The sequence below is a fragment of the Labilibaculum euxinicum genome, assembly GCF_009795715.1.
Classification (GTDB): domain Bacteria; phylum Bacteroidota; class Bacteroidia; order Bacteroidales; family Marinifilaceae; genus Labilibaculum; species Labilibaculum euxinus.
The window spans coordinates 288,358-346,028 of sequence record NZ_WTCR01000002.1 but is presented as its reverse complement, the minus strand read 5'-3'; the positions used below and the strand labels follow the sequence as shown (position 1 = coordinate 346,028).

General features: G+C 37.7%; 42 protein-coding genes (2 of these 42 only partly in view). 14 read left to right on the top strand and 28 right to left on the bottom strand.

Annotated elements, in window-relative coordinates; genetic code table 11:
* Both GQR60_RS03365 and GQR60_RS03360 read left to right on the top strand, forming a co-directional pair.
* Positions 1 to 828, top strand: the 3' portion of a protein-coding gene (locus tag GQR60_RS03365) for a cytochrome c3 family protein (protein ID WP_124991575.1). The gene continues 135 nt to the left of window position 1, outside the view; the window shows 828 of its 963 coding nt (coding positions 136-963); its start codon lies beyond the left edge, outside the window; its stop codon occupies positions 826 to 828.
* Position 829: 1 nt separating this feature from the next.
* On the top strand, positions 830 to 1,444 hold the full coding sequence (locus GQR60_RS03360; protein ID WP_124991574.1) for a cytochrome b/b6 domain-containing protein: 615 nt from the start codon (positions 830 to 832) through the stop codon (positions 1,442 to 1,444).
* Between the two features lie 507 nt (positions 1,445 to 1,951).
* Here GQR60_RS03360 and GQR60_RS03355 read toward each other — a convergent pair.
* The 17 genes from GQR60_RS03355 to GQR60_RS03275 all read right to left on the bottom strand — a co-directional run bounded on the left by GQR60_RS03355 (position 1,952) and on the right by GQR60_RS03275 (position 25,889).
* Positions 1,952 to 3,061: a hypothetical protein gene (locus GQR60_RS03355; protein WP_124991573.1), complete on the bottom strand. Its 1,110-nt coding sequence runs from the start codon at positions 3,059 to 3,061 to the stop codon at positions 1,952 to 1,954.
* Positions 3,062 to 3,408: 347 nt separating this feature from the next.
* Complete coding sequence (gene buk, locus GQR60_RS03350; RefSeq protein ID WP_124991572.1) at positions 3,409 to 4,485, bottom strand: butyrate kinase; 1,077 nt, start codon at positions 4,483 to 4,485, stop codon at positions 3,409 to 3,411.
* A 104-nt stretch (positions 4,486 to 4,589) separates the two neighbouring features.
* Positions 4,590 to 5,735, bottom strand: coding sequence for an acyl-CoA dehydrogenase family protein (locus tag GQR60_RS03345; RefSeq protein WP_124991571.1), 1,146 nt, complete (start codon positions 5,733 to 5,735; stop codon positions 4,590 to 4,592).
* Between the two features lie 139 nt (positions 5,736 to 5,874).
* Positions 5,875 to 7,680, bottom strand: a complete 1,806-nt coding sequence (locus GQR60_RS03340) for an acyclic terpene utilization AtuA family protein (protein WP_124991570.1) — start codon at positions 7,678 to 7,680, stop codon at positions 5,875 to 5,877.
* Between the two features lie 51 nt (positions 7,681 to 7,731).
* Positions 7,732 to 9,732, bottom strand: a complete 2,001-nt coding sequence (locus tag GQR60_RS03335; RefSeq protein WP_124991569.1) for an acetyl/propionyl/methylcrotonyl-CoA carboxylase subunit alpha — start codon at positions 9,730 to 9,732, stop codon at positions 7,732 to 7,734.
* A 55-nt stretch (positions 9,733 to 9,787) separates the two neighbouring features.
* Entirely contained in the window at positions 9,788 to 10,588 is an 801-nt protein-coding gene (locus GQR60_RS03330; RefSeq protein ID WP_124991568.1) for an enoyl-CoA hydratase-related protein, read from the bottom strand.
* A gap of 50 nt (positions 10,589 to 10,638) precedes the next feature.
* Positions 10,639 to 12,246, bottom strand: a complete 1,608-nt coding sequence (locus tag GQR60_RS03325) for a carboxyl transferase domain-containing protein (protein ID WP_225441319.1) — start codon at positions 12,244 to 12,246, stop codon at positions 10,639 to 10,641.
* Positions 12,247 to 12,410: 164 nt separating this feature from the next.
* A complete protein-coding gene (locus GQR60_RS03320; protein WP_124991567.1) occupies positions 12,411 to 15,761 on the bottom strand; it encodes a methylmalonyl-CoA mutase family protein in 3,351 nt (1,116 codons plus the stop codon).
* A 15-nt stretch (positions 15,762 to 15,776) separates the two neighbouring features.
* Positions 15,777 to 16,574 carry a (Fe-S)-binding protein gene (locus GQR60_RS03315; RefSeq protein WP_191991586.1) on the bottom strand — a complete coding sequence of 266 codons (798 nt, stop codon included), beginning with the start codon at positions 16,572 to 16,574 and terminating at the stop codon, positions 15,777 to 15,779.
* 72 nt (positions 16,575 to 16,646) lie between these two features.
* Positions 16,647 to 17,906, bottom strand: coding sequence for a 4Fe-4S dicluster domain-containing protein (locus GQR60_RS03310; protein WP_124991566.1), 1,260 nt, complete (start codon positions 17,904 to 17,906; stop codon positions 16,647 to 16,649).
* Positions 17,907 to 17,963: 57 nt separating this feature from the next.
* Positions 17,964 to 18,929, bottom strand: a complete 966-nt coding sequence (locus tag GQR60_RS03305; protein WP_124991565.1) for an electron transfer flavoprotein subunit alpha/FixB family protein — start codon at positions 18,927 to 18,929, stop codon at positions 17,964 to 17,966.
* A gap of 131 nt (positions 18,930 to 19,060) precedes the next feature.
* Complete coding sequence (locus tag GQR60_RS03300) at positions 19,061 to 19,810, bottom strand: electron transfer flavoprotein subunit beta/FixA family protein (protein ID WP_124991564.1); 750 nt, start codon at positions 19,808 to 19,810, stop codon at positions 19,061 to 19,063.
* Positions 19,811 to 19,978: 168 nt separating this feature from the next.
* The gene (locus GQR60_RS03295; protein WP_124991563.1) at positions 19,979 to 21,118 is read right to left on the bottom strand and encodes an acyl-CoA dehydrogenase; all 1,140 of its coding nucleotides are present in this window, start codon (positions 21,116 to 21,118) and stop codon (positions 19,979 to 19,981) included.
* 103 nt (positions 21,119 to 21,221) lie between these two features.
* Complete coding sequence (locus GQR60_RS03290) at positions 21,222 to 22,466, bottom strand: thiolase C-terminal domain-containing protein (RefSeq protein WP_124991562.1); 1,245 nt, start codon at positions 22,464 to 22,466, stop codon at positions 21,222 to 21,224.
* Between the two features lie 123 nt (positions 22,467 to 22,589).
* Positions 22,590 to 23,918, bottom strand: coding sequence for a 3-hydroxyacyl-CoA dehydrogenase family protein (locus GQR60_RS03285; RefSeq protein ID WP_124991561.1), 1,329 nt, complete (start codon positions 23,916 to 23,918; stop codon positions 22,590 to 22,592).
* Between the two features lie 136 nt (positions 23,919 to 24,054).
* Positions 24,055 to 24,831: an enoyl-CoA hydratase/isomerase family protein gene (locus GQR60_RS03280; RefSeq protein ID WP_124991560.1), complete on the bottom strand. Its 777-nt coding sequence runs from the start codon at positions 24,829 to 24,831 to the stop codon at positions 24,055 to 24,057.
* 350 nt (positions 24,832 to 25,181) lie between these two features.
* Entirely contained in the window at positions 25,182 to 25,889 is a 708-nt protein-coding gene (locus GQR60_RS03275; RefSeq protein WP_101311547.1) for a YebC/PmpR family DNA-binding transcriptional regulator, read from the bottom strand.
* Positions 25,890 to 26,141: 252 nt separating this feature from the next.
* Here GQR60_RS03275 and GQR60_RS03270 point away from each other — a divergent pair, with 252 nt between their 5' ends.
* From GQR60_RS03270 to GQR60_RS03240, 7 genes are all read left to right on the top strand, one after another.
* Entirely contained in the window at positions 26,142 to 28,190 is a 2,049-nt protein-coding gene (locus tag GQR60_RS03270; RefSeq protein WP_124991559.1) for a hypothetical protein, read from the top strand.
* A gap of 203 nt (positions 28,191 to 28,393) precedes the next feature.
* Positions 28,394 to 29,332: a mechanosensitive ion channel family protein gene (locus GQR60_RS03265; RefSeq protein WP_124991558.1), complete on the top strand. Its 939-nt coding sequence runs from the start codon at positions 28,394 to 28,396 to the stop codon at positions 29,330 to 29,332.
* Positions 29,333 to 29,742: 410 nt separating this feature from the next.
* A complete protein-coding gene (locus GQR60_RS03260; RefSeq protein WP_124991557.1) occupies positions 29,743 to 30,285 on the top strand; it encodes a DUF4468 domain-containing protein in 543 nt (180 codons plus the stop codon).
* A 98-nt stretch (positions 30,286 to 30,383) separates the two neighbouring features.
* On the top strand, positions 30,384 to 31,112 hold the full coding sequence (locus GQR60_RS03255) for a hypothetical protein (RefSeq protein ID WP_191991585.1): 729 nt from the start codon (positions 30,384 to 30,386) through the stop codon (positions 31,110 to 31,112).
* 215 nt (positions 31,113 to 31,327) lie between these two features.
* Positions 31,328 to 32,401, top strand: a complete 1,074-nt coding sequence (locus tag GQR60_RS03250) for a PAS domain-containing sensor histidine kinase (RefSeq protein ID WP_160463400.1) — start codon at positions 31,328 to 31,330, stop codon at positions 32,399 to 32,401.
* A gap of 67 nt (positions 32,402 to 32,468) precedes the next feature.
* A complete protein-coding gene (locus tag GQR60_RS03245; protein ID WP_124991555.1) occupies positions 32,469 to 32,900 on the top strand; it encodes a hypothetical protein in 432 nt (143 codons plus the stop codon).
* A 149-nt stretch (positions 32,901 to 33,049) separates the two neighbouring features.
* Positions 33,050 to 34,846, top strand: a complete 1,797-nt coding sequence (locus GQR60_RS03240; RefSeq protein ID WP_124991554.1) for an ABC transporter ATP-binding protein — start codon at positions 33,050 to 33,052, stop codon at positions 34,844 to 34,846.
* Between the two features lie 1,040 nt (positions 34,847 to 35,886).
* On the opposite strand, the gene GQR60_RS03235 is transcribed toward GQR60_RS03240, so the two are convergent.
* Positions 35,887 to 36,540, bottom strand: a complete 654-nt coding sequence (locus GQR60_RS03235) for a hypothetical protein (protein ID WP_124991553.1) — start codon at positions 36,538 to 36,540, stop codon at positions 35,887 to 35,889.
* 814 nt (positions 36,541 to 37,354) lie between these two features.
* Here GQR60_RS03235 and GQR60_RS03230 point away from each other — a divergent pair.
* The 3 genes from GQR60_RS03230 to GQR60_RS03220 all read left to right on the top strand — a co-directional run bounded on the left by GQR60_RS03230 (position 37,355) and on the right by GQR60_RS03220 (position 40,841).
* The gene (locus tag GQR60_RS03230; RefSeq protein ID WP_124991552.1) at positions 37,355 to 37,972 is read left to right on the top strand and encodes a hypothetical protein; all 618 of its coding nucleotides are present in this window, start codon (positions 37,355 to 37,357) and stop codon (positions 37,970 to 37,972) included.
* 226 nt (positions 37,973 to 38,198) lie between these two features.
* Entirely contained in the window at positions 38,199 to 39,821 is a 1,623-nt protein-coding gene (locus GQR60_RS03225) for an RNA-directed DNA polymerase (protein ID WP_124991551.1), read from the top strand.
* Positions 39,822 to 40,439: 618 nt separating this feature from the next.
* On the top strand, positions 40,440 to 40,841 hold the full coding sequence (locus GQR60_RS03220; protein WP_124991550.1) for a GFA family protein: 402 nt from the start codon (positions 40,440 to 40,442) through the stop codon (positions 40,839 to 40,841).
* 30 nt (positions 40,842 to 40,871) lie between these two features.
* On the opposite strand, the gene GQR60_RS03215 is transcribed toward GQR60_RS03220, so the two are convergent.
* Positions 40,872 to 42,884, bottom strand: a complete 2,013-nt coding sequence (locus GQR60_RS03215) for a hypothetical protein (RefSeq protein WP_124991549.1) — start codon at positions 42,882 to 42,884, stop codon at positions 40,872 to 40,874.
* A 10-nt stretch (positions 42,885 to 42,894) separates the two neighbouring features.
* The gene (locus tag GQR60_RS03210) at positions 42,895 to 44,286 is read right to left on the bottom strand and encodes an OmpA family protein (protein WP_124991548.1); all 1,392 of its coding nucleotides are present in this window, start codon (positions 44,284 to 44,286) and stop codon (positions 42,895 to 42,897) included.
* Positions 44,287 to 44,627: 341 nt separating this feature from the next.
* Between GQR60_RS03210 and GQR60_RS03205 the strand changes: the two genes are divergently transcribed.
* Positions 44,628 to 45,566 carry a TRM11 family SAM-dependent methyltransferase gene (locus GQR60_RS03205; RefSeq protein ID WP_160463399.1) on the top strand — a complete coding sequence of 313 codons (939 nt, stop codon included), beginning with the start codon at positions 44,628 to 44,630 and terminating at the stop codon, positions 45,564 to 45,566.
* An 89-nt stretch (positions 45,567 to 45,655) separates the two neighbouring features.
* Here the strand turns inward: GQR60_RS03205 and GQR60_RS03200 are convergent, their stop codons facing one another.
* Complete coding sequence (locus GQR60_RS03200; protein ID WP_124991546.1) at positions 45,656 to 46,957, bottom strand: M18 family aminopeptidase; 1,302 nt, start codon at positions 46,955 to 46,957, stop codon at positions 45,656 to 45,658.
* 207 nt (positions 46,958 to 47,164) lie between these two features.
* Here GQR60_RS03200 and GQR60_RS03195 point away from each other — a divergent pair, with 207 nt between their 5' ends.
* Positions 47,165 to 48,466 (top strand): exonuclease domain-containing protein, encoded by a 1,302-nt coding sequence (locus tag GQR60_RS03195; protein ID WP_124991545.1) that lies wholly within the window; start codon positions 47,165 to 47,167, stop codon positions 48,464 to 48,466.
* Between the two features lie 262 nt (positions 48,467 to 48,728).
* Here GQR60_RS03195 and GQR60_RS03190 read toward each other — a convergent pair whose 3' ends face one another.
* From GQR60_RS03190 to GQR60_RS03160, 7 genes are all read right to left on the bottom strand, one after another.
* Positions 48,729 to 50,534 carry a prenyltransferase/squalene oxidase repeat-containing protein gene (locus tag GQR60_RS03190; RefSeq protein WP_124991544.1) on the bottom strand — a complete coding sequence of 602 codons (1,806 nt, stop codon included), beginning with the start codon at positions 50,532 to 50,534 and terminating at the stop codon, positions 48,729 to 48,731.
* Positions 50,535 to 50,652: 118 nt separating this feature from the next.
* Positions 50,653 to 51,648 carry a prenyltransferase/squalene oxidase repeat-containing protein gene (locus tag GQR60_RS03185; protein ID WP_124991543.1) on the bottom strand — a complete coding sequence of 332 codons (996 nt, stop codon included), beginning with the start codon at positions 51,646 to 51,648 and terminating at the stop codon, positions 50,653 to 50,655.
* A 140-nt stretch (positions 51,649 to 51,788) separates the two neighbouring features.
* Positions 51,789 to 53,399, bottom strand: a complete 1,611-nt coding sequence (locus GQR60_RS03180) for a polyprenyl synthetase family protein (protein ID WP_124991542.1) — start codon at positions 53,397 to 53,399, stop codon at positions 51,789 to 51,791.
* Positions 53,400 to 53,529: 130 nt separating this feature from the next.
* The gene (locus tag GQR60_RS03175; protein WP_124991541.1) at positions 53,530 to 54,723 is read right to left on the bottom strand and encodes a radical SAM protein; all 1,194 of its coding nucleotides are present in this window, start codon (positions 54,721 to 54,723) and stop codon (positions 53,530 to 53,532) included.
* A gap of 33 nt (positions 54,724 to 54,756) precedes the next feature.
* Complete coding sequence (locus tag GQR60_RS03170) at positions 54,757 to 55,650, bottom strand: ATP-binding protein (RefSeq protein ID WP_124991540.1); 894 nt, start codon at positions 55,648 to 55,650, stop codon at positions 54,757 to 54,759.
* Between the two features lie 78 nt (positions 55,651 to 55,728).
* A complete protein-coding gene (locus tag GQR60_RS03165; protein ID WP_124991539.1) occupies positions 55,729 to 56,949 on the bottom strand; it encodes a PQQ-binding-like beta-propeller repeat protein in 1,221 nt (406 codons plus the stop codon).
* A 29-nt stretch (positions 56,950 to 56,978) separates the two neighbouring features.
* Positions 56,979 to 57,671 carry the final stretch of an ABC transporter permease gene (locus GQR60_RS03160; RefSeq protein WP_124991538.1) on the bottom strand. The gene runs 2,601 nt beyond the window's last position, so 693 of the gene's 3,294 nt are visible here — the last part of the coding sequence; its start codon lies off the right edge, out of view — the gene reads right to left on this strand; its stop codon occupies positions 56,979 to 56,981.

The following is a 57,671-nucleotide window of genomic DNA, read 5'->3' as shown; positions in this document are numbered from 1 at the left end:
GGAAATCACACATTCAAATATATGAATGAAGATTTTGGCCTTGAGATAAAAGAGGCAATGTGTAGCAATAGATTTATTGACACAATCGCTTTTGCTCAATCGAACCATGGAATGTTCAAGTGCACCGATTGCCATTCACCGGAATATGAATCATTTCCTCATGCTGGAAATTTACGAATGGGACTTATGTATGCATGTAATGATTGCCATGGTGGTGATCCTGAGTATGCTAAATTTCATTTTGATGAGATTGAAGAAGCGTTTTATGAGAGCATGCATTACAATCGGGCACCTGATGCATTCAACTGCTGGAGCTGTCATAATCCACATTCCTACAAAACACAGGCAAGCAAAGGTGGTAAAATTTCAGAAACAGTAACTTACGACAATAATATTTGTTTAAAATGTCATGCTGATATAAGTCAATTTGAATTACTTACCGAAAGGGAAAACATCAATATTCTTAAAACACACAACTGGCTGCCAAACCAAGAACTTCATTTTAAGAATGTTAGATGCATTGAGTGTCACACACAACTAAATGACAGCCTGCTGATAAGCCACGTTGTTATGCCAAAAGAAAATGCCATTCGTGAATGCACAAAATGTCATTCGGAAAACTCGCGCTTAATGGCCAGTCTGTATAAGTACAAAAGTATGGAATCCCGCAAAAGCAATGGTTTCATTAACGCGGTAATTATAAATGAATCGTACGTTATAGGTGCGAACCGTAATAAGTATTTAAATATATTAAGTGTAATTATTTTTGGATTGGTGCTATCAGGAATTTTCATTCACACCCTTTTCAGAATCTTTAAACGTAAATAATATGGCTAGCGAAAAACTTTATTTATATCCAATTTGGATTCGTATTTGGCACTGGGTGAATGCAATACTTTTTATTACCCTTTTGGTTACCGGGGTCAGTATGCAATATTCAAATCCTGAGAATCCCCTGTTAATTTCCTTTGAACGATCTGTTGAGCTTCATAACCTTTGCGGCATTCTCATCAGTCTGAATTACCTTCTTTTTATTATTGGAAATCTGTTTACATCAAACGGAAAACAATACAAAATGAAAACTAAAGGATTATTGACAAGAATCTTCAACCAATCGGTATACTACCTTTTTGGAATGTTTAAAAAACAGGATGCACCCTACCCAATATCGGCTGAAAATAAATTTAATCCAATGCAGCGTTTTATATACTCTACCGCCATGTATGTTGGATTTCCTATTATTATTGCCAGTGGTGCTGCTATGTTGTTTCCTGAAATTATTGTTCCTCAAGTATTTGGATTCAGCGGCTTATTATTAACGGCAATTGTACATGTGATTATTGGTTTTATTTTATCTCTGTTTTTGTTTATTCATTTGTATGTTTGTACGATAGGAAGTTCTATTAGCAGTAATTTTAAAAGCATGATAACAGGTTGGCATTAACAACACTATCTTAAATAAAAAACCGGATCCATTGGATTCGGTTTTTTTTGTGACTACACTTTCTGCATCATTATGCGAGATTCCAATTTATAGATAAATCTGCACAAAGGTATAATGCCAGCTCAATCATGAACGAAATTAAATTTAATGAGTAAATTTAGATACTAACCTTCATAAGTCATCTAATCATTTTCCAACAATTGGGTATAATCGAGTTTGGTTAACTCTTCAATTCAATATTTAGCTTCTTATCTAGCTGACAAGTAAATCCAGATAAAAGTATCAATGGGGCAAACCGGTTGAAGAATCTCAACTGGTTCAATATAATTTAATAAAATGGTTAATCATTTTCAGAACTTTACTTTTATAAACAGCTTCTTGTCTATAAAATATCCTTTCACAGCAAATCTCTCTTTAAATTACAACAGCTTTTGTTGCATAAAAAAAAGTTGCTCAATCTTTTCAGATGAGCAACTTTTTTATTGATTATATATTTTTTGAAAAAATTTAGCTTCCTGGAGTAGGCTCTGCTTCTAATGCTTCAATAGAATTTTGTAATAAAGCTTTCACATATTTTGGATTGTGTACTCCTAAACTACGATCTTCTTCTAATCCAGCCCAGTTAAAGAATGCACGTGCCTGAACCATAGGATAAGTTCCTACTACTGGAACGTATTCTCCTGGGTGTGCAACTAATTCAATAAGACCTGTCTCTTCATTTAACTCGTAAACAGACTCCTGAGCAAACTCAACAACACCTAAACGAACTAATTCATCTCTTAGAGTTTCAAGTTGACCTTCAACAATTGATCGTACTCCTCCATAATTAAAATCTGTCTCTGTAACACCATGACATGTATTACATGCTAAAAGAGAAGGATTATATGTATGCCCTCCTTGATCATTTTCATTATCAAATTCTGCCATATGACAACCAGTACAAGAAGCCTGAGCTAAGTGAGTAGCAGAACCTGGTTCAGGATAAGCAACAGTACCTTCAATTTCAGCAAAACCAACACCTGCAACAACATTTGCCTGTGCTCCGTGGTGAGGTCCGTAATGAGTACTGGTAATTTTGTATGTATCACCTGGTTTGTCAATAATAGGCTCAGCTCTTCTTGATTGATGACAGTTAGCACACAAATTAGAATTTCCTCCTAAATCCATAGTAATGGCAGGATCAAATATTGGATGTACCGGATCTTTTAGTCTTAAAGCATAATCTGTTGCTTCAAATGATTCATGTAACCCATGACAAGTAGTACATTCCCATGCGGTTGGATTTGTGATAGTTCCAGCTACAGTACCGGTATTGGCATACTGTACAAAACCTTGATGTGAATGACAGCGTGCACAAGAAGCATTTCCTCCGGCATAATCAACTGCATTGATACCGCTGCTGTGAACAGACATAGCAAATTGTGCTTCAATAGTTGCTTTGGTATCTCCTGAGTGGCAATCTAAGCAGGTTGAATTTCCATCGGTTCCATCAATTCCATTTGTACCATCAGCACCAGCTGGTCCCATAGGTCCTTCTTTTGTACAACCAGCTATTAGCAGAGAAATTGCAAAAACTCCAATTCCTACAAATTGAAAAAATAAGCGAGTTTTTTTCATAATAAAAAATATAAGATTAAATTTAGTAGTTCCTTTTTCGGCACAAAGAGTAGATCTCCTTATACTTTTTAAATATATATGAATGCAAATGCCTTATCAATAAATGGATGGCGAGATTTATAAACTACAGGAAAGAGGTTTGTTTTGTTTAAAAAACGAGGAATTTGGTTTTTAAATCGACATTTGTCACTCAAAGGACGATTTTTATCGCCCACACTACTAATTGCTTGATATACAGAATGCTACTACAAATACAATTGAACAAAATAATGGAATACATCTGATTTATAGCATAAAAAAATCAGCCGAAGCTGATTCTTATTGATAATAAATTAAAATAAGTTCTTCTAGTAATCTAATATTTCTGTTTCATTTCGCAAAATCATTCTACCATAATCACTAAGTGCACCCAATACTTCTGCTCCAGGATAAATGATAACAGGTGCAATTTTTTCAACTCTTCCTCTTATTTCTTTCACCAATGTTTCATCTTTGGCCATTCCTCCGGTTATGATTATTGCATCAACAGCATCAACTCCAAATACAGGATACATCGAACCTATTGATTTAGCAACTTGATAGGCCATTGCCGATAACACCTCTTTAGCTTTAGAATCACCTGCATCTCTCATCCTACAAACATCATATCCACTGTAAGTGTTAAAATAAGCATACAAACCACCTTCACCTGTCTGCATTTTCATCATCTCTTCCTGAGTATATTTTCCTGAAAAACACATTTGAATCATCTCTCCCATGGGCAAGCTTCCACTTCTAATCGGTGAAAACGGCCCATCACCATCGTATGCCTGATTTGAATCTACTACTCTCCCCTTTTTATGAGCTCCGATACTGATTCCTCCACCTAAGTGAGCAATAATCAGATTCAATTCTTCATATTTCTTATAAATACTCTGAGCATATTTTCTTGCACTTGTTTTCTGATCTAAAGCATGAAAAATAGAACGCTTTTTAAACTCAGGGCGACCTGTTATTCTTGCTATATCTTCTAATTCATCAACCACAACAGGATCGGCAACAAAAGCTTCTGCACCATTAATTTGTTCCGAAATAGTATAGGCGAGCAGTCCGCTAAGGTTCACAACGTCATTGCCGAACTCACAATTCGAAAGGTCTTTAATCATTGCCTCATTAATGCGGTAAACGCCCGATTTTACAGGCTTGATAAGTCCTCCTCTGCCAATAATGACTTTTATTTCATCAATAGAAATATCATTGGCCTTTAACTCATCCATAATCACCTTTGCCCGGAATTTTGTCTGATCGCAAAAGCATTTAAAATCACCAATCTCCTCTGGCTTATGGTTAATTTTCTTTAAAAAAACCGGAGAATTCATCCGATAAACAGCTATTCGTGTAAATTGCATTCGCGGATTTAAGGCAAGTATCAGTTCTCTACTCATAGTGTTAATATTAGTGTTGTTATATGATTTAAAGTTGGAGACAATTGTCTCTACCATTCGTCTTATACTCTATTTAGTTTGCATGCATTCTATTGCGATAGGTCTCAACATCCAATATACCTTGAAATAACCAATCTTTGAATTTCAGATGTTCCTTCTCCAATTTGAAGAAGACGCTGATCGCGATAAAACCTTTCTACCGGATAATCTTTCATTAAACCATATCCACCATGAATTTGAACTGCTTCGTCGGCAACTTCCTTTGCAATTTCTGAACAATACAATTTAGCCATGGCCGCTTCTTTTCCATATTCTTTCCCTGTATCTTTCAACCAGCATGCTTTGTACAACAGGTTTCTCGCTAACTCAATTTTCAATGCCATATCAGCTAGTTTAAAAGAAACAGCTTGAAATTTCGAAAGTGTTTTTCCAAATTGCTTTCTCTCTTTTGCATATGCAAGAGCCAATTCATATGCACCCTGTGCACATCCAAGGCCCATTGCGCCAATGGATAATCTTCCTGAATCCAAAGTTTTTAACATTACTTTGGATCCCATGCCACGTTCGCCCAATAGATTTTCTTTGGGTATACAACATTTATCAAAGAACATTTCTGAAGTATCAGAAGCCCTCCACATCATTTTTCCGTGCATGGCTTTGGATGTCCAGCCGGATGTTCCCTTTTCTACAATAAAGGTGGTAAATTCTTTCTCTTTGCCATTTATTGCTGTTACTGCCTGAACTGTAACACCAGAACACAAAGGGGTTGATCCATTGGTAATAAAAATTTTCGAACCGTTAATTTCCCAACTATCTCCTATGTCTTTCGCAAATGTTTTTGATCCCCGGGAATCAGAACCAGCCTCAGATTCTGTCAATCCGAAAGCCCACAGTTCTTTGCCGGAACAAAGTCCCGGCAGGTATTTTAATTTTTGCTTTTCACTGCCAAATTCATACAATGGACCTATTCCCAGCGAATTATGAGCAGCAAGTGTAGCTGCATGCGAACCATCAACTCTTGCAATTTCCTCAACTGCAATTACATAAGACAGATAATCGGTATTGTGTCCCCCATATTTTTCAGGAAGCGTCATTCCAAACAATCCCATTTCGCCCATTTTTCGGGTTAATTCAATAGAAAACTCCTCTTTCTCGTCTAGTTCCTGAGCCAATGGTTTTATATCCCGTTCTGCAAAATCCCGAACAGCCCTTCTTATCGTATCATGTTCATCATTCAAATATGGAAACATATATTATCTATTAGTAATTAATAATTCAGGAATGAAGAAATATGCCTGCAACTTCAATCTTTAGGCTTCCTCATTCACAAATATTAAGTTAGCAACTATCAATCATTTCGCAAATTCCATTCTAAATTTATTTTTGAAATTAATCAGATAAAATAGTCCCCAAGACTTCCTCTGGAACCACAACCTCTTGATTCAACAGTGCAGATGCAAATGTTTTACCCTGAGCATCAATCATTAATGATTTGGTTCCTCCACCGTCCAGAGCTTCATCCAATAAAAAATTCAATGCCAATAAATTGTCAATTTCGAATCTTGTGACTTTTCCTTTTGATAAGCCGAAAAACATATCTGTAATTCTTTCTGAAGTTAATTCCGTTTTTAAGAATTCATATACCGCTTTAGATCGAGCCAGTACACCGATATTTACGGTATCTCCTTTATCGCCGGAACGGGCCAGACAAATTTCCCGAAATGGAACAGCACACATTTTTACACCTTTCTTTTTTTTCACATTCTCCTGATAAGAATTCGATGATTGTGTTGCTGCTATTTCCTGTTCATTTCCTAAAACAGAAGGTATTTCTGATGTTTCTTTAATTTCTCCATCTTCATTTAAAACATATACTGTTGATGAGATACAAGTTTTTGGAATTAAAGTAGGCCAATACGTAATTACCTGCTGCATTCTTGCCCTGCCACCTGTTACGGCAACTCCCGGAGGTCCGCTTAAAATCAGCGGAGCAATACTCATAGAAAAGTCTTTGATTTTTGATACATCAGTATCATAAACAGATAAGCGCAGCAATATTTCATTGGGATCGATATCCTCAGCCAAATGCTGATGACAGGCATTGTATCCCACAAATTCAGTGTTTTTCTTTAGATAAGTATGCTTTAATCGCTCCCAAAATATTTTTTCAAACTCTTGTGCTTTAATTAAAACTTTTCCTCCGCTGATAACAATCGAGCTGGTTGCTTTGTATCCATCTTCAAACGCCATTGAAACTTTTAAATACGGCGTAGATGGATGACCTTTTGCATTCTTCACCAACACTCTATTTTCACCTTGCTTTTCCAGCACTAACTGACTAAAATCGGCTACAACATCGGGACTGATATATTGGGCCGGATTGCCCATTTCGTATACCAATTGCTCGCGAATTGTGTCAATACTGATTAAACCGCCTGTGTTCTCATGCTTATAGACGGTAAACTCACCATTTTTATTCATTTCAACAATCGGATATCCCATGTTATCCCAGCGTTTTACTTTTTGCCAATCAGTAAAATTTCCTCCCGTTGATTGCGCTCCACATTCGATAATATGACCAGCCACCAAACCTGCCGCCAATTGGTCCCAATCATCCAGTTTCCAGCCCAATTCATAGATCATTGGCGCCATGGTTACCGAAGTATCGGTTACGCGGCCTGCCAATATTAAATCAGCTCCGCTTTCCAAAGCTTTTAATAAAGGTGGCACACCCAAATAAATATTCGCACTTTGTATGTTTTCGAAGATATCCTTAAACTCATCTCCGGTATCCATGTTCTTAAAATTAGCTTTGGAAGGATAAAACTCATCTATCCGTTCAATGATATTATCACCTTCAACTACTGCTATTTTAATTGAAATCCCTTTCTTTTTGAGTTCCGTGAGAATTTTACGGGCACAACCTATCGGATTAATGCCTCCGGCATTTGTAATCATTCTTACACCTTTCTCTTTCATCAAATCAGCCACATCTACAATCTGATCCACAAAATCAGTAACATAGCCTAAAGATTCGTTTTTTAACTGTTGTTTACGAAGAATACTCATCGTTACTTCTGCTAAAAAATCAGAAGATATGTAATCCACATCTCCACCTTCCAACTGTCTTCTTAGTACTCCAAGGTCATCGCCCCAGAAACCACCGGCATTTGCAATTCTGATTTTATCCTTCATATTTTTTTGATTTGGCGTTAAATTCAAAATAATATATGCTTAATTTTCAGGTCAATATATAACCTGATCTGTTAAATCCATCATTAACTTCATCAATTCTGTTCTATTCTTAACCTGATCTCCTTCAGAAACCAATAAGTTCTCAACTTTCCCGTGAAACGGAGCCAAAATACTGTTCTCCATTTTCATTGCTTCCACAATAATCAAGACATCACCTTTAGCCACCTTCTGTCCCTCATTAACTTCAATTTTCACAACTCTGCCCGGCATCGGCGATAAAATACTTCCATCACCTTCTTTCTGATCAGAACCCCCAACATCTGCTATATTGGATTGAATCTCCGACCATCTCATCATTTCACGAACAATCCCCTGACAACTCACAAAGCTCTTTCCTTCTGTATTTTTCGATTGATAAAACAGATATCTGACACCATTAAACTCCAGCATCAACTGACTATCACCAGAAGTAACATTTTCAAATACATAAGGCACACCACTAATTTTTATTTCATATGGATCTTTACTGATTATTTCAATATCAAGTACTTCTTTATCTACAATTCTAAGTTTTATTCCCTGCTGTCTCCAATAGCCAATTTCTTCCCAAATTGAATTGACCTTCTTCCTTTTCAATTCAAACAAAACGAAACTGATTTGGAAAAGAGCAGCAGGTATTTCAAGTTTATCTTCCTGCATTTTTCGCATCAACTCATCATTATGATTCTGACAAAAATGTGTTGAGATTTTATTTTGCTTAAAATGATCAGTATTCAACAATGTATGCAAATACATGATGTTGTTCTTAATTCCATGTATCTCGTAATTGTGCAAGGCATGATGCAAACCTTCAATGGCCAGATCTCTGTTTTCGTCCCATACAACCAATTTCGCAATCATCGGATCGTAATCAGGATGAATTGTGCATGCCCCCACTATAGCAGAATCCAGACGCAACCGTCCATCAAACAATTTAGGTGTTTTGTAAAAACTAATTTCACCTGGTGATGGTATAAATTCATTTTCAGGATCTTCCGCATAAATTCTGGCTTCAATAGCATGACCTTTCATGTGAATATCTTCCTGTCTCAACTTTAGCTTTCGACCCGAAGCTATCGACAACTGTTTTTCCACCAAATCAATTCCTGTAATCATTTCCGTAACGGGATGTTCCACCTGAATTCTGGTGTTCATTTCCAAGAAGTAGTAATTCAAATCCTCATCAACCAAAAATTCAACTGTTCCTGCATTGGTGTAGTTCATTTCCTGAGCTAAAAAAACAGCCATATTGCCCATTTCCTTCCTCAATTCATGCGTTAAAGTTGGCGAAGGAGCTTCTTCAATCACTTTCTGAAATCTTCTCTGAATAGAGCATTCCCGCTCAAATAAATGTACCACATTTCCATGCTGATCAGCTAAAATCTGAACTTCTATATGTCGCGGATTTTGTATGTATCTTTCGATTAAAACGGTGCCATCGCCAAAATAGCTTGTGGATTCACGCGATGTCGACTCCAAAGCAGCCTGCAAGTCTTCTTTTTTATAGACGATCCGCATTCCCTTGCCACCGCCACCTGCAGCAGCTTTAATCAAAAGTGGAAACTGCATTTTTCCCGCTTCCTCTATCAATTTCACGGAGTCTCCAACAACACCTTCCAAAACCGGAACACCAATGGATTTGGCAAATTCCCGTGCATTCACCTTATTTCCCATTAACAGGATAGCATCAGCATCAGGGCCAACAAAATCAATTCCATTATCGACACATAATTGTGAGAAAACAGCATTCTCAGCTAAAAATCCATATCCCGGATGAATAGCATCCGCTTTTGCTTTTCGTGCAATTTCAACGATCTGATTTAAATTCAGATATGTTTCCTGTAAATTATTTCCCTTTAAAGGATATGCCTCGTCGGCCTGCAAAACATGCTCTGCCTGCCGATCGAGTTCAGTATATAGCGCAATAGTATGAATGCCTAATTCTCTTGCTGTTCGCATGATTCTTAAGGCAATTTCGCCACGATTCGCTATTAATAGTCTTTTGTAGTACATTCAAATTCACTTAGTAATTGACAATGAATAATTATTAATTACACATTATTAATTTTTAATTATCAAGAGTCCAATTGGGTTTCCGTTTCTCCAAAAATGAACTCATACCTTCCTGTCCTTCATCTGATTGACGCAATTCTGCAATCATTTTAGCTGTATTCTCCATCGCCTGTTCATGACTCCAAACGTTCTCAACATCATAAAGCAATTGTTTGCAGGTAGAAACAGCTATAGGTCCACTCGATTTTAGCTTGGATATCAGATCCTCTAACTTTTCTTTTAGCTTCTTTTCACCAAACGACCAATTGGCCAAACCCGCTTTCTGAGCTTCTTTTCCGTTGAATCTCATGCCTGTTAGCATCAACTCCTTCGATTTGTATTCTCCAACCCGTTTCATCACGTAAGGTGATATACAAGCGGGAACAATGCCAATTTTCACTTCGCTTAATGAGAAAACAGTATTCTTATGTGCCAGAACAAAGTCGCAGGCAGCCAATAAGCCATTTGCACCACCAATAGCAGCACCATGAACCATAGCAATCGTTGGAAACTTACAGGAATAAACAGTATTGAAGCACATTGACAGCTTATAACTCTCTAAATAGTTTTCCTGATAAGAATAATTAGCAACGCCTTTCATCCATTTCAGATCAGCTCCAGCGCAAAATGATTTTCCTTTTCCTTTCAGGATCACAACACGAATAGTATCGTAATTCATCTTCTCAATTTCTTCGAAACAATCAATAATTTCGCCTATCATCACCTCATTAAAGGCATTGTGTATCTCGGGACGATTCAACGTGATCGTTCCTATTTTGTTTTCTATATTAAATTCTATGGTTTTAAATTCTTTCATTGTTTTTTTATTTACCCCTAAATCCCCTAAAGGGGACTTAAAAAATTCAATTACATTCTAAACACCCCAAAATCAGGCTCACCAAACTCTTTATTAACTGAAGCTGCTATTCCCATTGCCAAGACTTTTCTTGTATCAGCCGGATCTATAATCCCATCGTCCCACAAACGCGATGTACTGTAATAGGCTGAACCTTCCTCTTCATATTTTGCTAAAATGCTGTTTTTCAATTGGTTTTGTTCTTCCTGTGGGAATTCCTTCCCTCTTTTCTTCAATTGTTGTTGCTTGACTTGAAGCAAAACACCAGCCGCCTGTTCACCACCCATTACTGAAATTTTGGCATTGGGCCACATAAACAACAATCTAGGTTCATAAGCTCGTCCTGCCATGGCATAGTTTCCAGCTCCAAACGAACCACCAACAATTACCGTGAATTTAGGCACCTGAGCATTTGCAACAGCATGAACCATTTTGGCTCCATCGCGGGCAATCCCTTTGTGCTCATATTCTTTTCCCACCATAAAACCAGTAATATTCTGCAGAAAGATCAATGGAATCTTACGAAAACAGCACAATTCAATAAAATGTGCCGCTTTAAGCGATGTTTCAGAGAAAATAATGCCATTATTGGCTATAATACCAACCGGAAAGCCCATAATCTTTGCAAATCCAGTCACGATTGTTGGAGCATAACGCTCTTTAAACTCCTGAAAAGAACTTCCATCCACAATTCTGGCTATCAGCTCTCGGGCATCAATGGCCTTTTTCAGATCAATTGGAGCCAATCCGTACAATTCTTCAGCAGGATATGCAGGATCTTTCACTTCTTCTCTTTCCAAAGCATTTTTTCTCACTTTCGGCATCGACTCAAATATGTTTCTGCATATTTGAACTGCATGTCGGTCATCTTCAGCCAAATGATCTGCTACTCCGGAAATTGAAGTATGCATTTCAGCTCCACCCAATTCCTCTGCAGTAACATCTTCACCAGTTGCTGCCTTCACCAATGGAGGCCCGCCAATAAAAATGGTTCCTTGTCCTCTTACAATAATAGTTTCATCACTCATGGCCGGCACGTAGGCACCACCTGCGGTACACGATCCCATTACAATGGAGATTTGAGGAATTCCTTTTGCCGACATTTTCGATTGATTAAAGAAAAACCGTCCAAAATCATACTTATCAGGAAACACTTTCGATTGTTCAGGAAGAAAAACACCTCCCGAATCAACCATATAGATACATGGCAAATGATTCTCCAGAGCAATCTCCTGTGCACGAATGTGCTTCTTAATGGTTTCCTTGATGTAAGTTCCACCTTTTACTGTTGCATCATTAGCAACAATCACACACTCTCTGCCTTGAATTACACCAATACCAGTCACAATACCAGCCGAAGGAAATTGATTATCGTATTGATCGCAGGCAGCCATTGCTGAGAGTTCCAAAAATGGAGTGTTTTTATCCAATAAAAGCTCAATTCGATCTCTTACTAAAAGCTTTCCGCGCTTCAAATGACGCTCTTTGGCTTTTTCATCAACACCATGCAATATGGATGTTAACCGATGGCGGTATTCTTCCATCAATTTCCCGTAGGACTTCATATTCGCCAGGAAATCCGATGAGTTTACGTTAATTTTTGATTCTATTTGATTCAAAGCTATTTTGTTTTTTATTTCTGTTTAATCAGATCTTTTATTCTTATTTATTTTAGAGATTTTTGTTCTTAGATTTGAGATATGAGACCTACTTAACTTCTTTTAAAATCTCATTTCCAATATCTAATGATCTCATTCCGGACATACGATAGTATGTCCCTACATTACATATTTCGTCTGTATTGACCGCCAACCTCGTACAATGCATTGGTTATTTGACCAAGCGTACAAAATTTGCATACTTCCATCAGGGAGGCAAATACATTTTCATTCTTCAAGGCAGTCTCTTTCAACTCCTGCAATGCCCTTAAAGCCTTTTCCTTCTGATTCCTCTGCACCAGCTCTTTAAATTTCACCTGATTAACTTTTTCTTGCTCATCGGAACGAATTACCTCCTTGGGTTGAACCGTTGGAGAACCTTTCGAGCTTAAAAATGTATTCACACCAACAATTGGCAACTCTCCACTGTGTTTCAGACTCTCATAAAGCAGAGATTCTGATTGTATTTTGCTCCTTTGATACATGGTTTCCATAGCTCCCAATACACCGCCGCGATCCGTTAACCGATCAAATTCTACCAGTACAGCTTCTTCCACCAAATCGGTTAATTCTTCGATGATGAATGATCCCTGCAAAGGATTCTGATTTTTGGCCAAACCAAGTTCTCTATTAATGATTATTTGTATCGCCATTGCCCTCCTTACCGACTCCTCTGTTGGTGTCGTGATAGCCTCATCGTAAGCATTCGTATGAAGCGAATTACAATTATCATAAATTCCGGTTAAAGCCTGCAATGTAGTTCGGATATCGTTGAATTCAATTTCTTGTGCGTGCAGCGATCTGCCCGAAGTTTGGATGTGATATTTCAATTTTTGTGAGCGACTATTAGCCTTGTAAAGATATTTCATGGCCTTCGCCCATATTATTCTCGCTACCCTACCAATTACGGTATATTCCGGATCCATGCCGTTCGAGAAAAAGAAGGAAAGATTCGGTGCAAAATCATCAACTTTCATACCTCTTGAAATGTAATATTCAACCAAGGTAAATCCGTTTGATAATGTAAAAGCCAATTGAGTAATTGGGTTAGCTCCGGCCTCCGCAATATGATATCCTGAAATAGAAACCGAATAGAAATTCCTAACCTCATTTTCGATGAAGTATTGCTGAATATCTCCCATCATTTTCAGAGCAAAATCAATAGAAAATATACAGGTATTCTGCGCCTGATCCTCTTTTAGCATATCTGCCTGAACCGTTCCCCGAATCTTACAAATGGTTTCTTCCTTAATTTTCTGATAAACCTCAGCAGGCAATACCTGATCTCCGGTTGTTCCTAATAACAACAGTCCCAGTCCGTTATTTTCTTTTGGCAAATCGCCTACATAGCATACTCTGTCTTTCCCAGCGAAGATTGCTTCAAGTTTTACTTTAACCTCTTCTTCCAGTCCATTTGCCCGAATGTACTTCTCACACTCCTGATCGACAGCTACATTCATGTAATAGGCTACCAACATAGGTGCCGGCCCATTAATCGTCATGGATACCGAAGTTTTCGGATCGCACAAATCGAAACCACTGTATAGTTTCTTGGCATCATCCAACGAAGCGACAGAAACACCTGCATTACCAACTTTTCCGTAAATATCCGGCCGGTAATCGGGATCAGCTCCATACAAGGTAACTGAATCGAATGCAGTTGATAATCGAACCGCAGGTTGCCCTGCAGCCAAATAATGAAATCGCTTATTCGTTCTTTCAGGCGATCCTTCTCCTGCAAACATTCTTGTTGGGTCTTCCCCTTCCCGTTTGAACGGGAAAACACCTGCTGCGTAAGGAAATTCGCCGGGAACATTTTCTTTTAGATTCCATTTTACGATATCACCCCAACTTCTGTAGCCTGGTAATACAATCTTAGGAATCCTGCTCTGTGAAAGGGTTTCAAAGTGCGTTTCCACGGATAATTCTTTACCACGAACCTTATATTTGAATATATCCTCTTTGTATCTCTTTTTCTTTTCTTCCCATGAATCTATAATATTCTGATGCTTAAAATCTTTCGAAAGATCAGTTACTTTATCAAAAAATAATCTCTTAACAGATTCTCCTTCAATAATTTTAACAGACTTATCTAAAGCATACAATTGATCTGCAATTTCAGATTGCTCTTCAGCCTTTCTATTGTATCTTCTTACCGTTTCTGAGATCTCTGAAAGGTATCTTACCCTGGCTGGCGGTACAATTTCAATTTTTTGGCTCGCCTCGAGGAGCGGTTTTCCATTCTGAGCAAAACCCGATGCATTACCTGCAATTAAAAACTCAATTAAGGCATGATAGAGCTCGTTTACGCCATGATCGTTAAATTGAGAGGCCACTGTTCCATAAACCGGCATATCGTCCGGATTTTGATCCCACAGAAGGTTGTTTCGCTGATATTGCTTTTTCACATCGCGCAAAGCATCCTGTGCACCTTGCTTGTCGAACTTGTTGATGGCAATTAAATCAGCAAAATCGAGCATATCGATCTTCTCCAACTGCGTTGCTGCTCCAAAATCAGGTGTCATTACATACACTTTCACATCGCTGTGATCTACAATTTCAGTATCCGATTGTCCAATTCCTGAACTTTCAAGGAAAATGCAATCAAATCCTGCCGATTTCATTAGAATCAAAGAATCATCAACATGTTTCGACAATGCCAGGTTTGCACGGCGTGTAGCCAAAGATCTCAAATAGATGTTTGGATGATGAATGGAATTCATGCGGATTCGATCACCGAGTAATGCGCCTCCACTCTTTTTCCTCGAAGGATCTACGGAAAGGATTGCCAGTTTCAATTCAGGATAATCAATATGAATCCTTCGAATCAATTCATCCGTTAAGGAAGACTTTCCTGCACCGCCGGTTCCTGTAATTCCAACTACCGGCGTATGATTCATTTTGACACTGTTCTTCAATTTAAGATACAAATCCGAATCCTGAAGGAGATCGTGTTCTGCCAATGTGATCAGTCTGGCTAACAAATTGACATTCTCACTGGTAATTTCTGATGCTTTTGGCAATTCAAACTCATTCAATGAATAATCCGATTTCTCCAAAACCTCATTAATCATGCCTTGCAAACCCAAATTACGACCATCATCAGGAGAATACAAACCAGCAATTCCGTAGGCTTCCAGCTCTTTAATTTCAGATGGAAGAATTACGCCGCCGCCACCTCCAAAAATTTGAATGTGTCCGGCATCTTTTTGCAGCAGTAAATCATACATGTACTTAAAGAATTCCATATGTCCACCTTGGTAAGAGCTTATGGCAATGGCTTGTACATCTTCCTGAACAGCACAATCAACAATCTCTTCGGCAGAGCGGTTATGTCCCAAATGAATTACTTCAGCACCCGTAGCCTGAATAATTCGACGCATGATATTAATGGAAGCATCATGTCCATCAAAAAGCGAAGTTGCTGTTACAATCCGAACTGTATTTTTAAGCTTGTATGTCGTATTTGCTGTCATGCTTTAGTTTAAAGTCTATAAATTCAAGGCTTTCTCAATAATTTCTGCGATATCTATATTTTGCAATTCCGCTTCTTTGTTTTTTAATTTTATTCCATCAGTCAACATCGTCATGCAAAAAGGACAAGCTGAAGCAACTTTATCTACTTTTCGTTCGATAATTTCTTCGGTACGCTCAATATTGACTTCCTTATTTCCTTTTTCGGCTTCTTTAAACATTTGAGCACCGCCGGCACCACAGCACAGACCGTAGCTTCTCGCCCGTTTCATCTCTTTCACCTCTCCAAAAACTGCTTTCACAACGTTCCTGGGAGCATCATAAATTCCATTTCCTCTTCCTAAATAACATGGATCGTGATAAGTGATACTTTCACCTTTAAACGGATTGTTCTCCAGTTTCAGTTTCCCGGCTCGAATCATCTCATCCAGAAACACCGTGTAATTAATCACCTCGTAGTTTCCTCCCAAATCAGAATATTCATTTTTCAGGGTATTGTAGCAATGCGGACAGGTACAGATGATCTTCTTCACCTCGTATCCGTTAAGAACCCCGATATTTTGCATGGCCTGCATCTGAAAAAGCATTTCGTTCCCGGCACGCTTTGCGGCATCACCAGTACAGCTTTCTTCCTTGCCTAAAACAGCATAACTTACACCAAGATGATTCAATATTTTGGCAAATGCCCGAGCAACTTTCTGATATCTGTCATCGAAAGCTCCGGCGCAACCAACCCAATACAAATATTCAGGCTTTTCACCTTTTGCTGTTACATCCGCCATTACGGGCACATCTATTTTTGTTTCTATTGTCATTTCAAAACAGTAATTAAAGTACAACTTATCCTAAAATACCTCAACAAACTACCTTACAATTAATTAAGGTGACTATTCAGCCCATTTCATTCTATCTTCAGGAGAGAATTGCCAGGGGGCACCATTGTTTTCAATGTTTGCAAACATGACATTTAAGCCCGTTGGCGCTGCAGATTCCTCCATCACCAAATACCTTCGCATATCCATGATTAAATTAGGGTGACTAATGTCTATAGGGCATTCCTGAGCACAGGCATTGCAGGTTGTGCAAGCCCAAATCTCTTCTTCGGAAATATAATCGCGCAAGAGTGATTTGTTATCTTCCTTGCCCGCAATTACCAAGGGTCCTTTCTCATTCATCCGCTTTCGCAGATCAACAAATATTTTTCGTGGCGACAAAAGTTTACCGGTAATATTGGCCGGACAAACATCCGTACAACGGCCACACTGTGTGCAGGACAAGGAATCCATGTAATTCTTCCAGCTCACATCTTCAATGTCTTTAACTCCAAAACGGGCAACTTCTGCATTTTCGTCATAGGCAGCTTCCGGATCAAGCATTAGCTTCACTTCACGGGTTATGCTTTCCAAGTTTGGATATTTTGTAATTGGTTCCAAATTCGCCAGAAACACATTCGGAACGGATAGAAAAACATGAAAATGTTTCGAGTACGGCAAATAATTAGCAAATGTGAATATCAATAATAAGTGCACCCACCAGCCCGGCTCTTGAAGCCAGCTAAAATCCCATCCAAACAAATTAACCAAAGCGGCAGAAACAGGATAAACCCCTTCGTAAGCATTTGGGTGACTACTAATGTATCCCATATTGAAACAAATCAGGGAAACCATTAAAAATCCAATAAAAAATAAAGACAATTGAGCATCCCAATTGGCTTTGGGAGTCATTTCCACTCCAGAAAAGCGTTTCACCTTTAAGAACATTCTGCGAATGCTGAAAAGCTTGATAAAAATGAGAATCAACAAGGCAAATACATCTCCGGAAGCTATCACCACATCATAAAACCATCCTGTAAAGGCAAAAGCCCTGTCCAATCCGCTAACGCCATCTACAACCATCTCGATACTGCCGAGAGTGATCACAAGAAAGCCCCAAAACACCAATGCGTGCATCAAACCGATGACAGGCTTCCGAAATATTTTGGTTTGCCCGAATGCCACATTCAGAGTATGGGAAATTCGTGCCCCAATATTTTTAATTGGATAAGCAGGCTTTGTCAGCTTAAAAAATCCCCACAAACGCTTTACAGAATAGGCAAAAACGCCAAATGTGATTAATAATGTGATGATGAAGAGGATTTGTTTTATCATGGTTCAGCAATTAATGTGATTAGTAACAAACTCTTGGCCCCCTTTCACAGGCTTATATTATTTTGAATTTCGGATTGCTTCTGTCAATTTTGGCAATACTTCCATAACATCACCAACAATCCCATAATCAGCAACACCGAAAATAGGTGCTTCAGGATCTGTATTAACTGCTACGATACATTTACTCCTGCTGACACCGGCAACGTGCTGTATCGCGCCGGAAATACCCGCTGCGAAGTATAAATTCGGTGCTATAACTTTCCCTGTTTGTCCAACATGCTCCTCATGTCCGCGCCATCCTTCATCCGAAACCGGACGCGAACAAGCTGTTGCTGCTCCCAACGCGTCTGCAAGCTCTTCCACAACACCCCAATTATCAGGACTTCTCATTCCTCTACCTGCCGAAACAACAATATCTGCATCAGCAAGGTTAACTTTATTTGTCTGCTTTTCTTCCTCCAGAACCTGAATTTTAAAAAGGGCAGCATCCAAATTCGGCGAAAATTCTTCAATTGAAACATCAACCTGATTTTCTGTAAAACCAAAACAATTTTTAGCAATGGTTATCACTTTTACAGGTGAATCAATTTGAACATGTTCGAAGGCTTTTCCTGAAAAAGCACCTTTTTTAACTACAAAGGGATTCATCGATATCGGAAGTTCCAAAACGGCAGATACCATTCCAGCTTTCATTTTAACTGAAATTCTTGGAGCTATGGCTTTGCCACTCTCATTATCGCTCATAACAATTGTGTCGGCGCCTTCTATTTCTGCTAATTCAGAAATTACCTGAGCATAAACACGGCTTGTTAACGTATTCATTTGTGGATCATTCACGGAAATAATTCTCTCTGCACCATATTTCCCCAAACTTTTCAATTCTTCCTCCTTTACCTCGCCGATAGAAACAACAATAAGCTGTGTATTTAATTGGCTGGCTAAATTTCTAGTATAGGATACCAATTCATAGGTGGAATTCTTAAACTTCCCGTTCCAATTTTTGGCAAATGCAATTACTGACATAGGCTTTTCTTTTAGATATGAGATAATAGATTTTAGATATGAGACTTAACACTAAAAAAACAAGGCTTTCCGACTCATTAATTTCTCATCTACCATCCATCATACTTGATTAAACATGGTAATCTTATCACTTATAACACCTTAGCTTCGTTTTTCAAAAGCTCAACCAGTTGCTCTACATGCCCGGCATCAATCATCTTACAAGCTCCTTTGGCTTTTGGCAATTCAAATTTCACTGATTTAGTCAGCATTTCCATCTCTTTTGCGGGCATTACCTCCAAAGGTTTCTTACGTGCCATCATTATTCCGCGCATAGCAGGAATCCTTGGTTCCTTTGCAATTCCTTTCTGAACCACAGCAACTAACGGTACTCCGGCCTTTATTTTTTGCTTTCCTCCTGGAATTGCCCGATAAAGAATAACATCATCACCCTCAATATTTACGCTGGTAACAGACGAAACTCCCGAATAATTCATGAACTCTGCAATCATTGCACCTACTGATGAACCATTGTAATCGCTTGATTCTATTCCACTAAAAACAATATCGAATGGATTCTCCTTTAGATATGCTGCAATTTGTCCGGCCACATAGTATGCATCTGCTGCACAGGCATCAATACGAAACGCCTTATCAGCACCAATAGCAAGAGCTTTTCTTAAGGTTGCATCAGTTTGAGCACCGCCGACATTAATAACAGAAACCTCATCAACCGAATTGCCGGCATCTTCTTTCAATTCCAAAGCACGGGTCAAGGCCAGCTCATCCCATGGATTAATGATCCACTGAACACCTGAATCATCAAACAGAGTATTATCTTCCTTGAACTTCACTTTAGTTGTGGTATCAGGAACATTACTTGTACAGACCAATATCTTCATATGTATTAAATTTTAGTATCTGGTACCGGGATTATATCACAAAGATTAATTACGGCCACAACAGTTATTATTAATCATCCACTTAATCTATTTCTTCAAAAAACACACATTAAACAACTCTATAAAAACCACTTACATCAAAATAAATACAGAATTCCAAATATTCTGTCAATCCATTAATCCTCTTGAAATTACAATCTTTTGAATCTCCGAAGTGCCTTCATAAATCTGAGTTAATTTTGCATCACGCATTAAGCGTTCCACATGATATTCCTTTACATATCCGTATCCTCCGTGAATCTGAACTGCCTCAGTGGTTACCTTCATTGCAGTTTCGGCAGCATATAGTTTGGCCATGGCACTTGCCTGTCCGTACGGTTTGCCCTGATCTTTTAACCATGCTGCTTTTAAACAGAAAAAGCGCGCAGCCTCAATCTCAACGGCCATATCAGCCAATTTAAATGCGATTGCCTGATGATGTATTATCTCTTTCCCGAAAGCTTTTCTTTCCTGTGCATATTTTAACGCCAATTCGTATGCTCCTGAAGCAATCCCCAAAGCCTGCGAGGCAATTCCTATTCTACCACCTTCGAGCGACTGCATGGCCAGTTTAAATCCAAAGCCTTCTTCACCCAAACGATTTTCCTTTGGGACTTTTACATTATTGAACATTACCGAACAGGTATCTGATGCCCGCATTCCCATTTTATTTTCATGTGGTCCAACAGTAATCCCCTCTGATTTAGAGTCGATAAGCAAAGCATTAATTCCTTTGTGTTTTAACTCGGGATGGGTTTGAGCCATTACAATGTAAGTAGAAGCTGATTTACCGTTTGTAATCCAATTTTTAGTGCCATTTATCAGATAATGGTCTCCCATATCAACAGCAGTAGTTCTTTGTGAAGTTGCATCAGAGCCTGCTTCAGGTTCCGATAACAGGAAGGCTCCTATTTTCTCACCACGGGCCATCGGTTTTAAAAATTTCTGCTTTTGGGCTTCAGTACCATATTTTTCAACCCCCCAACAAACCAATGAATTATTTACCGACATGATTACTGATACCGAGGAATCGACCTTTGAAATTTCTTCCATTGCCAAAACATAGGATATGGTATCCATTCCACCACCATCATATTCCAATCCAACAAGCATTCCCAGAAAACCTAAATCCGCCAAACGTTTCACCTGCTCGGTTGGATACTCTGATTTCTCATCTCGTTCTATTACTCCGGGCAACAGCTCACGTTGTGCAAAATCCCGTGCTGCATCCCGTATCATTAACTGCTCTTCAGTAAATTCAAAATTCATAGTTTTAATTTTTAGGTGTGATATTAAAAGCTATTAGTGATAGCAATTAGTTTTTAGCTGATTTACATGATGTAACAATTTAATTATTCAGTAATACATCCATTTATTCCCCCCGTTTGTAAACAACAGCAACTAAAGACTTGTCATCTCCGCCCATGTTTACAGACATTGCATATGGTTTTTCCTTGGTGATTTCAATTTGTGCCTCTCCGGCATTCCCTGTCAATTGCTCCCAAATGGTTACAGCCTGATGAACTCCGGTAGCACCGGTTGGATGCCCCCAACCAATTAAACCGCCCGTTGTGTTTACAGGTATTTTTCCACATCTGGAGGTGTGACCTGCCAAAACAAATTCAGGGCCTTTTCCTTCTTCGGCTAAACCAATAGCCTCAATAGCCATTATTCCGGCAATAGAGAAACAATCATGAACTTCCACAGTTCCTAACTGATCAACAGTAATTCCAGCCATTCGCATTGCTTTTTCTACGGCCACCTTCATGGTCGTTAAGCTGGTCATTACCTCTGGTTTTTGAGTAATATCTGCTGCAACATGAGCGAAACCAACAATTTCAACCGCATCTTTTGCATCTAATCCAATTCTTTTTAATCCTTCGTCTGACACTATTGCGATCGCCGAAGCTCCGTCGGAAACTTTAGAACAATCAAAAACATTTAAATGATCCACAAATCCTCTTGGATTTACAGGTGTGTTTGCAATCCCTTCCAAATCCTTATTTGTATTATGAAATTCTTGTGCTGTTTTGCACAAACGAGCATTTTCAATAGCATTGCAATACCATTTCGCCATAGCTTTGCGGGTAATTTCCCTGCCAAATTTTTCATAGTAAGCACCCGCCCGGTCACTAAATACACCCGGAAAAAAGTACGCATGTCCCTCTTTACGCGTTTTTTGCCATCCGGCACCAGCCAGAACATCCGCTCCATACATGGCTTTCATGCTATTCTGAACTTCAAAACCAAGAGCAAGCACCACATCAGCCGTTTCTGCAAGAATCGATTTCATTCCTGTGGTCAGCGCTAAACCGCCTGATGCACAAGCACCTTCCACACTAACGGATGGCTTGTACTTCAATCCAGCATCAATCATTGGCAAAAAAGCGGGCAAATTGGCCTGCTTGTTAAAGCGGGAAGCCATAAAATTTCCAATTACTCCTTCATCAACATTTTTAGCACCACCAATCATTTTTAAAGTTGCCTGACCGGCTTCCTGAATGTAGTGTTCCAGACCAGGACGAGGCTTCTTGGGATAAAATTCATTTCTGCCGGTTCCCATCGAAATGGTATTGTAACCGGCCAGCATGTATATTTTTTTGCGTAAAACGTTCATTCTTTTAGATATGAGATAATAGATGTGAGCTATGAGAAAATTTTCAGAACATCAAACAATCATCTAGTATCGGTTACAAATAAAATTTCGGCGATCCAGTAAATCAAACATTTATAATCCAGTTTAAAAATAATCGTTAATAGGTCCGTAAGCATGGAAGAAACCTGTTTCCAAAACGGTGTTTACATCGGCCTTTGATTCCGCAACTTTTGTATCAATAAGCATCTGACCAATTGCTTTGGAGTTTTTACCGTAGGCAATCGCCAAATTAGCGCCAACACTATCTATTTGATGCAGTTCAGTAAAAAACTTCTTTAAATGATCGGCTTTCTTTACATCACGAACAACAGATTTCCAATAGATTTTAAGGGTTGGCAATTCTCCCAGTAAGGCAGCACAATCCATTTCAATATCCTCAGTTGGAATGTACTTCGCATTTTCCAAATCATAAACTTCTGTAATTCTACCTTTCTGATATTTGAAAATACCGTTCTTTTGAGAACCATCAGCGAACTGACCACCTTTCACTTCGTTATCAAACAATTGATTCAAGGTTGCATGTGATAATTTTTCATTCGGAAATGAAGGCTGCATACTCTCCAAAATAAATCGGGTAACATCAATTCCCACATAATCCAGCAATTGAAAAATTCCCATTGGCCGAATCAACAAATCCCTGCTTATGGTGTCAATTAGGAAAAAAGCCTTTGCCCATCCTTCTGTTTTTGCTAATTCTTCAGCCAGATTGAGCGCATACAAAGCATCACGCATAAAGTGACCGTTTCCTATAAAACCGGCAACATCTCTTGACTGTACAACAATTTTGCGCATCGATTTGGCCAAGTTCAGCGAAAAAGCCACTAAATCATCATTCGTATGATCCTTTTTAATGATCTCCAACAATTTTTGAATTACCGGAGGATTGTAAAAATGATAACCAATGATATCTCCATTTAAACCAGCTTCCTTTTCGATTTCACCAATTGGAATGGATGAAGTATTGGTTAAAAACCAAGCATCAGGATTATTTTTTTTGATTTGAGAAAACAATTTTATTTTTAGAGCTTTATCCTCTTTTATGGCTTCAAATATCAATTGTGAGCCATAAGCCGTTTCTATACGGGTTGATGTTTGTATCATCTCCATCACATCATATACAAACTGACTGATAATTTCATCATTATCAATTAAATCCTCACGATCCTCGTACCAGGTTCGTAATTCTACTATGTTTTTTTCCGCGTGCTTTACCAATTGCGATTTTACGTAACCCAACAAGCTGTTTAAAGCAGATTGTGATACATCAACAGCGTTTAAAACAAAGTCTTTATCTTCTTTTTTGCCAATTTTCAATTTGGCCATTTCAAAAGATAATAAGACAAGAATACCGCTTCCCATTTTTCCGGCGGCACCTAAAACACTAACATTTTCCATTTTTCGGATCAAATCCATATTACTTATTGTTTAAATATTGATTTTACTATTATTTAATATGATACATGTTTCCCATTTGAGTTGAATCAAAAACCCATCTTCACTTTCTGCTTATTGCTTCGAAAACAATAAATCTCCCTGCAATTTTTGATTATTACCAGTTTGGTTTGCGCTTCTCTAAAAAAGCGCTAATGCCTTCTTCCCTTTCGTTCTGATCCTCCTTAAAAAGACGTCCAAATTCTTTGGATTCCATTTTGCCGGCATCTTTGCCCGGCAATTCCAAACCTTTGCGAACCATTACTTTTATTAACTTTACGGCATTAGGACCTTTAGAAGCTATTTTCTCAGCCAATTCCAAACTTACTTCCAGAAGTGTTTCCGGCGGCGCCAATTTCTGAACGATTCCTAATTGATAGGCTTCGCCGGCTGTTATGCCTTCTCCAAGCATCATTAAATACATAGCATTCCCGGCTCCAGCCAAACGAGGCAATCTTTGCGTACCATTAAATCCGGGTATCAGACCCAAATTCACTTCAGGCAAACCCAACCTGGCTTTTTCACTGGCTACTCGTATATCACATGAAAGTGCCAATTCCAACCCTCCGCCAAGGGCAAAACCATTAATTGCAGCAATAACTGGTATCTCCAGATTAGCAATCTGATCAAAAACCTGTTTTCCTATTTCAGAAAAATCGTAGGCTGCCTGCGGAGAATATTCCTGCATGGCTTTAATATCAGCACCGGCAACAAAGGCTTTGCCCTCTCCCGTAATTACTAATACTCTAATGCTTTGGATGATTTCTTTGCTGCTTAAAAAACAGGTCAGCTCTTTAAAAACACCCTCATTTAAGGCGTTCAAGGCTTCAGGACGGTTAAGAGTCAAAATTCCTATTTTGTCTCTCTTTTCAAATTTTAAATAATTAAAGTGCATGTGTATATAATTCAATTATAGTTGCCACATGGAACTTATCATGCTTTGAATTTTTAATTTTAAAACAAAATTCACAATTATTCAAAGATGAAGGTTTCATAGGTGTGTTATGAGACGTTTTTTCATCTACATATCTAAATATAATAAAAACTCTTAACATTCAAAAGGTAAGATTTCTGACTGACACGCCTTTAGCTCACACCCCCAACATTTACAAGGCTTTAAGAAAATAAAAAAAGTCAAAAAAAGACCCTTTATTCTTTTTATTCACTTTAGCAAAATAAAAAAGCCTGATCCGTTAAACGAATCAGGCTCTGTATCATGAAATTATATCTTAAACGGCGATTTTCTTATGCCATATTGTGGTAAACATTCTGAACATCGTCGTTGTCTTCCAATTTTTCCAGCAGTTTTTCAACATCTGCAACTTGTTCCTCAGTTAATTCTTTTGTATCCATTGGAATTCTTTCGAAACCTGATGAAATTACTTCAATTTCGTTCTCTTCCAGATAAGCTTGTATTTTTCCAAAATCAGGGAAGTTGCCGTAAAGCATGATTCCTTCCTCCTCTGCAAATACTTCCTCTACTCCTATGTCGATTAATTCGAACTCCAATTCTTCAATATCCTGACCTTTGTTTTCAATCTGAAAATGACATTTGTGTTCAAACATGAATTCAACACTACCGGCAGTACCTAAACTACCTTTGCATTTTGAAAAATAAGAGCGAACATCTGCTACCGTTCTGGTATGGTTGTCGGTTGCAGTCTCAACTAAAACAGCAATACCATGCGGAGCATATCCTTCGTAGATAATTTCCTTATAGTCCTTCTGATCTTTAGATGTTGCTTTTTTAATTGCTCTTTCAACATTATCCTTAGGCATGTTTACTGCCTTTGCATTTTGAATAACTGCACGCAAACGAGAATTCGTTGCCGGATCAGGGCCACCTTCTTTTATTGCCATCACGATATCTTTTCCAATTCGTGTAAAGGCTTTGGCCATCTTATCCCAACGCTTAAACTTTCGCGCTTTCCTAAATTCAAATGCTCTTCCCATAATTTATGTATATAATATTTTGCGCAAAAATAGCACATGTTATCCAATCTGTAAAACGAAAGTACATTTTTTTTAAAGGAGTAAATTATAAATGTTGTGTTTCAATGATTTATTTACAGCACAAAATGCATTTCATTTTTTTGTTTTCGATTCCTCTGCGCAACTATAAAGCATGAAAAAGCTCATTGTTTGAATGAGCTTGAATTCGTATTTTTAGCGATACTAAATCAAACAAATAACAACCCTAATCAAATGAAAAAGATTATCATTCTGTTTTCTGCAGCATTACTGCTGTCCTCCTGCGGAAATCAAGTAAAAATGGATAAAAAGGCTGATGTCTCTGCTATTTCGGCCAAAACCATAGCTCAGGTAATTGATGAGCTTGGAAATTCGAATTCAGGCACAAACAAATCCCTTATGGAAAAAGGCGTAAAACATGCCGCCAACCTGTGGCGCGGCAGTGATGGCTCAGAAGAAGATTTTAAAACCTTCTGTAAAGAAAACTATATCTCCGATCAGGCGGAAAGAGAACTTGTTTTTCAAAAGATTTCAAGAAACATCGAGGTTATCACCGGTAATTTCAACAAAATTACTCTTGAGTTACTGGAACCGGTGCACTTGAACACCTTCGAACAACATGCTATCGACAATGCATTTGGTGCTTACAGCGTAGATTCGCACTGGATGAATGATTTTTACCAAAACAAGATTGCTTTTATTATTGCCTTGAATTTTCCTCCGTTCAGTTTGGAAGAAAAAGAAGCAAATGCTAAAGAATGGACTCGTCAGCAATGGGCTTATGCCCGTTTGGGTGATTATTTTACTGCCCGGGTTCCTGCAGAACTTTTACAGGAAGTTGGTAAAGCTGCTGCCGAATCGGATGTTTACATTATGGATTACAACATTTATGTGGGTCATTTAACTGATGCCGAAGGAAATCGTTTCTTCCCTGAAGACAAAGTTCTTTTGTCGCACTGGAACCTGCGCGATGAGCTTAAAGCCAACTATGCCAACAAAAAAGATGGTTTAGAAAAGCAGAAGATGATTTATCAGGTGATGCAGCGCATTATTTCTCAGGAAATCCCTGAAAAGGTGATTAATAACGGGAATTTGGAATGGGATCCGTATTCCAATCTGGTTTATCAGAATGGAAAAACAATTGAAGCAACACCTGAACCAAATGAAAGATATCAGCAAATTCTGAATAATTTCCATGCCAATAAGGCAATCGATCCTTACTATCCGGATCAGAACACCTTCATCAAAAGACAATATGATGGTGCCAAAGAAATATCTGCGGAAGCAACTGAAAAAATCTTTACGGATTTTATGCGCTCCGAGGAAACCAAAAAAGTTGGTGAACTAATTAAACAACGATTAGGTCGTGATTTGGAACCTTTCGACATTTGGTACGATGGTTTTAAAGCCCGCAGCGGAATGGATGAGTCGAAGCTGGATGCCCAGACCCGTAAATTGTACCCTGACGCGGCTGCTTTGGAAGCTGATTTACCAAATTTATTGGTAAAACTGGGTTACGATAAGGAAAGAGCACAATGGTTGGGAGCTCATATTGCTGTTGATCCGGCAAGAGGCTCGGGACACGCCTGGGGCGGTGCTGCCAAAGGACAAAAGGCTCACCTGCGTACCCGAATTGGTGAAAAGGGCATGGATTACAAAGGCTACAACATTGCGGTTCATGAGTTTGGGCACAATGTGGAGCAAACCATATCGCTTTATGATGTGGATAACTTTGTGATGAATGGAGTTCCGAACACCGCATTTACAGAAGCTTTAGCTTTCATTTTCCAAAAAAGAGACCTGTTATTGCTGGGAATTCATAACGATTCACCTCAGGAAGATGCGTTAAAAAAGCTTGATTTATTCTGGAGTGCCTACGAAATAATGGGTGTTTCGGTATTGGATATCCGCATGTGGAAATGGCTGTATGCAAATCCGGAAGCCAATTCGGCACAATTGCGCGATGCTGCCATGCGAATTGCAAAAGAAGTTTGGAATGAGTTCTACGCTCCTGTTTACGGCGTAAAAGATCAGACTATTTTGGCCGTATACTCACACATGCTGAACAGTCCGTTGTATTTATCGAACTATGCATTTGGAAATATAATCGAGTTTCAATTGGAACAGCACTTAAAGGGAAAAAGCTTCCCAACGGAAATAGACCGAATCTTTAAACAAGGACGTTTGACTCCTAACCAATGGATGGTGGAAGCTACTGGTAACGATTTATCTGCACAACCTTTATTGAAAGCAGCTAAAGAGGCTTTGGAAGAATTGAAGTAATAAACAATTAAAATAGATGATTGAGACTGTTCCGCAAGGAATGGTCTCTTTTATTTTTAGGCCTAAAAAAACGTGTTTACTCCTTAATCACAACTGTATAATCATAAATATTGCATAAATTCAATGCTTAGTTGCAATGAATACATATCAAAAACCTGCACACTTCAAGCAAAAAGGGAAAGTCCATTAAAAAACACGGAAAAATGAAAAAATATTTCAAACTCACACTAATCATTTTAATCATATTAATCATATTAGCAATTGAACCTCTGTTAGATTCAATTTTAAATATTTCTGAACTGGAAGACTCCTTGCTAATTGATCAAAAAAACAATCTGTTAATAATCGCTTTTGCATGGCTCATAATTGAGGTAATCAAAAGAATTAAAACAATGTTTTTAAAAAGGTTTGATATCTCTAAGGAGGACAATCTTAAATCCAGAAAATTACATACGCAATTCAATATTCTGGAAAAGGTACTCGTATTTATTATAGTACTTTCGGCCATAGGATTGATATTGCTTTCCTTTGAGAATATCAGGAAAATTGGAATTGGTATTTTTGCCTCGGCAGGATTGGCAGGTGTTATAATAGGTATTTCGGCACAGAAAGTTGTTGGCACACTATTAGCCGGAATTCAGATTGCAATTACGCAGCCATTCAGAATTGACGATGCTGTTCTTGTTGAAAATGAGTGGGGATGGATTGAAGAAATCAATCTAACCTACGTAGTAGTCAGACTGTGGGATCAGAGGCGTTTGGTATTGCCATCAACGTATTTTTTAGAGAAACCATTTCAAAATTGGACCCGAAACAATGCAGATATTATTGGTTCCGTTTTTTTGTATACGGACTATACAATTCCATTTGATGCTTTAAGAAAGGAACTAACAAACCTGTTAACTAAAAGTAATTTGTGGGATAAAAAGGTAAATGTACTGCAGGTAACCGATTCGAAGGAAAATACCCTGGAGATAAGAATACTTGTAAGTGCCAGAAATTCGCCAACAGCATGGGATTTAAGAGTTTATATCCGTGAAAAAATGATCGAATTCATCCAAAACAATTACCCGGACAGCTTGCCTAAAACAAGAATAACTATTACTGATAAAAACAGCACAGAAACAGAAGGTCACGATTAAAGCAGTTGACCGTAAAATAAGACTTTTACATGTAATGATCTGGCAGCTATAAATGATACAGACTGTCCCGCAAGGGATGGTCTTTTTTGCTTTTACTTGATTGGAATTCGTTCTGATATGAAATTAGATTCTGGTAAAAGTACAGATCAACTTACTATTCTCTGTGCAACTCCGTACCCTCTGTGGTAGAAAAATCTGATAAATAGTACATAGAAGAGATTAAAATAGAATTGAGCACGGGGCACACGGGGAAAAACAACAAAATGGCTTTCGTTTTTGAATAAATAATCCTGTTGCTCAAAGCCCTCTGATAGCAAATCGTAATAGCCACTGGATGAAAAACATTTCACTAAAAGTTCCTTATTACTTTTTTTGTTAAATTAGACGCTTAAACAAAATTAAACCAACAAATGAAAAAACTATTACTTGGAATCCTGCTACTGTTCAGTGTTTCTGCATTTGCAAAAGAGTTTACTGAGGTAATCGAAGCTCCTGATAAAACTGCTGACCAACTCTATTCTTCTGCCCGAGGATGGTTTGCTGAAACTTTTAAATCTGCTGATGATGTTTTACAGATGGATGATCCCGTTTCTGGTAAACTTATAGGAAAAGGATTTAGCAAGGTTCCTATAAAAGCAGCAGGAATGATAGTTGAAATAAAAATGCAATACACAATTAAGATCTTTGTGAAAGATGGTAGGTTTAAATATGACATATCAAATATTAGAGTTGGCGAATTGGCAACATCAACACTAGAGGAATATGAATTAGCTTGTTCCCCAGAAGGGGCTAAAAAAGCTTTGATAGATGCAGGAATGAAAAACCCAGGAAAAAAAATAATTGAAAAAACAGCTAACAATAATAAAATGAACTACCCCAAATTTGAAGAAGCTATAAAAAATATCGTAGCTGATTTAAAAATAGCAATGAAAGGAGCTGAAGATGATTGGTGATATATTGAAATATCAGATTGGTAAAAAAGGAAAATAACTAAACTACGAAAGACGAATTTTTAGATAAATTATCCCACCCCCTAAATAAATCAACAGAAATGGAACCAGTATTCTTCTTTATTATTTTTGCAATAATCGTTACAGTTTTACTATCAGCAGTTTTTTTCAGTAAAAAAGCCATTATTAAACGAAAGCTAAAAAAATCGGAGCTTCGGAAAATTGCAGATTTTAAAGATGGTGAGCTGGCGAGAATTGTTGGAACAGTTGAATTTGTTGATGCTCCCCTTCTCTCTCCTCTTTCGAACCGTCAATGTTCTTATTACTATGTGCATATCGAGCAAAAAGTGGCATCAGGCAATAGTTCAAAATGGAAAACGATTATTGAGGAGGAAATATCAAACAAATTTTTAATTCGGGAAGAAACCAGCTATGCATTTATAAATGACGATCGAATTAAATCTTACATTGTTCAGGACGAAAGTTATTCTACCGGATTTTTTACCGACGCACCACAGAATCTTGAAAATTACCTGAATAGTAAAGGAGTTAAAAGTGAGAGCTCTTGGGGCTTTAATAAAACACTTCGGTACAAGGAAGGAATTCTTGAACAGGGAGAAAAAGTTGCTGTGTTTGGAAAGGGAGAATGGAAAGATGCGACAAGTGTGAACCTGCCTGAAAAGTACGGACGGATTCTTACAATTACATCAAGCACTAAGGATGCCGTTTACTTAAGCGATGATCCTGATACTACAGTAAAAAATGCCGCAAAAATCAGTTCTTCGGAAAAACCCAATACAAACACCAGAAGAGGCCGTTATAGAAAATAAGCTGCGGAGTTCTCTATTGAATGTGGCTAAGAAGAATTTTAAAGCAACAAAAAAACTCAAAATACAAACAAGAGCACAAGGCTTACCGTACAAAAGTTTATTGTGCATATTTACAGATATCTTAAGAACAAAAAATGACCCAGGGCAAACCTACATATCAAGATCTGGAAAAAGAAATAATCAAATTAAAGCTTGAATTAAAAATTCAGGATAAAATGATTAATACAATCCCGAATCCTTTGTTTGTAAAAAACAAAGACTTTATCTATACCAATTGTAATGATGCTTTTGCAAATTATCTGGGCCTGCCCAAATCAAAAGTTATAAATTCAAGTGTTTACGATATTGCACCAAAGGAACTTGCCGACAAATATTACAATGCAGATTGCGAATTACGTGATAATCTGGAAAATCAAACCTATGAATGCAATGTGAAATATGCTGACGGAACTTTTCATGATATCATTTTTCATAAGGCCAATATAATTAATGAGAAAAATGAGTTTTGTGGAATTGTTGGTATCATACTTGACATTACTGAATATAAAGATGCAGAACAAGCTTTAAAAGAAAACCAAAAGCGCTTAATAGAACTTAATGCAACAAAAGACAAACTTTTTTCAATAATTGCGCACGATTTAAGAACGCCGTTCTCGAGTATTTTGGGATTTTCGGAATTGTTGATTGAAGACGCAAATGATTTTGATGAGTTAGAAACGGAAGAGTATTTAAAATTAATAAATACAACTGCCAAAAGCACTCTTGTTTTACTTGACAATTTATTGAATTGGGCAAAATCACAAACTGGAACTTTAATTTATAAGCCAAAAAAAATAGTTTTATCATCCATTATCGAAGAGACAGTAAAAAACTCAAATGCAACAGCAAAAATTAAAAACATATCAATAAATCAGATTCAAACCGATAAGATTGCGGTTAATGCCGATGAAAATATGCTGAAAACTATTTTACGAAATCTTATTTCCAATGCAATTAAATTCACTAAACCCGAAGGATGTATTACCATTTCTGCAATTCCGAAACACACGTATGTCGAAATTTCTGTTTCGGATAATGGAGTTGGGATTAATAACAAAACTCTTAAAAAGCTATTTGATATTTCTGAAAATACAACTTCCAAAGGTACTAAAAAGGAAAAAGGGTCTGGACTGGGATTGATTCTTTGCAAAGAATTTGTGGAAAAACACAAAGGTGACATTTGGGTTGAAAGCGAAATAGAAAAAGGAAGTGTTTTCAAATTCACCCTCCCTTTATACAATAAAAAATAAGGTACAAACAAGCTCATCGTATTCTTCATTTTTTATAAAAACAATACTAATTTCATTTTTACAGACAATGTCAGACATATACAAATACTCGATTTTAAAGGATATTGGCCTGGTTATTCAATATCATCAAAATAATATCACTAAAAACAAGATGCAACAGCTAAAGAGTGATATTATTAACGACAAAGATTTTAATCCTAAGTTTGGTTTTATTGTTGATCTTAGAAACGCAACTATAAATCTGACAGAAGATGAATTGTTCGAATATGGCAATTGGGTGAAAGAAAACGTAAAGCTAACAGGACTAATGCGGCTTGTTTTATTAACCTCTACACCCGACCATGTTACGAAAACAATCCTGTTCACGTTAAACGAAAACATATCACCACTTCAGTACAGAACATTTAGTACTGTAGAAGCCTCAATTAAATGGCTTAACATTGACAATTGCCATTTGAACTATGTGACAAAAGAAATCGAAAAATTATTTGTCGGCTAATAATCTATTTTTGTCCTCCACTGCTCCCCAAAAAGATTTTGCAGATAAAAGTATTTATCATGGGCAGCCAATAAAAGATATCACTTACAAAGATTATCCCGACTAATTTTCTTATTATTAGGAATTGTTTTAAATAGTGATATCAAAGAATGGCAAGAACACATACAGCAGATACATCGAATGTTCCGAAAGGGAAAATAAATAAAAGTGGTTTACAAAGTGCCTTTAGACTTTACAAATACATTAAACCCTACCGGGGACAATACTTTTTAGGGATCTTTTTCTTATTGGGTTCGAGTTTGGCGAGTCTGGCTTTTCCAAAGCTCTTGGGTGATTTGGTGAACTCAGGCAATAACACTACCCTAGGCCAAAGCCTGAATCAAACCGCTGTTTTAATTGTTTGTGTATTGATTCTTCAGGCCACCTTCTCCTATTTCCGTATTGTATTGTTTGTGAACGTAACAGAAAGATCTTTAGCAGCACTGCGGCAAGCCACCTACCGCCACTTAATAAAGCTTCCCCTGCAATTTTTTGAAAGACGAAGAGTGGGAGAACTTAACAGCAGAATATCGGCAGATGTGGTGTTGCTGCAGGAAACAATGACCAGTACTTTGGCTGAATTCATCCGTCAGATTATCGTAATTACAGGGGGTATTACCCTTTTGGGGATTATCTCGATAAAGCTGACTGCCTTTATGCTGATTACACTGCCGCCAACCATGATTGTTGCCAGGTTTTTTGGCCGGTTTATCCGCAAATTCTCAAAAGATGTACAAACAAAACTGGCCGATTCAAACACAATTATTGAAGAAACACTGCAAGGCATACAAAGCGTGAAGGCTTTTACCAATGAGTATATTGAAATTGCCCGTTACAAAAAGAAAACCTTGGAAATAGCCGGTTTGGGCATCACCCGAGGCAAATACAGAGGGGCATTTTCCTCTTTTATTATTCTCGGACTTTTTGGTGCTATTGCAGCTATGGTATGGCAAGGCTCCCGTTTACTGCAAGCAGGCGAAATGCAGGCCGGAGATTTATTTTCCTTTGTAATTTATTCTGTTTTTGTAGGTGGTACTATCAGCGGCCTGGCCAATGTATATACCAATATTCAGAAATTTATCGGTGCAACCGAAGACCTGTTCAAAATCTATGATGAAGAACCTGAAGACATTCAGGATGTCAATGATATAGATCCCAAATTCAAAATGCAGGGAGAAATCAGTCTGAAAAATTTAAATTTCGCCTACCCTTCGAGAAGTGAGCAAAAGGTTTTAAACAATATCAATTTAAAAATTGAAAGCAATAAAATGATTGCTCTGGTTGGGCATAGCGGCGCCGGAAAAAGTACCATGGCCTCGCTCCTGCTGCTGTTGCACATGCCACCTAAAAACAGCTTATTTTTTGACCAGCACGATAGTCATGATTTCCCCTTATCAGCTTTACGAAGTCAGATTTCACTAGTGCCGCAAGATATTTTTCTGTTTGGTGGAAGCATCAGTGAAAACATAGCTTACGGAAAACCGGGTGCCAGCGCGCAGGAAATATACGAAGCCGCACAAAAAGCCAACGCCTTGGAATTTATTGAACGCTTTCCAGAAAAATTCGAAACCATTGTCGGCGAACGCGGCACACAGCTTTCAGGTGGTCAGCGCCAGAGAATTGCCATTGCCCGTGCGATTCTTAAAAATCCTAAAATTTTAATATTGGATGAAGCCACCTCCTCACTCGACTCCGAATCGGAAATGCTGGTTCAGGAGGCTCTTGAGAAACTGATGACAGGAAGAACATCTATTGTAATAGCCCACCGCTTGTCCACAATTAGAAAGGCGGATGAAATTGTTGTATTGGAACAGGGTGAGATTGTAGAACAAGGCACACACGAGGCCTTAATGAATATTACTGACGGGAAATACAATAAACTGATTCAGCTGCAGTATTCGAATTAAAAATTAAATAAGACGCAGATCCTTATGATTTTATAGGGTTTGCACTTATTATAAGACAAAAGAAATAAAGGTGCAGAGCACCGTGGTATTTGTAGCAACAGCCATTTTCATGATTTTTAGGTACAGAGTACCGTGGCATTATCTGTAAATACTAGTCATACCCTGACAGGAACGGCTTGCTTATAGTCAGAGCATGACGAAATATCGATTCGTATTAATAAAAGCTGCGGTGCGCTGCACCTTTTTTAAAATTCGGCTTGTAATTTCTATAAATACTTCGCAGCGCTGCTGCTTTTCCCTTTCCTTGAATATTTTTTGAATACAAATTACCGCATGAGAATAAGGTGCAGAGCACCGTGGTATTTGTAGCAACAGCCATGTTCATGATTTTTAGGTACAGAGTACCGTGGCATCATCTGTAAATACTAGTCATACCCTGACAAGAACGGCTTGCTTATAGTCAGAGCATGACCAAATAGCGATTCGTATTAATAAAAGCTGCGGTGCGCTGCACCTTTTTTAAAATCCAGCTTGTAATTTCTACAAATACTTCGCAGTGCTGCTGCTTTTCCCTTTCCTTGAATATTTTTTGAATACAAATTACCGCACGAGAATAAGGTGCAGAGTACCGTGGCATTATCTGTAAATACCAGTAAGAGCATGACGAAATACCGATTCGTATTAATAAAAGCTTCGGTGCGCTGCACCTTTTTTAAAATTCGGCTTGTAATTTCTACAAATACTTCGCAGCGCTGCTGCTTTTCCCTTTCCTTGAATATTTTTTGAATACAAATTACCGCATGAGAATAAGGTGCAGAGCACCGTGGTATTTGTAGCAACAGCCATTTTCATGATTTTTAGGTACAGAGTACCGTGGCATTATCTGTAAATACTAATCATACCCTGACAAGAACAGCTTGCTTATAGTCAGAGCATGACGAAATACCAAATTTCCCATAATAAGCGATGCACAAAAAAGCACAGCCTAAAAGTTGAAATCAACAATCGGGCTGTGCTTTATATCTTAGGGTTTTTTGGACTTAGCTTTTCACCAAAACACCTAATACTTCGAGGCGTTGCGGTGTGTCGTAAAAAGCAAGTTTTGCAAGGATATCGAAATCATCCATCCAATCGCTCAATTCGTTTAGAACTGCATTCTTTAATTCGGTTGAGGCCTGCGACTCTCCCATTTCTTTGTCGAACTCAGATCGAAGTGCAAGCACCGTATCGAGTTCTGTCAGACAGTCTGCAGCGAGCTCAGGAGTCAGCTTAATTACTGCAAGTTTTGCTTGAATAACTGGACTGCCTGCAATTGTCGTATAAAACAATTTCATCAGGTCGAAATACTCGTTGTATTGACCCGGCAAATGCCCTTTTATACCCAACTCCACTAAAATATCAGGATCTTTTGTGCAAAGAATCCGGGTTAAATCGCGGTGCCTTTTAAACTTCGCAGTCACCTCATTATACTTTGTACTGTAGGCGTTCGAAGCAAGACTTGTTTCTGCCCCTTCTTTTGCATTTAATTCCCAAATGCTTTTGGCTTTGTTATACACCGCCCAACCTTCGGCAAATTTTGCATCATCGATACCAAAAGGGATCAAAGCAGCTTTAATATCAGGTTGAGATTCGGCATTGCTTAAGGCAATACGGGTACGTTCTAAAAATTTGGATTCAGATCTAATAAAACTCATTACTTTATAAATTTAAATTTGTTTACGTTTAATTAATTTCCCGATGAAACTACCGATTTATAATTTAAAAAAGAAATATTTAAACAACATAAAATTGAATTATTTCTTCAATACAAAATTGACCAACCCCTACTATTATAGTAAAAACCCAGGGATACACAGACTGAAATCGATATTGTAAATAGTATGGAAATTCTTTAAAGCCGGAATGCTCTCATTAGCAGTCGAACCAGCTGTTGAAAAGATCAGAATGGCTTCTGTGAATCAAAAATGGATGCTGCAAGTGTAAAAATGCATTCTGCAGACCGGAAATGAGTTCTGCAGACCAAAAAATGGACATTGCAAGTATAAAAATGGGCTCTGTGGATCAAAAATGGATGTTGCAAGTGCAAAAATGCATTCTGTAGACCAGAAATGGGCTCTGCAGACCAAAAATGAGCTCTGCAAGCCAGAAATGGACTCTGCAGCAGTAAAAACGGGCATTTCCAGTTCAGAAATAATTATGTATCGATATTCTTCCGCAATAAATTGCACCTTCTTCTGCTTTTTTCACCTCAACTTATGTAGAGCAGTTCTTTTTTACAAGTACAAATTGATTTCTCTACCTAATTACTACTGTTTAGTGCATTTAATGCTTATTTTTAATGGCCTTTAGAGAAAGTTGTTGTTTGTCTGTTCTGTTGGAGGGATAGCAATCGTGCGGTAGCAAGGCACAAGACATACCATAAGACAATGTATTGTGCACCTTTTTTTGATATAGTAGAAATAAGCGCACCAGTGGACATTCTAATAAGTTGGCACCAATGCTAAAAACATGAAGAAACACATTAGATATATTTTACCTTTTTCATTCTTAATTGCAATTATATTTCTCACGTGGATATTATTTTTCCATCTTGAGTTAACTACAGATAATGAAAAAAGATTTGCAGGAATATTCTCAATTCTGGGACTTGGATTTGGTATTTTCCAATTTTGGATGAATGAAATAAACACTACGAATAGGAAATTGTTCGACCTGAGATATGAAACATATAAAGATTTCATTTTTTTAATTGATTCAATTTTGGAAACATTAAATAACGAAATGAAAATTCCAAAATCAAAGAATATACATGGTTTCGTAAGCTCTTTAATGAATCAAATTAACCGAATAGGATCCTCAGTAAACATGAATAAGGATTATTTGTTTCCTGGTCTTCATTTAAAGCCAGAAGTAAAGAAAGTTGAATCCATCTTGAGCAAAATTTTAAAACGAACTGATGAATATAGGCACAATATAGAGAAGGCTTGGAAGGAAGACGATGAATCCATAAAAGACTTTACTGAATCCATAGAAAACATGAATTGGCATAATGATGTTCGAGATGAATTGAAAATACTACATAAAGAAAAATATAATTTTTATAAAGCTCTGAGGAAATATCTATAACGCACAAGTGCCAGCAAAAAGCTAAATTATTATGGGTGTTGATAAGCTCTTTGAAAGTTTAGTGCAATTTGGAAACACCAGCAAGCCTTGTAAATTTGGCTTGTTCAAAATATAAATAAGTAAATTTAATCGGCTTGCTTCCTTGGCACATTGTTAAGGCAACTGTTTTAATTCACCCAAGAAGCTTTGCAAGACCGTTAACACACAATTTAAAAAAACATCGAAAATGACAGAAAAAGAACTGCTTAAATTGGGATATTTCCCGAAAGAACTTCCACCACCATTTGAAAGCAAGACTTTTTCAGATAAAATAAACACCATTAAAACACAATGGAATTCGATATCACGTCCATTTAGTAAACCAGAGCGTTTAAAATATTCTGATTCCAAATGGGTTGTTTTTTCAATTCCTAAAGTGCAATTATCAAGACGGATTATAAATATTCCAAATCCACTTCACCAATCTAAATTAACTTCAACTATTGCAGATAGATGGACTGAAATTGATGGAATTTTAAAAAAATCCACTATTTCCTCAAGTTCGCCGATTGAAGACCCTAAAAAGAACAGAGCATTAATTTCCAAACATAACTTTAGTGCATTTAAAAGAAGGCGCTCAAATGAATCATTTGCCAATCTCTATGAAGTAAAAACTGATGTTTCGAGGTTCTACGGAACAATTTACACACATTCCATTCCTTGGCTAGTACATACAAAACCAATAGCAAAAGCAAATAGAAGTGATATGACAATGCTTGGAAATGCATTAGATAAAGATTTAAGAAATCTTAACTCTGGTCAAACAGTAGGAATTCCAGTTGGTCCAGACACTTCGTTGGTTATAGCGGAAATAATAACTTGTATGATGGACGAACGAATTCAAGCAAAATTGAAAAATGTAAAATCCTTTAGGTTCATAGACGATTATTACTTGTATTGCGATAGTTATGCTGATGCTGAAAAAGCATTCAAATTTATTCAATCTCTTCTAACAGAATTTCAACTTGACATTAATGAAGAAAAAACAAAAATATCTAAAGCTCCTTTTGCTTTTGACAGTAAATGGTCGATTGAGTTAGGTTCTTTTACGTTTAGAAAAAGAGCAAACTCTCAATTAACAGATATTGAAAGATTTGTAAGCCTGTCTCTTATTCATTCTAACGAAAATCCAAAAGATTCTGTATTACTTTTCTCAATTCAAGTCCTCAAATATTTACAACTATTTGATGAAAACTGGGACACTTACGAATCACTTATATTAAAAATCGGAATAACAGAACCAAGAACTTTACCAGTTGTAACTGAAATTTTAGCATCTAATATTAGTCGGATTTCAAAAATAAAAATAAAAAATATTATAGAGAAACTAATTGATATTCATTTACCTAAAGGTCATAATTATGAAGTAGCTTGGGCACTTTGGATGTGCGTTGAATTTACTATTAAACTTAAAAATAAAATGGCAGAACAGATTTTTGCTTCAAATGATTATGTGTCAATATTAATAGCATTGGATTTAAAAAGAAAAGGTCATATTAACGCAACAGTTAGCACAGATCAACTTCTAACTGAATTAACCGAAGAATCTTTAATGAACGAAAATTGGTTGTTTACCTACGAATCAATTAAAAAAGGTTGGTTAGTACCAACTGATAATCCTATTGATGAAAACAAGTATTTCGAAATATTATTGGCTAATGGAATATATTTTTATAAAGAAGATGCTAAAGTAAAAACGTTTACTGTTAAGAAGCCTACAGAAGTAATAAGCAAAACTACCAATAAACCTGAAACCGAAGAAGCGACAACAATTGTTTCTGGAGGTGGTGGCGGAAGTAGTCAGTATTAAAAACTGTGGCAAGAACGTATAAAATTAATTGCTTGGTGCGAGCCTGCTAACATAAATCCTCGCGGATTTTCTATTTGGTTTTTATTTGCCGAATTTGGTGCTTAGCCACCCAAATAAACATCAAAACAAAAAAGGCAGCACTAACATGCTGCCTTTCATATAATTTCCTTTTTGCTACAATCAAAAAAGCCTGTAAACACTTTGCGGATTCTTTAACGCCACTCCTTTCGCAAACCGAGAGCATCGCAAACATTGGGTCTCTGATGTCTACGGTGCGAATATCAAGCTAATCTGTTGAAACATTAGCAAGTGTGCTCCCTCCCACTACAAATAAGTAAATTTATTACTCACGAATAATGATTTTAAAGGTGTTCGTGATTTGAAAATGCGACTTGCTTATGGGCGCATGACTCACTTCGTTTCGTGATCTCCCTTCGATCGGTAGATAAAATTACTCTTTGAAAATCCTATATTTGTAATGAATAAATTACTGTTTAACCCCGCTAGTGCGCGATTGTATCGCGTTCTTCTATAAAAAAATAAAAGCCACACGAAAGGATTCGTGCGGCAGCGGGGTGATTTCAACTAAATTCATAATTAAAAAAAGAGACTTATCATATGGAATACTTGGGTTCTTGTTTATGCAAAAAAATTAAATTTAAAGTTATAGGTGACTTTGAGAGTTTTTATTTATGCCATTGCAGATATTGTAGGAAAGACACAGGGACTGCTCATGCTGCAAATTTGTTTTCCACAACAGCTAAACTAGAATGGATAAAAACACAAACTGAAATTAAAATATTTCAACCACCTAAGAGTAATCATGTGAAAGCCTTTTGTACAAATTGTGGATCAGCTTTACCCAATATACAAATGGACGGTAAACTTTTAGTTGTTCCAGCAGGATGTTTAGATACTAAATTAGAAAAACGACCCAATGCACATATTTTTATCTCAAATAAAGCAAGTTGGGATGAGTCGTTGGAAGAAATAAAGAAATTTGGACGTTTCCCTGAATAAGAAAAAAGTCCTTTTTTACGAATCTTTTTTTTACAGCTCCATTTCAAATACAATTAAATCGCCTTTTTCCGTTAATCTTGTGGCACTAACTGCTACAAAATTCTCATCAGCAGCTGTTAAATCGTTTAGTTTAATTCCTTGTGGCAAACTAAATTCTTTTTCTGATTGAATAATCCCTGTTTCATCGATATGGACGACTTTTATTTTGTGATTAAATGTTCCTGCAATCACAAAACTATTATCCGGTAAGCTTATAATTTGTTCTATGTTTCCATTTCCGGAAACAGGAATAGGAGATTCCCAAATCTTTTCCCCATTTGTATTATATGCGCTTGCAAAAGCTCCTGTAGTATTTAAACCGGCAAAAACCAGTGTATTGTTCCCATTACTACCAACAGCGGTCGATTTTACATCTTGATCCAACAAAATATCCCATTTTAAATAACCTGCCTGGTTAACAGCAAATATCCAGTTGCCGGCAGCAGCATAAGCGATACCTGAGGTATCACCAGCTAAATTATAAAGCTTGCCCTTACTTGAGTAGGCACGGGACCACAACATTTTACCATTCGCATTCAGTTTTACCAAACCAGGCGTAAAAGTGGAATCTTTTGTGTTTTTGCTATAGCCTGCAACTAAAATTTTATTGTCGGGATCAACTACAAAATCAAGTACTTCATCCATATCAATTCTTTGATTAAATATATTTTTACCATTGGCATCAAGCTTATAAAGCCACGCTTGCCCCGCCACACTATCGACTATGGCATCAGTAATACCGGCAACATAAATTTCGTTCTGAGCACTTATGCTGACTTTATTTACAAGATCATCAAAACGGTTTCCCAACATCTTATTCCAAATCATTTTTCCACTAGCATCTAAGCCTAAAAGCCAAGAGTCATACATCTCTCCCTCTGCTTTGCACGACGATGCAGCTACTACAAGCTCTCCATTTGGGCGTTTGGCAATTCCACCCCCAAAATCGTTAAACTGCTGGTTATCGAATCCTTTTACAAATTGGTAATTTTCCTTTGGAAAATCCGTAAGGATCTCTTCTCCCAATACACTGGCTTTTAGATTAAAAATATCAACGTAACGACTGCCTTCGGGGAATGCAGACACAAATTTGTTGTAAGCCTCTATGCTATTTACACTTTTAGCCCATTCAAAAAGCAATTTCTGTTTTACAGCTTTAGCTTCCGACATTTTTGATGAATTGGAAAATTCGACCATAAAACGCTCAATAGCTTCAAGTGTATTTTTATCGGATGCTTCTTTAAAAGCCATTCCTTCCATTAATTTCTTAGCCTCATCAACTTGAGCAGCCTCAGGATATGTTTCAACAAAATTCCGGAAACTATTTAACGTTCCCTCATTTACAGCAGTTTTATAGGCTAATTGATTGCGCATCTTTGTTGCGATATCAGCTTGAGCTGATTCAGGATAATCATTTAAAAACTGATTAAATGCAGCAAGCGTATTTTTATTCTCGGCTTCACGAAACAGGATGTAATTCAGAATATGTGAAACATTGGTATAGTATTTCGAATCAGGAAATTCTTTTAAAAACCGCTTGGCATAATCTGTGTTATTTTCCTCCCGCACATATTTAATCAACTTATCTTCCACTTGCTGGCGCTGCCAGTCCATGTTTTTAATTACAGTTCTATTGCTGCGCCTTTTATCTTGTTTGGAAAACAAATCATTTAAAACATCGTTATCGTCTGCAGTAAACTGAGATTGTGCTTCATAAGCTTTCTGAAAGTATCCCCAGGCTTTAAAATAATCTTTGCCAGAATATTCATCATAGGAGTAAACAATGGCTAGTCCTAAATTAGCCATTGCCGATTCAGGTTCTTCTAACAAAACTTTATCGAAATCTTCTTTAGCCTTACCAAGTTCTTTGTCAATATCAGCCTTTGCACTTGCCTCCATGCCTTTGAACAGATAATTATTGTATATTTTTTTAGGCTTCTGTGCTAAACTGATAAATGATAGCAGCAGTGAAATGATTAGTATATTTAATTTTCTTGAATTCATAAGTAAGAGTTTATTTTTTGAGCACTAAAAATTCCACACGACGATTCTTTGATCGTCCGACTTCTGTTTTATTGGTATCTAAAAACTTAGATTCTCCATACCCAACAGCTTTGATTATTTGAGAATTGATTCCTCTGCCAACAAGATACTGAACCACAGACTCTGCCCGCTGCTGACTTAAACTTTGATTTAATTCATCAGAACCCACATCATCAGTGTGCCCGCTAATCTCAATCAAACTAACTGTTCCTTCTTTTAAAAAACCGACTACTTTATCAAGTTCTTCAAATGAAGTTGGCAAAAGCGTACTTTTACCCGTTTCAAAGAAAATATTATTTAAAATAAGAGCACCTCCTTCTTCAATATTTCTTAATCCTTCGGTAAAAGCATCTTTAGGCAGCAGGGGCTCTTTAAAAACAACAGTACCCTCCGAGTGGCAATTGTTTTGATCACTTACATGGTAAGTATATGTACCTGCTTTTAGGTTTTGGATTTTTTCTGCATTTTTTGTTCCGTTGCTCCAATCAATAGTATAAGGAGCTTCTCCTCCTGATATTTTTAAGCTAATGCTACCATCATTTATTATTTTACTGATTTGACCTGTAACCGGATTCAGACCTCCTGTGTAAGAAGAATCAATAACCACGGTTGCTAAATCTTTAGGAACGGATGCACACATCTTACAATCAACCAGCGGACAAATCTCAAAATCGTCGAAAAAGTAGTAAGCATAGGTCTTGCCTTTTTTGTTTTTAGTATCACGGCCAGTAACTACATAGTTCGTATTATCATAGTTATTAAAGTTACCCACAACAAAGAATTCCTCACCTCCTTTAGCTGTATATACCTGACAGAACTGTACCCATTCGTCTGTATTGTCTAAAAATAAACCTTCTTTGTTCGTTAAATGCGCCTTTAAGTTTAAAAATGTTTTATTGTCATTCTCTGTTTCTGAATCTGTAAAATGCATACTCAACTGATCAACAGCAAATTTACTTCCAGATGCTAATTTGTACCAAAATGAAACACAATATTTTTGACCAGCTTGCATAGAGCTGCTTAAGGTACCTTGAATGTATTCTCTGAAATCGCGGTTACTTCCACTTAAAATAGCTCCCACGTAAGCTTTACCAGATTTAGCCTTGCTGTATCCTGCAAAATTATCTGGTACTTTTACTTCATTAGAGCCGCACTCATTGAAATAATCGGGAGTAGTAGCTGTTGGATAGGTCCAGTTAGGAATTAATTTATGTGTGTGGTCCATAAAAGTGTAACTTTCCGGACATTTTTCATACACTTCAAAACCAGGGTTAAGTACCATATTCTGAACTTGGGCAGATGATCCAAACCATGTGAAAATAACACTCAATGCTATGAGATGCTTTAGGTAGAGCTTATTCATTATAAAATGGAATTATGTTTGTGTTGCGTAAAAATAAATAAATATATTGAATTGGTACGTTTAATGATGAAACCGCAACATAAATTATAGTTTTTGTTAAACTATTTGTTTTTTAATTTATTTTCTTTAAAAACTTACTAATGAGATACATTGTATTTATAATTATCTGGTGTGCTCCCTCCCACTAAATGGGAACGGTTCACCAATTTGGTGTAAACTCTGCTCTTTACCTTTTGCAAAGGAGCTATGCTAAAATCACACAGAGAAAAGAATATCAGGAACAAAAGATGGGATTTGATTTTATAGTATCATCTTTGCATGTAAGGTGAAAAAATATGCAGATGAACAAATATCTATATTCCTTTAATTGTGATAGTACCGAAAGGGAGTTGTGCACGCTCGAATCGAGATACATTTTTAACAAGGAAGAAAAGAACAAGCTGCTTTTTTCCGATCTAAAAATAGATCCTTCAAGCAGTGCTTTCATTAAAAACAGACTTGAACTTATTTCATGTTCTGAAGATTACCCGACCTTACTGAATGAAATAAAAAAGGAAAATATACGCGTTGAAGGTTTCAAAGTTGAATATTTAGTTGTTGACGGTGATGCAACTGAGTATACCGACAGGCTAAATAAGTTAAGGGATATTGGCTACCGAATTGAAGGTGTTCATGATTATTACAACCCAACAATTACTTATGCTTTGTGCTGTTGCAAGGGTGTTTGGTATTTTGGTGTTTCGATTAAAAACAACATAGCCTGGCACAAACACAAGCAAAAACCATGCTCGTTCAGTAACTCAATAGGTGTAAATATTGCCAAAGCTCTTGTTAATATTGCAGCAAAGGCAAACAAAGAAAAAAAACTGCTGGATGCATGTTGTGGTGTTGGCACAATCATGTTGGAAGCCTGTTTTGCAGGAAATAACATTGAGGGTTGCGACATTAACGAAAAGACATGTAAGAATGCCCGAAAAAATCTTTCCCACTTCAACTATACTGCAAATGTATATCACTCGGATATTAAAGACATTAGCAATAGGTATGAAGCTGCCATTATCGACCTGCCCTATAATCTGTTCACCAATGCAACTGATGCTGATATCTTACACATTATTGAGTCGACAGCAGAAATCACAGACCGGCTTGTTATTGTATCTACCTCCGATATTACAAACTTAATCAGCAACACCGGATTCAGGATATCAGATTGTTGCAGCGTTAGTAAAAGTAGAAAGGGAAATTTCGCCCGAAAAATATGGGTTTGTGAAAAGAATTAAGAGGATAAAGCTCCTGCGCAGAGTGCAAGCTTCGTAAAAATAAAAAAGGCAACACTAATATGCTGCCTTTTCTTATATTTTGGTTTTTGCTACAATCCAAAAAAGCTTGTAAATACTTTACGGATGTACACATTGTCTTTAACACCACCCGTTTCGCGAACCGAGTGCATAGCAAACATAGGGTTTCCGATGTCTACTGTACGGATATCAATCTGACCCGTTGAAACATTACCCAGTGTGCTGCCTCCCACTAAATCGGAACGGTTCACAAACTTTTGGTAAGGAACTTCGGCAATTTTACACAAGCTTTCGAATACGGTTCCCGAATCGCCGTCGGTAGTATATTTTTGGTTGGCATGAATCTTAATTACCGGTCCTTTGTTAATGTAAGGACGGTTGGTTGGATCGTGTTTATCTGAACCATTTGGATGAACGGCATGAGCCATATCTGCAGAAATCATGAAAGAATTGTAAATAGCCCGGTGAAAGGCTTCCATGTCTTTTCCCAGTTTAAAAACAATGCGCTGCAGCAAATGACGCAAGACAGGCGAGCCAGCTCCCTGCTTGGTTACACTTCCCACTTCTTCGTTGTCGAAAATAGCCAGCATTCTGGTTTTCTTCGATTCGCCTGAGGCCAATAACGCTTTTAATCCGGCATGCGACATGGCCAAATCGTCTAGTTTGGGTGCAGAAATAAACTCCTCATTCAAGCCCAGAATACAGCCTTTTTCCACTTCGAATAAACTAATATCAAAATCGATAATGGCTTCTGCATCAATCTTCAACTCCTCAGCCATCAGATTTACCAAACAATTGTCCTTTTCCAAATCATCAGTTATCATGGCCAGCAATGGAAGCATGTCCTTTTGCTTGTTTAATGCACCACCTTCGTTCACCTCACGATTCATGTGAATGGCTAAATTTGGAATCACCATCAAGGGGCGGTCAACCTTCACATACAAATGCTCCGGATTCAACGGATCGTTTGATTTTACAGATACTCTGCCGGCAATGGAAAGCGGACGATCCATCCATGTTCGTAAAATCGGGCCGCCATATACTTCTGTATTCAGCTTCAGATAATTTCCTTCTACTGCTATCTCCGGATTTGGTTTGATCTTAAAACCGGGCGCATCAGAGTGTGCACAAATCAATTGGAAACCTTCTTCTTCAATTTCCCCCTTACCAATTACAAAAGCAAAAAGAGCTGAACCATTTTTTGTTGTAAAGTACTTCCCTCCTTTTTCAAGAGTCCATTCTTCACGAAGATCCAATTCCTGAAATCCTGCTTCGTTTAATTCTTCACGGATATTATTTACAGCATGGTAAGTACTCGGACTTTCATGAATAAAATCAATCAGTTCCTGTGCCTGTTGTTTGTCGATATTCATAGTGTATGTTTATTTTGTGTTTTCTATTTCTGAGTCTCAAAACTACATTATTTTTAAGAATTAGGAATTATAAATGATGAGTTATTAATACACTTACATGTAAACTTAAACTCATAATTTCTCATTCATAACTCATAATTCCCGTCATAATTTCTTCAATAATATTATATTTGTTACCAATCAAAAAAAACTAAGCCAAATCAACCCATGACAAGCGACCCTATACTGGAACTTTACAAGCATCAATTTGCCGTTATTTCACTGGAAACTACTGGTATTTCACCTCAACACGGCGATCATTTAATCGAACTGGCCATTCAAACTGTAAATTGGAACGGCGAGCTTCTCGATAGTTACGAAACATTGGTTCACCCCGGAAAAGATATTGAAGGCTTCCAAATTCATGGCATTACGGATGAAATGGTAAAAAATGCTCCTTCCATTTCGGAAATTGCACCGGATATTTTATCCCGGCTAAACGGCAAAACACTGGTTGCTCACGACCTCGATTTTGCCATCCGTTTTTTACAACCTGCATTAAATGGAGAACTTACTGATTTTAAAGGCATCTGCACCCTAAAATTGGCCAATTTGGTTGCTCCTGAATCTGGCTTGCGCCGCCTGGAACAGCTATGTATTTATTACGACATCGATTTATCAGAACGACATACCGCTAAAGCTGATTCATTGGCAACAGCAAAGCTTTTCTCTATCCTTAAAAACCTGTACAACCAGCAATTTGAAATAGAAGATTTTGTAAAAGACTTTCTATATGTTATTACTATTGAAGATTGTCCGAAAGAACGTAATATTTTCATCAAGCGCAAAGAGGCAAGAAACATTGCAAATATTCAAAAAACGAGACTTTACGACCTATTAAACCGATTGACATCCAATGCCGGAGATTCAGTGCCTGTACGTCAATATTTAAACGTTCTGGACCGTGCACTTGCCGATCGTATTCTTAGCGAAAGAGAAATCGTTTCATTAGTAGAACTGGCTTCGGATTACAAGCTATCCAAAGATCAGGTCATGGAAATTCACGAGGAATATTTGCGAAAGTTAATTCGAATTTACCTGCTCGATGAGATTTTGACCAATACCGAAATGGAAGATATAAATCTGGTTTCTGAATTGCTGTGCATTCTGCCAAAGGATCTGAAATTGTTGATAGAATATGAACGGACTAAGATCCAAATCACTACTCCAGGCGTTCAAAAGCAGCTAAAATCATTAAAAGGAAAAAGTGTTTGTTTCTCCGGTCATTTAAATTGCAAAATAAACGGACAACGTATCGATCGGGAATTGGCTCAGCAATTGGTAAAAGAACGTGGTTTAATCGTAAAACGGGTAGTTTCCAAAAATGTTGATTACCTGATTACCGCTCAGGTAGATTCTTTCTCGGCAAAAGGCCGCAAAAACCGTAAAGCCATGGAATATCATGTAAATGTAATGGATGAAAAGATTTTTTGGGAGATGATTGGAGTGACTGTAGATTGTAATGAATAATTAGGAATTACAAATTAAAACCACTGTAAGGCATCGATTATCAAACCCACTATAGCCATAACCTTATTAGATAGAATTCTCCCTTTTCAGGGGATCCCGAAAGCTTTCGGGAGCGAAGGACAGAGGGGTGTTTTAAAAATAGATCAGTTCTTTGCCGTGCAGGTTTCTATAATGACTTTTCCTATAAAATCAGACGCTGACAGGATCTTCTAACTCTGTCAGGTATTCCAAAAGGGAAAATTTAATTTACGTAAGAAGTCTGCTAATTAACACTCCTAATTTCCAATTCGTAATTCGCAATTACGTTCATCACTTCTTTTAATGCAGAACCCGCAAATACCAAAGGGTACATATCCTCGAAATACCAAAGGGAAGCAAAATAGAGACCAATAGGTGTGGCTTTAATTTCAGATAAATCATTGGGTAAGTTTTGTTGCAGCCAATTAATCCCCTTGCTTATTTGCGGCCAGTTATCTGTACCACTCAAGGCTCTAATTGCCAGCGAAGTTTCTTCAATTGTAGAAATCAGCGAAGCATTTCCGCCCCATCCACCATCCTCATTCTGAGTAGAAAGAAGAAAATCAACTGCTTTAATTTTCACTTCACCTAATCCGAATATACATACTGATTCAATGCAGGTTAGGGAATACAAAACAATGGAAGTTCCATACACCGGATTGTGATGTTTTGCATCATCTTCGTTCCCAAACCATAGTGGCAGCCAGGAACCATCCTCTTGCTGTATTGATTTTATATACCGCCAGGCTTTTCTGAAACAGGCATGAACTTTTGCTCTTACTTCCGGATCCATTTCCTTATTCCAAAGAGCAAGTGCTTTCATGGCATGAGCCGTAATATCAGGACAGGAGCAATCAAAAGGCAATTTTCCCCAGCCTTTGCAGAATGTAGGCATGCCGCCATCCGAATTCTGCATTTTCAGCAACCAGTTTATTCCATCTTCTACCACTTTCTTTGGAATGTCCTGAAACCCTTTCACACGATGCAAGGCAACCAACACTCCCGAAGTATCATCAGCATCCGGCACTCCGCCTTGAAGGTGGGTCCATGCCCAACCACCCGGTTCTGCTTTGGTAAAAGGATGTGTTGCCTTCAGTTGCTGATCAAGAAAATAGTTCACTGTCTTCTCCATTTCGGGCAAACCTGCTAAATTCTCATCATCCAATGCATTTACCGACAAGGAAGTCACCCAAGTAGCCAAATGTGTATCAATCGGCCAGCTTCCATCCTCCCGAATGGATTTACTCAAGAAATCAGACGCTTTAGAGCAAATCTCAAGCTCTTTCTCTCCCGATCCCACCAAACTCATGAGAACGAATCCTGTTAGCGGTGCAGCCTCTAAAAATCCTCCGTTATCAGGTTGCTTTTCTGCCAGTACCTTCAACACCTTTGCTTTTACCGATTTATTTAAACTAGCAATGGGTTTGCTTGCTTTGGTATTTACTGATTTCACCAATCCAATAGCTATCAAAGCCGGAATGGCATAACTTACTACAGAAAGGTTCAGCAATTTAAACAGGCGATCTGGAAAAACCGCCATCTGAAAAGGCAGTTGCGGCACCAAATCCCAGCCTTTATCTCCCAGTCTGCCGGATAACGCACACATGGCCAAAATAGGAACCGAAAAGGTCTGATCTTTCTGATAATGATTGAGAATTGCAGTACTTATTGATTCGGGATCCAGTGTTTTCAATCGGTCAGTCAGCCAATTTTCAGCATTATGAATGCAATCTGCATAAATAGGATCATTTTTCACAATGGATAGACAAGCCCAGGTTAAAAGTGTTGTGCTCAAGTTACTTTTGCTTCGAATGGTATCTCCCCATCCACCATCCAAATTGGCATTGTTCACCAACCAGTTTAATCCTTTTTGGATATGGAAATTGTATTTCTTTGGATCGTACTTCCACAATGCAAATACCGCAATTGCCGTTGACAGAGCACTGCTTGACAACCTGCCATCCCAAAATCCCTTCTCATTCCGAAGAGAAATAATGAGAGCATCCAGTTTTTGTTTGAGGGATTGTATATCGTCGTAGCTTGGTGTCATTCTTTAAATAAATATCAAGTAATAAGAATATCTTCAAATTTAATAGATTCCCCGGGATGACAATGAAATCCGCAACTCATAACTCATAACTCATAACTCATAACTCATAACTCATAACTTAAGAAAGTACTCCTAAGCCCAAAAGCGCATAGTAGGTATATTCTACATCACAGGTCATATCGGCAATACTGCCGAAAAAACCGCCGGACTCGTCCCAGTGCAGATTGATGAAATTTACGGAATTTTCGGCATAATTCTGCATATTTTCTCCCGTTAACTGCAAAGCAAGCAATGCGGTTGAGGTAGATAACAAATCAGCAAGAGGAACACCTTCTGCTGCTTTGAACCCTCCTCGTTTGGTGAGCATTTGTTTCAGCCAGTCCTTTGTTTTCAGCATTTCTTCCAACTCACTGGTTGAACTCATGATCAGTCCGGCCGCAGTGGAGGAAGTCACACCATCAATGCTGTTCTCTTCATTGGCAAATGAGCCGTTTTCAGCTCTTAATAATCTATTTGCATCTGTGATCTCATCCAAAACGTCCTGCTCGGTTTGCAAGTCCTGATAAAGGGTCCACATCAGATAATTTGCGTAAATGGTAGATTTGGCTGCACCTTTTTTGTTGTGATTGTATCCGCTGTCGCTTGCTAAATATTCCTCCAATTCCCATAACAATTGAGAGCAATTATTCCGCAGGGATTTCACTACTCTTCCATGAACAAAATCTTTCGCAAAACTAATAGTCAGAAATTTAGAAGCAGACAATCTGGATCTTTGCTGCAAATCAATCAGATGCAGCAAGAAATCGCATCGAACAAAACACATTGAATGTACAAAATCCAGGTTTCCTTCTTGTTTTATCCTTTTTAGATATTTTCGTTCTTCCAAAACATCCAGTTTAACATCTAAAATCAGGGACAAAGTATAACCAAACACCGAATAATACAGATCTGCCTTTCCGGCTCGATCCATAAATCCACCCGCTTCGCTTTTCTGAGAACCCAAAAAGGATTTTATCTGATTTTGTGCGTCATCGCTTAGTACTTCTGTTGATTTTAGAAGTGCTTCGAGTATGAATTGATTGCAGCTTTTAGTGATTTGCTTATTTTGGAACATCTTTTAAGTTTTGCTGTTTAAGAGTAATTAGTACTTAAAACAATACTGAATTCTACTTATTTTTTACCCCTAAATCCCCTGAAGGGGACTTTTAAAAATACAATTCGTAAGTCAATAGCCCCCTTTAGGGGGTTGGGGGTTTATGAATTCTCCGGAACAATCCGATTCACCAGCCGCGTCAATAATATTTTCAATGTTGGATTATTTAATGATCGTAAGGCTTTCAGAGCATTTCGCTTGTAAATATTCAGCATTTCTTCAGCCTCCTTCATTGCCTGTTTAGTCTCAGACCATTGTAAAAACTCTGTATTGATGCTTTCATCTCCATTTTGGGTTCGTTCGAACCATTCCTGCATTTTTTCCGGATGCTTTTGGTTTAAAAGAGTTGAAACCAATGATGGCTGAACGGTATTAAATCCACTGACAATCCTTTTTTGCCTGAAATCATCCAAATCATCATTAATTTGATATGCGATACCCAAAGCCTTGCTATACTCCGATATAATATTTAAAACAGCTTCATCAGCATCTGCTAAAATTGCGCCGAATTGCAGTGCCACTTCAAATGCGGGAGAAGTTTTGTTGCTAAAAATACGCAGAATCTCTTCCTGTGAAAGCAGTTTCTCATGGTTTCTCCACAATAGCTCCTCTCCTTGTCCCAGCGACAAATCCCGATGTCCGTAAGCAGCAATTTTTAATAATTTTCGAATGTGTTTTGCCTCCGATTCAGCGATTAACTGATAACCAAAACCTAACAATAAATCTCCCACATTCAAGGCCACAGGAATATTATATTCCTTATGAAGAGCTGGTTTTCCGTATCTCTCATCATCTTCATCAGCAATATCATCATGAATCAAGGAAGCCTTGTGAAAACATTCTATGGAAACGGCCAATTTTTGAATCGTTTCGTCATATTCACAGGTATCTCCGCTTAAAGCATTATAAACCGCAAGCATGATAATCGGTCGCCAGCGTTTTCCATCTGTCTCCATCCAACGAACTGCAATATCCACAGTATCATCATCCTGTCCAAAAAGAGACTTTAATTGAGTTGTTGAAAACCAATCTTTTACTACTGATTTTATGGAATCCAGATCAATCCATCCTTTCCAATTTGTTTCACTGCGCATGGAAAGCACTTCATCCAACCAGATTTTATCCACTTTAGAATCCTTACAATTATTATTGTACAAAGGAATTGCAAGAGATGGAACAGCCTCTTTTACTGCCAACGGAAACGAACGCTCGAAAGAATGCAGGCAACCTACACCAATCACACATTCTACCTGACCTGAAGATAAAAGTAAACTAGCAGAAGTAGTTCCTTCAGTAACAATGGTGTGATAGGCCAATTCATCAGCCTGAGAAATGATTTCAGCCAAATCGCAGCGACCGCATTGCTCACAAAGTAAGCCTAGCTCATCGTACTTTGCCGGACATTGAGTAGAGTGACTAATGCACTTAGGCAATAAAAGAATTCTGCGGTTAAAAGGAATTCCGGCAACAATATGACTCCATGCATAATTGTTAATCATTACAGCCAAAAGCTTTTGATACAAAAACAACTCGGGATGCTTGCTGATCAATTCACCGGAATGAAAAATGACTTCTTCTTCCTGCAAAGGCGGTATCAATTCGCATTCAGCAGCGTAATCTCTGATCAAATCACGAATCTGCCTCAACTTTTCAGAATGCTGAGGCAAATCGTTTCCGAAGCTTATATTTGGCTGGTTGTTTTTTAAAATCATTTTTTACAATTAACAGTGATCAGTTAACAATTAGCAAGGTTTAGAACCTCACCCTAAATCCCTCTCCTAAAGGAGAAGGACTTTAAAAACTGCAATATTTTTAATTCGTAATTATTAATTCCTAATTCGCCTATCCGTATGCTCCAAAGCCAAAGAAAGAATGCTTTTTTGCAAATCGATAAACCCAACTTTTCTCTGGAATTTCTTTTCCTGGTATGTGATGACCTGCACAAGGCTTCATCTTATTTAATTCTTTAAATGAGGCATTCCTTTTCGATGAATCATAGGCATTTACATTTTTTAGAATGTTGTGCAATTCCTGCGGATTATCCAATAAAATACATCCTTGGGTACAGTCGTTGATGCCTTTTCGCATGCCTCCTATAAATTTCGAATTCTCGATGATATTGGCAATATCGGATCCATCGCCAACCGTTTCGCCTGCAAATTGAATTGGCGGACAAAATTCGATATCTCCGTAAGGGTTAATATGATGCGACAATCCCAAAGCTCCGGGACATATGGCTTTCCCTTTCTCATCCCAATACGTATCGATAATCATCAAAGGAGCTTTCACCCGGATATCAACCATAAATTGACGTAATTCCAAAATCTCTTCCTCAGACAAAGCCAAATCTGTAGTTGGACGTTCACCAACCGGACGATAAATGTAAAACCACAGATAGTGAATTCCTTTTTTGATGCAGGAATTTACAAATTCCTCGTTTACCAAATCCTTAAAATTGGACTTGCATACGCTTGTAGCTACTCCGGTGAATAATTTATTCCTGGTAGAAGCCTCAATTCCTGTCATGGTTCTGCCATATACATTATTGGCTCCTCTTCTTATATCACTCACATCCTGCAGACCTTCCACACTAATTAGAGGTGATACATTACCCAGTTTCCGAAGCTTTTGCGCCACTTCATCAGTCAGTAAAGTACCATTGGTAAACATCTGAAAATAACAATCGGGATGCCGTTCAATCACCTCCATTAAATGAGGATACATCAAAGGTTCTCCTCCCAATAAGCCGAAGAAATAAGAACCTTTCTTTTTACTGGAAACAATGATATTGTTGAGAGTTTCCATATCCATTCCTTTGGATTGATTGTTAATTGTTACCCAACAACCCTGACAATTTAGATTGCAATTATCAGTAATCGAAATCATCATGAAAGCAGGATACAGCTCACCTTTCTTCAGTCTTTTCTTGTGTTTCGAAACTGCTTTCATTCCCTTCCATCCCAAATTACAGCCAAGTTTCCAAAGCAATCGGGCATCCACCTGTTTTAGTATTCTTGTTCCGAGAGAAAATATCATTAATTAATAGATTTTAAATAATAGATTGAAGAACTAACAACAGCCCGATTTTGAATTACCGTCTTTACATTCACAAGATGAATTCGAATCACCATCTTTGCAATCGCATTTACTTTCCGAATCATCCTTACAATTGCAATCGCAGTCATATTTTTCAGCTTTCTTTTCTTCCTCTTTTTTATCAGTTCCACTGCAGCAAGCCCGGCGCTCCTCTTCCGCCATTTTGAACTGATCTTTTTTCAATAAAGAAACCTGAAAATTCTTTCTGCGGGCACTTAAAACAGAATAAACATCATCGTTCTGAATTTGTTCCAGAATATCTGTCTTTTCATTTTCGGTACCATCACCTTCGCCACCATCTATTGGACTTTCGGCGTGCTTTGGGAAAATAATTGCATTCTGAGGACAAACACGGGCACAAGCAGGACACATATCCTTACAATTCGCCGAAGCTGAAACCACAACAGTTCCGTCATCCTCAACAGAATATACACTAAACAAACAAAAGTTCAGGCATTTGCGACATCCGTTGCAACGCTCGTAATCAATTACCGGATACCATGGTTTCCAAGAATCAGAATACTTTATTTTTAAAGGTGCTCCGGTGTTCGATTCCAATGCTGAAATAAGCTCATCCCTACCTTCTTCCTCCACATGATGATATTCTGTGCCATTCCCATCTGCGTTTCGTCCTGAGTTGTCCACTAAATGTTTCATCGCACGAGTCTGACAACCAAAAACAATAGCATCTTTTGCATTGTACAAACTTTCCAAATCATCCGGGCTCTTCAAAATTGTACCACACATGTCCTCGATATAGGTATAAGCTATATTCCTATCTTCCAGAGTGCTAATCAACTTCTGAACCGAAGATTTTTCGATCTTTCCATCCTTCTCGCACCCGCAAATAAATATTTGTTTGCTCATTTTATTCGTATTTAGTACATGGTAATTAGTTTACCAACCTAATAGCTGCTTACTAATTACCTTTTAATGAAGAACCTGTTAATTGCTAATTGCCTTAATATCATATGCCAACAGAGCGTCTCCATGACGGATGTACAAAACTCCGTTGTTGATTACCGGCTGGGCAAAATGCTCTTTGGTTCCTTTGGTCACTTTAAATTTACTTACCAACTCCATACTTTCAGGTGTTACCTTTACCAAGCCAACCTGACCTCTTTCGTTGTAACAGTACAACATTCCATCAGCAGCAATGGTAGATCCACGACCAAAACTTAATGTATCCCGAGTCTCTCCGGTCTCAGCATCTACACTTTTCCAAACCTTCTTGCGATGACCTGATGCGATGATTTTGCCATTTAATTTTACAGCACCCCCCATAATGTTATCCAATTCCTTATTTCGCCACACTTCCGTGATTTGACTTCCGTCTTCAGAAACTTTCATTTTTACGGTTCCATTACCACATCCGGTAACGTAATACAGGTAACCATCTTCAAAAATTGGTGTGTTTCCATTAATATCGCAAAGCGTATCCTGCAGTTCTGTCCACAATAGTTTTCCTGTTTGCGATTCGATACCCATTAAAGCATTGTCTGAGAAAGTTACCAAAACTTTCCGAGATGGAAATTCCAACAACAATGGAGAACAATAAGCAGAAATCTCACCAACTCCAGGGTTAGTCCACGCCATTTCACCGGTAAATCTATTTAAGGCAATAATATTGTTTTCGGCCCCACCAGGTGCAGCAAATACCAAATCGCCATCTACCAATAAAGATTGAGAATATCCAAAACGAGTATTCTTGCCTTCATATTTTTCCAACATATTCACTTTCCACTTCAATTCTCCTGATTCAGCATGAATACAAGCAATATCACCCATTCCTGAGGCTACATATACCAAATCATCAACCACGGTTGGAGCTGAACGACTTCCAATAAAGTTTTCCATCCAATCTGTTCCAAATTCAGTTTTCCAAAGTATATTTCCCTGCAAATCAAGAGATATCAGATAAGCAAGGCTATCAATTTCACCATTTAAATATATTGTATTCTCACAAATTACCGGTGAACCATAGCCATTGCCAATACTATCAATAGCCCAAAGCAACTCCGGACCTTCAGCAGGCCATTCTTTCAGTAAATTAGTTTCGTTATAAATTCCTGAACGGTTCTCACCTCTCCATTCGCTCACTTTTTTCGATTTCGAATTGCAAGCAAAAAAAAGTACTGCAATTAATAAAATGCTTAAATTTTTCATTTGGATAGTTTTTGTATGATAGTTTAGTTTTATTCATTCTTTAATGATTCAACGATATTGTATTTTTTAATTTGTCGCGCAGGAATCCAAATCCAGATCAATCCACTGATTAAAATACCGAACAGCAATGTCAGGATATATCCTACCGGCATATGAAATGACGGAGATAACAGTGATGGAAGTACTCCAATTAGTGCCGCGCCTAATCCACAAGCCAATCCGGCAAGCAATAAAAACAGATTCTCGTAAAACAACAGTTTAAAAAGACTCTTTTGCTGATAACCGATTGCAGAAAGAAGAGCCAATTCTTTTTTGCGCTCTAAAATGTTTCGCATTAATACAATTCCCAAGCCTATGGTTCCGATGATTACTCCCAAGCCTCCCAAAAACATGAACATGCTTAAGTAGGTGTTTTCAACCGAATAAAAGGCGGCTAAACGATCAGAAGTTTTCATTCCTGAAACGCCCAAATCCTGAAGATTATTTTCAAACTCTTGCATCAACTGATCATCCTTATCATTCTGTGAATCAATCAGTAATATCTTTGACCCACTAATTGACGGAAAATGTTTTTGAAACTGATTATCAGATATTAAGATGTTACCCTGAAAGATGGAATTGTTCAAACCTCCCATAAGTACCAGTTTGATGTCTTTTCCGAATTCGTTTTGATAGATCAAAGTATCGCCAACTGCTTTTTTCAGTCCCCAAACAATAACTGT

What these genes read in the sequence shown, in the direction of transcription:
- GQR60_RS03225 (WP_124991551.1), top strand. Translation starts at nt 38,199, where the DNA reads ATGACAGAAAAAGAACTGCTTAAATTGGGATATTTCCCGAAAGAACTT.
- GQR60_RS03195 (WP_124991545.1), top strand. Translation starts at nt 47,165, where the DNA reads ATGACAAGCGACCCTATACTGGAACTTTACAAGCATCAATTTGCCGTT.
- GQR60_RS03305 (WP_124991565.1), bottom strand. Translation starts at nt 18,929, where the DNA reads ATGTCAGTAATTGCATTTGCCAAAAATTGGAACGGGAAGTTTAAGAAT.
- GQR60_RS03315 (WP_191991586.1), bottom strand. Translation starts at nt 16,574, where the DNA reads ATGACAATAGAAACAAAAATAGATGTGCCCGTAATGGCGGATGTAACA.
- GQR60_RS03165 (WP_124991539.1), bottom strand. Translation starts at nt 56,949, where the DNA reads ATGAAAAATTTAAGCATTTTATTAATTGCAGTACTTTTTTTTGCTTGC.
- GQR60_RS03360 (WP_124991574.1), top strand. Translation starts at nt 830, where the DNA reads ATGGCTAGCGAAAAACTTTATTTATATCCAATTTGGATTCGTATTTGG.
- GQR60_RS03205 (WP_160463399.1), top strand. Translation starts at nt 44,628, where the DNA reads ATGAACAAATATCTATATTCCTTTAATTGTGATAGTACCGAAAGGGAG.
- GQR60_RS03255 (WP_191991585.1), top strand. Translation starts at nt 30,384, where the DNA reads ATGGAACCAGTATTCTTCTTTATTATTTTTGCAATAATCGTTACAGTT.
- GQR60_RS03215 (WP_124991549.1), bottom strand. Translation starts at nt 42,884, where the DNA reads ATGAATTCAAGAAAATTAAATATACTAATCATTTCACTGCTGCTATCA.
- GQR60_RS03335 (WP_124991569.1), bottom strand. Translation starts at nt 9,732, where the DNA reads ATGTACTACAAAAGACTATTAATAGCGAATCGTGGCGAAATTGCCTTA.
- GQR60_RS03180 (WP_124991542.1), bottom strand. Translation starts at nt 53,399, where the DNA reads ATGATTTTAAAAAACAACCAGCCAAATATAAGCTTCGGAAACGATTTG.
- GQR60_RS03245 (WP_124991555.1), top strand. Translation starts at nt 32,469, where the DNA reads ATGTCAGACATATACAAATACTCGATTTTAAAGGATATTGGCCTGGTT.
- GQR60_RS03190 (WP_124991544.1), bottom strand. Translation starts at nt 50,534, where the DNA reads ATGACACCAAGCTACGACGATATACAATCCCTCAAACAAAAACTGGAT.
- GQR60_RS03250 (WP_160463400.1), top strand. Translation starts at nt 31,328, where the DNA reads ATGATTAATACAATCCCGAATCCTTTGTTTGTAAAAAACAAAGACTTT.
- GQR60_RS03280 (WP_124991560.1), bottom strand. Translation starts at nt 24,831, where the DNA reads ATGCACTTTAATTATTTAAAATTTGAAAAGAGAGACAAAATAGGAATT.
- GQR60_RS03230 (WP_124991552.1), top strand. Translation starts at nt 37,355, where the DNA reads ATGAAGAAACACATTAGATATATTTTACCTTTTTCATTCTTAATTGCA.
- GQR60_RS03310 (WP_124991566.1), bottom strand. Translation starts at nt 17,906, where the DNA reads ATGATAAAACAAATCCTCTTCATCATCACATTATTAATCACATTTGGC.
- GQR60_RS03340 (WP_124991570.1), bottom strand. Translation starts at nt 7,680, where the DNA reads ATGAAGGATAAAATCAGAATTGCAAATGCCGGTGGTTTCTGGGGCGAT.
- GQR60_RS03355 (WP_124991573.1), bottom strand. Translation starts at nt 3,061, where the DNA reads ATGAAAAAAACTCGCTTATTTTTTCAATTTGTAGGAATTGGAGTTTTT.
- GQR60_RS03265 (WP_124991558.1), top strand. Translation starts at nt 28,394, where the DNA reads ATGAAAAAATATTTCAAACTCACACTAATCATTTTAATCATATTAATC.
- GQR60_RS03320 (WP_124991567.1), bottom strand. Translation starts at nt 15,761, where the DNA reads ATGACAGCAAATACGACATACAAGCTTAAAAATACAGTTCGGATTGTA.
- GQR60_RS03285 (WP_124991561.1), bottom strand. Translation starts at nt 23,918, where the DNA reads ATGGATTTGATCCGAAAAATGGAAAATGTTAGTGTTTTAGGTGCCGCC.
- GQR60_RS03330 (WP_124991568.1), bottom strand. Translation starts at nt 10,588, where the DNA reads ATGAAAGAATTTAAAACCATAGAATTTAATATAGAAAACAAAATAGGA.
- GQR60_RS03275 (WP_101311547.1), bottom strand. Translation starts at nt 25,889, where the DNA reads ATGGGAAGAGCATTTGAATTTAGGAAAGCGCGAAAGTTTAAGCGTTGG.
- GQR60_RS03290 (WP_124991562.1), bottom strand. Translation starts at nt 22,466, where the DNA reads ATGAACGTTTTACGCAAAAAAATATACATGCTGGCCGGTTACAATACC.
- GQR60_RS03175 (WP_124991541.1), bottom strand. Translation starts at nt 54,723, where the DNA reads ATGATATTTTCTCTCGGAACAAGAATACTAAAACAGGTGGATGCCCGA.
- GQR60_RS03295 (WP_124991563.1), bottom strand. Translation starts at nt 21,118, where the DNA reads ATGAATTTTGAATTTACTGAAGAGCAGTTAATGATACGGGATGCAGCA.
- buk (WP_124991572.1), bottom strand. Translation starts at nt 4,485, where the DNA reads ATGAGTAGAGAACTGATACTTGCCTTAAATCCGCGAATGCAATTTACA.
- GQR60_RS03270 (WP_124991559.1), top strand. Translation starts at nt 26,142, where the DNA reads ATGAAAAAGATTATCATTCTGTTTTCTGCAGCATTACTGCTGTCCTCC.
- GQR60_RS03345 (WP_124991571.1), bottom strand. Translation starts at nt 5,735, where the DNA reads ATGTTTCCATATTTGAATGATGAACATGATACGATAAGAAGGGCTGTT.
- GQR60_RS03300 (WP_124991564.1), bottom strand. Translation starts at nt 19,810, where the DNA reads ATGAAGATATTGGTCTGTACAAGTAATGTTCCTGATACCACAACTAAA.
- GQR60_RS03210 (WP_124991548.1), bottom strand. Translation starts at nt 44,286, where the DNA reads ATGAATAAGCTCTACCTAAAGCATCTCATAGCATTGAGTGTTATTTTC.
- GQR60_RS03220 (WP_124991550.1), top strand. Translation starts at nt 40,440, where the DNA reads ATGGAATACTTGGGTTCTTGTTTATGCAAAAAAATTAAATTTAAAGTT.
- GQR60_RS03260 (WP_124991557.1), top strand. Translation starts at nt 29,743, where the DNA reads ATGAAAAAACTATTACTTGGAATCCTGCTACTGTTCAGTGTTTCTGCA.
- GQR60_RS03185 (WP_124991543.1), bottom strand. Translation starts at nt 51,648, where the DNA reads ATGTTCCAAAATAAGCAAATCACTAAAAGCTGCAATCAATTCATACTC.
- GQR60_RS03170 (WP_124991540.1), bottom strand. Translation starts at nt 55,650, where the DNA reads ATGAGCAAACAAATATTTATTTGCGGGTGCGAGAAGGATGGAAAGATC.
- GQR60_RS03235 (WP_124991553.1), bottom strand. Translation starts at nt 36,540, where the DNA reads ATGAGTTTTATTAGATCTGAATCCAAATTTTTAGAACGTACCCGTATT.
- GQR60_RS03200 (WP_124991546.1), bottom strand. Translation starts at nt 46,957, where the DNA reads ATGAATATCGACAAACAACAGGCACAGGAACTGATTGATTTTATTCAT.
- GQR60_RS03240 (WP_124991554.1), top strand. Translation starts at nt 33,050, where the DNA reads ATGGCAAGAACACATACAGCAGATACATCGAATGTTCCGAAAGGGAAA.